This is a genomic window from Pseudomonas sp. WS 5071 (assembly GCF_012985765.1).
In the GTDB taxonomy this organism is placed as follows: Bacteria; Pseudomonadota; Gammaproteobacteria; order Pseudomonadales; family Pseudomonadaceae; genus Aquipseudomonas; species Aquipseudomonas lundensis_A.
In genome coordinates, this window is record NZ_JAAQWY010000031.1 from 1 (window position 1) to 56,269 (window position 56,269).

Annotated in this window: 58 protein-coding genes, 1 other RNA gene and 1 riboswitch (1 of these 60 cut by a window edge); of the genes, 17 read left to right on the forward strand and 42 right to left on the reverse strand. The window is 56.7% G+C overall.

Going from position 1 to position 56,269, the window contains the following annotated elements; translation table 11 throughout:
* Positions 1-1,213: 1,213 nt before the first annotated feature.
* From HBN61_RS17875 to HBN61_RS17885, 3 genes are all read left to right on the forward strand, one after another.
* Positions 1,214-1,438, forward strand: a complete 225-nt coding sequence (locus HBN61_RS17875) for a hypothetical protein (protein ID WP_094993059.1) — start codon at positions 1,214-1,216, stop codon at positions 1,436-1,438.
* A gap of 190 nt (positions 1,439-1,628) precedes the next feature.
* Positions 1,629-2,948, forward strand: a complete 1,320-nt coding sequence (locus HBN61_RS17880; RefSeq protein ID WP_094993058.1) for an OprD family porin — start codon at positions 1,629-1,631, stop codon at positions 2,946-2,948.
* An 83-nt stretch (positions 2,949-3,031) separates the two neighbouring features.
* Entirely contained in the window at positions 3,032-4,525 is a 1,494-nt protein-coding gene (locus HBN61_RS17885) for a GGDEF domain-containing protein (protein ID WP_170047459.1), read from the forward strand.
* A gap of 223 nt (positions 4,526-4,748) precedes the next feature.
* Here HBN61_RS17885 and lpxC read toward each other — a convergent pair whose 3' ends face one another.
* From lpxC to rsmI, 18 genes are all read right to left on the reverse strand, one after another.
* Entirely contained in the window at positions 4,749-5,660 is a 912-nt protein-coding gene (gene lpxC / locus HBN61_RS17890) for a UDP-3-O-acyl-N-acetylglucosamine deacetylase (protein ID WP_047273792.1), read from the reverse strand.
* A 112-nt stretch (positions 5,661-5,772) separates the two neighbouring features.
* The gene (gene ftsZ, locus HBN61_RS17895) at positions 5,773-6,990 is read right to left on the reverse strand and encodes a cell division protein FtsZ (RefSeq protein WP_170047461.1); all 1,218 of its coding nucleotides are present in this window, start codon (positions 6,988-6,990) and stop codon (positions 5,773-5,775) included.
* Between the two features lie 65 nt (positions 6,991-7,055).
* Positions 7,056-8,315, reverse strand: coding sequence for a cell division protein FtsA (gene ftsA / locus HBN61_RS17900; RefSeq protein WP_094993056.1), 1,260 nt, complete (start codon positions 8,313-8,315; stop codon positions 7,056-7,058).
* Between the two features lie 15 nt (positions 8,316-8,330).
* Positions 8,331-9,197 (reverse strand): cell division protein FtsQ/DivIB, encoded by an 867-nt coding sequence (locus tag HBN61_RS17905; protein ID WP_047278891.1) that lies wholly within the window; start codon positions 9,195-9,197, stop codon positions 8,331-8,333.
* Positions 9,198-9,201: 4 nt separating this feature from the next.
* Complete coding sequence (locus HBN61_RS17910; RefSeq protein ID WP_170047463.1) at positions 9,202-10,158, reverse strand: D-alanine--D-alanine ligase; 957 nt, start codon at positions 10,156-10,158, stop codon at positions 9,202-9,204.
* Positions 10,155-11,615, reverse strand: a complete 1,461-nt coding sequence (gene murC, locus HBN61_RS17915) for a UDP-N-acetylmuramate--L-alanine ligase (protein WP_094993054.1) — start codon at positions 11,613-11,615, stop codon at positions 10,155-10,157. Before murC ends, HBN61_RS17910 begins: the two co-directional genes overlap by 4 nt.
* Entirely contained in the window at positions 11,608-12,678 is a 1,071-nt protein-coding gene (murG, locus tag HBN61_RS17920; protein ID WP_169963092.1) for an undecaprenyldiphospho-muramoylpentapeptide beta-N-acetylglucosaminyltransferase, read from the reverse strand. The genes murC and murG overlap by 8 nt, the downstream gene beginning before the upstream one ends.
* Complete coding sequence (gene ftsW, locus HBN61_RS17925; RefSeq protein WP_169963345.1) at positions 12,668-13,879, reverse strand: putative lipid II flippase FtsW; 1,212 nt, start codon at positions 13,877-13,879, stop codon at positions 12,668-12,670. The genes murG and ftsW overlap by 11 nt, the downstream gene beginning before the upstream one ends.
* Positions 13,879-15,225, reverse strand: coding sequence for a UDP-N-acetylmuramoyl-L-alanine--D-glutamate ligase (murD, locus tag HBN61_RS17930; RefSeq protein WP_170047465.1), 1,347 nt, complete (start codon positions 15,223-15,225; stop codon positions 13,879-13,881). The genes ftsW and murD overlap by 1 nt, the downstream gene beginning before the upstream one ends.
* 5 nt (positions 15,226-15,230) lie before the next feature.
* The gene (gene mraY / locus HBN61_RS17935; protein WP_047273782.1) at positions 15,231-16,313 is read right to left on the reverse strand and encodes a phospho-N-acetylmuramoyl-pentapeptide-transferase; all 1,083 of its coding nucleotides are present in this window, start codon (positions 16,311-16,313) and stop codon (positions 15,231-15,233) included.
* Positions 16,313-17,680 (reverse strand): UDP-N-acetylmuramoyl-tripeptide--D-alanyl-D-alanine ligase, encoded by a 1,368-nt coding sequence (locus HBN61_RS17940; RefSeq protein ID WP_169963090.1) that lies wholly within the window; start codon positions 17,678-17,680, stop codon positions 16,313-16,315. The genes mraY and HBN61_RS17940 overlap by 1 nt, the downstream gene beginning before the upstream one ends.
* Positions 17,673-19,136 (reverse strand): UDP-N-acetylmuramoyl-L-alanyl-D-glutamate--2,6-diaminopimelate ligase, encoded by a 1,464-nt coding sequence (gene murE / locus HBN61_RS17945; protein WP_170047467.1) that lies wholly within the window; start codon positions 19,134-19,136, stop codon positions 17,673-17,675. Before murE ends, HBN61_RS17940 begins: the two co-directional genes overlap by 8 nt.
* Positions 19,136-20,878, reverse strand: coding sequence for a peptidoglycan D,D-transpeptidase FtsI family protein (locus HBN61_RS17950; RefSeq protein ID WP_094993048.1), 1,743 nt, complete (start codon positions 20,876-20,878; stop codon positions 19,136-19,138). Before HBN61_RS17950 ends, murE begins: the two co-directional genes overlap by 1 nt.
* Positions 20,875-21,168 (reverse strand): cell division protein FtsL, encoded by a 294-nt coding sequence (gene ftsL / locus HBN61_RS17955; protein WP_019823808.1) that lies wholly within the window; start codon positions 21,166-21,168, stop codon positions 20,875-20,877. The genes HBN61_RS17950 and ftsL overlap by 4 nt, the downstream gene beginning before the upstream one ends.
* A complete protein-coding gene (gene rsmH / locus HBN61_RS17960; protein ID WP_524539081.1) occupies positions 21,165-22,112 on the reverse strand; it encodes a 16S rRNA (cytosine(1402)-N(4))-methyltransferase RsmH in 948 nt (315 codons plus the stop codon). Before rsmH ends, ftsL begins: the two co-directional genes overlap by 4 nt.
* A complete protein-coding gene (gene mraZ / locus HBN61_RS17965; protein ID WP_047273774.1) occupies positions 22,109-22,564 on the reverse strand; it encodes a division/cell wall cluster transcriptional repressor MraZ in 456 nt (151 codons plus the stop codon). The genes rsmH and mraZ overlap by 4 nt, the downstream gene beginning before the upstream one ends.
* A gap of 356 nt (positions 22,565-22,920) precedes the next feature.
* An RNA gene (rnpB, locus tag HBN61_RS17970) (RNase P RNA component class A) lies at positions 22,921-23,274 on the reverse strand.
* A 140-nt stretch (positions 23,275-23,414) separates the two neighbouring features.
* Positions 23,415-24,269 carry a 16S rRNA (cytidine(1402)-2'-O)-methyltransferase gene (rsmI, locus tag HBN61_RS17975; RefSeq protein WP_170047490.1) on the reverse strand — a complete coding sequence of 285 codons (855 nt, stop codon included), beginning with the start codon at positions 24,267-24,269 and terminating at the stop codon, positions 23,415-23,417.
* A 236-nt stretch (positions 24,270-24,505) separates the two neighbouring features.
* On the opposite strand from rsmI, the gene HBN61_RS17980 reads away from it, so the two are divergent.
* From HBN61_RS17980 to HBN61_RS17995, 4 genes are all read left to right on the forward strand, one after another.
* A complete protein-coding gene (locus HBN61_RS17980) occupies positions 24,506-26,278 on the forward strand; it encodes a penicillin-binding protein activator (RefSeq protein ID WP_094993046.1) in 1,773 nt (590 codons plus the stop codon).
* Positions 26,278-26,640 carry a YraN family protein gene (locus tag HBN61_RS17985; protein ID WP_094993045.1) on the forward strand — a complete coding sequence of 121 codons (363 nt, stop codon included), beginning with the start codon at positions 26,278-26,280 and terminating at the stop codon, positions 26,638-26,640. The genes HBN61_RS17980 and HBN61_RS17985 overlap by 1 nt, the downstream gene beginning before the upstream one ends.
* Before the next feature lie 137 nt (positions 26,641-26,777).
* The gene (locus HBN61_RS17990) at positions 26,778-27,371 is read left to right on the forward strand and encodes a phosphoheptose isomerase (protein WP_094993044.1); all 594 of its coding nucleotides are present in this window, start codon (positions 26,778-26,780) and stop codon (positions 27,369-27,371) included.
* The gene (locus HBN61_RS17995) at positions 27,368-27,949 is read left to right on the forward strand and encodes a BON domain-containing protein (protein ID WP_047273769.1); all 582 of its coding nucleotides are present in this window, start codon (positions 27,368-27,370) and stop codon (positions 27,947-27,949) included. The genes HBN61_RS17990 and HBN61_RS17995 overlap by 4 nt, the downstream gene beginning before the upstream one ends.
* A gap of 118 nt (positions 27,950-28,067) precedes the next feature.
* On the opposite strand, the gene HBN61_RS18000 is transcribed toward HBN61_RS17995, so the two are convergent.
* The 7 genes from HBN61_RS18000 to rplM form a co-directional block, all read right to left on the reverse strand.
* A complete protein-coding gene (locus HBN61_RS18000) occupies positions 28,068-28,481 on the reverse strand; it encodes a ClpXP protease specificity-enhancing factor (RefSeq protein ID WP_094993043.1) in 414 nt (137 codons plus the stop codon).
* Positions 28,482-28,498: 17 nt separating this feature from the next.
* Entirely contained in the window at positions 28,499-29,116 is a 618-nt protein-coding gene (locus HBN61_RS18005; RefSeq protein WP_094993042.1) for a glutathione S-transferase N-terminal domain-containing protein, read from the reverse strand.
* 184 nt (positions 29,117-29,300) lie between these two features.
* Complete coding sequence (locus tag HBN61_RS18010; RefSeq protein ID WP_094993041.1) at positions 29,301-30,080, reverse strand: cytochrome c1; 780 nt, start codon at positions 30,078-30,080, stop codon at positions 29,301-29,303.
* Positions 30,080-31,291 carry a cytochrome b gene (locus HBN61_RS18015; RefSeq protein WP_047273766.1) on the reverse strand — a complete coding sequence of 404 codons (1,212 nt, stop codon included), beginning with the start codon at positions 31,289-31,291 and terminating at the stop codon, positions 30,080-30,082. The genes HBN61_RS18010 and HBN61_RS18015 overlap by 1 nt, the downstream gene beginning before the upstream one ends.
* Entirely contained in the window at positions 31,291-31,890 is a 600-nt protein-coding gene (gene petA, locus HBN61_RS18020) for a ubiquinol-cytochrome c reductase iron-sulfur subunit (protein WP_094993040.1), read from the reverse strand. The genes HBN61_RS18015 and petA overlap by 1 nt, the downstream gene beginning before the upstream one ends.
* Positions 31,891-32,143: 253 nt before the next feature.
* On the reverse strand, positions 32,144-32,536 hold the full coding sequence (rpsI, locus tag HBN61_RS18025; RefSeq protein ID WP_047273763.1) for a 30S ribosomal protein S9: 393 nt from the start codon (positions 32,534-32,536) through the stop codon (positions 32,144-32,146).
* A gap of 14 nt (positions 32,537-32,550) precedes the next feature.
* Positions 32,551-32,979 (reverse strand): 50S ribosomal protein L13, encoded by a 429-nt coding sequence (gene rplM, locus HBN61_RS18030; protein ID WP_047273761.1) that lies wholly within the window; start codon positions 32,977-32,979, stop codon positions 32,551-32,553.
* Positions 32,980-33,225: 246 nt separating this feature from the next.
* On the opposite strand from rplM, the gene HBN61_RS18035 reads away from it, so the two are divergent.
* A complete protein-coding gene (locus HBN61_RS18035) occupies positions 33,226-34,266 on the forward strand; it encodes an NADP(H)-dependent aldo-keto reductase (protein WP_094993039.1) in 1,041 nt (346 codons plus the stop codon).
* Between the two features lie 224 nt (positions 34,267-34,490).
* Positions 34,491-35,411, forward strand: coding sequence for a GlxA family transcriptional regulator (locus HBN61_RS18040; protein WP_169963341.1), 921 nt, complete (start codon positions 34,491-34,493; stop codon positions 35,409-35,411).
* A gap of 70 nt (positions 35,412-35,481) precedes the next feature.
* On the opposite strand, the gene zapE is transcribed toward HBN61_RS18040, so the two are convergent.
* The 3 genes from zapE to HBN61_RS18055 all read right to left on the reverse strand — a co-directional run bounded on the left by zapE (position 35,482) and on the right by HBN61_RS18055 (position 38,683).
* Positions 35,482-36,576 carry a cell division protein ZapE gene (gene zapE / locus HBN61_RS18045; RefSeq protein ID WP_169963084.1) on the reverse strand — a complete coding sequence of 365 codons (1,095 nt, stop codon included), beginning with the start codon at positions 36,574-36,576 and terminating at the stop codon, positions 35,482-35,484.
* A gap of 91 nt (positions 36,577-36,667) precedes the next feature.
* Positions 36,668-38,023 (reverse strand): tryptophan--tRNA ligase, encoded by a 1,356-nt coding sequence (locus tag HBN61_RS18050; protein ID WP_094993037.1) that lies wholly within the window; start codon positions 38,021-38,023, stop codon positions 36,668-36,670.
* A gap of 24 nt (positions 38,024-38,047) precedes the next feature.
* On the reverse strand, positions 38,048-38,683 hold the full coding sequence (locus tag HBN61_RS18055) for an alpha/beta hydrolase (RefSeq protein WP_094993036.1): 636 nt from the start codon (positions 38,681-38,683) through the stop codon (positions 38,048-38,050).
* 139 nt (positions 38,684-38,822) lie between these two features.
* On the opposite strand from HBN61_RS18055, the gene HBN61_RS18060 reads away from it, so the two are divergent.
* A complete protein-coding gene (locus HBN61_RS18060; RefSeq protein WP_047273751.1) occupies positions 38,823-39,257 on the forward strand; it encodes a Z-ring associated ZapG family protein in 435 nt (144 codons plus the stop codon).
* A 157-nt stretch (positions 39,258-39,414) separates the two neighbouring features.
* Here the strand turns inward: HBN61_RS18060 and HBN61_RS18065 are convergent, their stop codons facing one another.
* The 4 genes from HBN61_RS18065 to HBN61_RS18080 all read right to left on the reverse strand — a co-directional run bounded on the left by HBN61_RS18065 (position 39,415) and on the right by HBN61_RS18080 (position 43,651).
* Positions 39,415-40,131: a YiaD family glycine zipper/OmpA-like lipoprotein gene (locus HBN61_RS18065; protein WP_170047468.1), complete on the reverse strand. Its 717-nt coding sequence runs from the start codon at positions 40,129-40,131 to the stop codon at positions 39,415-39,417.
* Between the two features lie 100 nt (positions 40,132-40,231).
* Positions 40,232-40,873: an MBL fold metallo-hydrolase gene (locus HBN61_RS18070; protein WP_170047470.1), complete on the reverse strand. Its 642-nt coding sequence runs from the start codon at positions 40,871-40,873 to the stop codon at positions 40,232-40,234.
* Positions 40,874-40,904: 31 nt separating this feature from the next.
* Positions 40,905-42,671 (reverse strand): DUF1302 domain-containing protein, encoded by a 1,767-nt coding sequence (locus HBN61_RS18075; protein ID WP_170047472.1) that lies wholly within the window; start codon positions 42,669-42,671, stop codon positions 40,905-40,907.
* A 350-nt stretch (positions 42,672-43,021) separates the two neighbouring features.
* Positions 43,022-43,651 carry a LysE family translocator gene (locus tag HBN61_RS18080; protein WP_094993032.1) on the reverse strand — a complete coding sequence of 210 codons (630 nt, stop codon included), beginning with the start codon at positions 43,649-43,651 and terminating at the stop codon, positions 43,022-43,024.
* 80 nt (positions 43,652-43,731) lie between these two features.
* On the opposite strand from HBN61_RS18080, the gene HBN61_RS18085 reads away from it, so the two are divergent.
* From HBN61_RS18085 to HBN61_RS18095, 3 genes are all read left to right on the forward strand, one after another.
* A complete protein-coding gene (locus tag HBN61_RS18085; RefSeq protein WP_094993031.1) occupies positions 43,732-44,697 on the forward strand; it encodes a 2-hydroxyacid dehydrogenase in 966 nt (321 codons plus the stop codon).
* Positions 44,698-44,727: 30 nt separating this feature from the next.
* Entirely contained in the window at positions 44,728-45,726 is a 999-nt protein-coding gene (locus HBN61_RS18090; RefSeq protein WP_170047474.1) for a methyltransferase, read from the forward strand.
* 49 nt (positions 45,727-45,775) lie between these two features.
* A riboswitch (yybP-ykoY riboswitch) is annotated at positions 45,776-45,897 on the forward strand.
* Positions 45,898-45,987: 90 nt separating this feature from the next.
* Positions 45,988-46,572 carry a TMEM165/GDT1 family protein gene (locus HBN61_RS18095; RefSeq protein ID WP_047274281.1) on the forward strand — a complete coding sequence of 195 codons (585 nt, stop codon included), beginning with the start codon at positions 45,988-45,990 and terminating at the stop codon, positions 46,570-46,572.
* A gap of 51 nt (positions 46,573-46,623) precedes the next feature.
* On the opposite strand, the gene HBN61_RS18100 is transcribed toward HBN61_RS18095, so the two are convergent.
* Genes HBN61_RS18100 through HBN61_RS18115 form a run of 4 tightly spaced genes read right to left on the reverse strand, consistent with a single transcriptional unit; the run spans position 46,624 to position 48,611 of the window.
* Positions 46,624-47,445, reverse strand: coding sequence for a M48 family metallopeptidase (locus tag HBN61_RS18100; protein ID WP_094993029.1), 822 nt, complete (start codon positions 47,443-47,445; stop codon positions 46,624-46,626).
* A 45-nt stretch (positions 47,446-47,490) separates the two neighbouring features.
* A complete protein-coding gene (locus HBN61_RS18105) occupies positions 47,491-48,117 on the reverse strand; it encodes an SOS response-associated peptidase (RefSeq protein WP_094993028.1) in 627 nt (208 codons plus the stop codon).
* 45 nt (positions 48,118-48,162) lie between these two features.
* Positions 48,163-48,423 carry a putative signal transducing protein gene (locus HBN61_RS18110; protein ID WP_169963079.1) on the reverse strand — a complete coding sequence of 87 codons (261 nt, stop codon included), beginning with the start codon at positions 48,421-48,423 and terminating at the stop codon, positions 48,163-48,165.
* Between the two features lie 5 nt (positions 48,424-48,428).
* On the reverse strand, positions 48,429-48,611 hold the full coding sequence (locus HBN61_RS18115; protein ID WP_169963078.1) for a CPXCG motif-containing cysteine-rich protein: 183 nt from the start codon (positions 48,609-48,611) through the stop codon (positions 48,429-48,431).
* A 105-nt stretch (positions 48,612-48,716) separates the two neighbouring features.
* Between HBN61_RS18115 and HBN61_RS18120 the strand changes: the two genes are divergently transcribed.
* The gene (locus HBN61_RS18120; RefSeq protein ID WP_094993025.1) at positions 48,717-49,883 is read left to right on the forward strand and encodes a 1-acyl-sn-glycerol-3-phosphate acyltransferase; all 1,167 of its coding nucleotides are present in this window, start codon (positions 48,717-48,719) and stop codon (positions 49,881-49,883) included.
* Positions 49,884-50,014: 131 nt separating this feature from the next.
* Positions 50,015-50,221, forward strand: a complete 207-nt coding sequence (locus tag HBN61_RS18125) for a hypothetical protein (protein ID WP_094993024.1) — start codon at positions 50,015-50,017, stop codon at positions 50,219-50,221.
* A gap of 58 nt (positions 50,222-50,279) precedes the next feature.
* On the opposite strand, the gene HBN61_RS18130 is transcribed toward HBN61_RS18125, so the two are convergent.
* Complete coding sequence (locus HBN61_RS18130; protein WP_094993023.1) at positions 50,280-50,864, reverse strand: YajG family lipoprotein; 585 nt, start codon at positions 50,862-50,864, stop codon at positions 50,280-50,282.
* Positions 50,865-51,021: 157 nt separating this feature from the next.
* Here HBN61_RS18130 and HBN61_RS18135 point away from each other — a divergent pair, with 157 nt between their 5' ends.
* Positions 51,022-51,255, forward strand: a complete 234-nt coding sequence (locus HBN61_RS18135; RefSeq protein WP_170047492.1) for a hypothetical protein — start codon at positions 51,022-51,024, stop codon at positions 51,253-51,255.
* 739 nt (positions 51,256-51,994) lie between these two features.
* Positions 51,995-53,494 (forward strand): malate dehydrogenase (quinone), encoded by a 1,500-nt coding sequence (mqo, locus tag HBN61_RS18140; protein WP_170047476.1) that lies wholly within the window; start codon positions 51,995-51,997, stop codon positions 53,492-53,494.
* Positions 53,495-53,684: 190 nt separating this feature from the next.
* Here the strand turns inward: mqo and HBN61_RS18145 are convergent, their stop codons facing one another.
* The 5 genes from HBN61_RS18145 to HBN61_RS18165 all read right to left on the reverse strand — a co-directional run.
* Positions 53,685-54,041, reverse strand: a complete 357-nt coding sequence (locus HBN61_RS18145; RefSeq protein ID WP_262498803.1) for a hypothetical protein — start codon at positions 54,039-54,041, stop codon at positions 53,685-53,687.
* Between the two features lie 193 nt (positions 54,042-54,234).
* Positions 54,235-54,522, reverse strand: a complete 288-nt coding sequence (locus HBN61_RS18150) for a PA4642 family protein (protein WP_169963071.1) — start codon at positions 54,520-54,522, stop codon at positions 54,235-54,237.
* Between the two features lie 51 nt (positions 54,523-54,573).
* Complete coding sequence (locus tag HBN61_RS18155) at positions 54,574-55,068, reverse strand: hypothetical protein (protein ID WP_169963069.1); 495 nt, start codon at positions 55,066-55,068, stop codon at positions 54,574-54,576.
* Between the two features lie 124 nt (positions 55,069-55,192).
* A complete protein-coding gene (locus HBN61_RS18160; RefSeq protein ID WP_094993019.1) occupies positions 55,193-55,753 on the reverse strand; it encodes a response regulator transcription factor in 561 nt (186 codons plus the stop codon).
* Positions 55,746-56,269: the end of an ATP-binding protein gene (locus tag HBN61_RS18165; RefSeq protein WP_094993018.1), read on the reverse strand. 739 nt of this gene lie beyond the right edge of the window; 524 of the gene's 1,263 nt are visible here — the last part of the coding sequence; its start codon lies off the right edge, out of view — the gene reads right to left on this strand; it ends in the stop codon at positions 55,746-55,748. The genes HBN61_RS18160 and HBN61_RS18165 overlap by 8 nt, the downstream gene beginning before the upstream one ends.

Sequence of the window (56,269 nt, forward strand, 5' to 3'; positions counted from 1 at the left end):
GGTCAAGTGCAACGCGAAATTGGCAACCTATCGGCGCCGTCACACTCAACCCAGAGAGGGAGCAGCCGGCAGTGAAAATAGCAGCTTAAAAACACGGCTGACGCGACAACTACCTTGCAAAACGCCGAGGGAATGAACTCACATATACATTCTATGATTTAACACCGCAAAAACCATACCATGTTTTCGTGTGGGGGATGAATGCGTATGAAACCGTAGGACCGAGATCGTATACCAATAATACATTCATGCATGCCGAACACAACTCGGACCAAGAGAACCCGACGCCTCCATTACACCTCACTGCATCCTACAGCACAATGAATGGAAATCTTCTCGTTTTTTTCAACCTGTCGTCTGACAACGTTAACATTGACCACTACATCGTTATCATCAATGATGTTGAGATACAAAAAACTGCGTATCCACTACCGGGGTATCACCGCATCATCCATCCTCTGCAAAAAAACATCCCATACACTGTATCTGTGTATGCTGTCGACACAAACAACAACCGTTCGAGTACTGTTTCTATTTCAGGAGACACATCCAACAAAGACACACAAGACTTGCCTCCTACAAATGGCAATGTGCTCCAAGTCATTCGCACTGAACACAATACTGCCGAACTCACATGGAACTTCATACAGCGAGCACGCTACATAGTCATAGCCTGCTTTATCGTTACAGAAGACGGTTTAATACCACGCCCCTTAGTACACACTATGGGCACGAGCATTGGCGTGAACTTACATAACATCCAACCTGACAAAAACTACACAGTCGCTATTTACGGGGTAAACAGTTATGGGGCTTCGGGAGTTCCTAGGTTCAGCGTTTTTTAAACGCGGTAATACTCGACACTTAAACTTCTAAAACGGGCTTACGGCAGGCATCAACTGTTATTGTCTCCCCTCTTTTTGTCATGCCTTTACGGACAACTGAAGCAAGGGTAAGCCAGACAATGGGCGTATCTTTTGTGAAGCCGTGTTTATGTTGATACTGCTTCGCACTCAATCCCTATCTGCGCTAATCGTCAATGGCGACGAACTGTCTCAATGCAAAGAATCGAGCGGACGCTCTATCTCAACACCTCCAACGTTTGTTACTCAAAACGCAAAAGTCCTTATCCAGAGCAGGGCTTTTTCGAGGCCGGGGTTGCCTATATTTTGATCGCACCACACAGAACTTGCATAGCAAGAAGGTTTTTGAAATGTCCAGCAGTATGGGTATGGCCAGCGTTTTCGCTTTGTCGTCTTTGTTGTTGTCGCCTTTGGCCATGGCGGAAGAATCGCCGGCGTTCGTTGCACAAAATGCAGCCCGCGCAGCCGCCTTCGAGCAACACCAAAAAGAACTCACCGCCAACCACCAACATGAGGCAAAGCCTCAGCAAACACAGGTTAAAGCCAGCGACAGCGATGACGTCAAGGACAGCTGATACACCACCTGAAGTCTTCCCGACCCAATCAGCCACAGCCTTTAGATGTGACTGATTGTTTCAAAAGCCGCTACTATAGCGGCTTTTTTTTGTTTGAAAAAAACCGTCGCAGCGCATGACGTGTTTGAACAAGAACGCGAATTTCTGAAGAAAATAAAAACTGCCATCACCCAAAAGGAGCAATTTACCGGTGAAGAACGCACTCAAGTTTAGTCCGCTATTCCTCGCGCTGGCTGCAACGATCCCTGCGCTGGCTCAAGCAGAGGACGAAACGTCCAAAGACGGGTTTATCGAAGGCTCAAGCCTCAAGCTGCATTTTCGCAACTACTACATGAACCACGATATTCGCAGCCCGAAGGCGGATGACAGCAAAGAGTGGGGCCAAGGGTTTATAGGTCGGTTCGAGTCGGGCTTTACCCAAGGTGTCGTAGGCTTCGGACTGGACGCCTATGGCATGCTCGGCCTGAAACTCGACGGCGGTGGTGGCACCGACGGCAGCAGCATCCTGCCGGTCAGTGACGGTAATGGCAAAGCGCCTACCGCGTTTTCATCTGCCGGTGCAGCGCTCAAGATGCGCGCGTTTGACACTGAGCTGAAAGCGGGCGACATGTTCCTCACCAACCCGGTAATCGCCGGTGGCGAGACCCGCATGTTGCCGCAGACCTTCCGTGGCGTGACATTGACCAATCGCAGCATTGACGGCTGGATGTTCGAGGGCGGCCAGGTCAGCTTCGAAAAACCTTACAACCAGAGCGGCATGCGTCGCCTGACAACCATGTATGGCAACCTCGACGGCCAGAGCAGCAAGCACATGAACTGGGCGGGTGCCTCGTGGAGCGGCGTACCAGAGCTCACCAGCAACCTCTATGCAGCCGAGTTGCAAGACATCTGGAACCAGTACTACTACGATCTGGATTACACCTACGCCCTGAACGAAAGCATCAGCCTGAACCCCGGGCTGCACTTCTATCACACGCAGGACACAGGCAAGGCACTGCTAGGTGACATCGACAACAACACCTTCAGCCTGCACTTCGCGGTGGCAGTCGCCGGCCATACAGTCACGGCCGTCTACCAACGGGTCAATGGCAATACGCCGTTTGACTACATCTATCAAGGCGACAGTGTTTATCTGGATAATTCGCAGCAGTATTCGGACTTCAACGGCCCGAATGAGCGCTCGTGGAAACTGCAATACGAATATGACTTTGCTGGCGTGGGCGTGGCGGGGCTAACCTCCATGATTTCGTATTCGCGTGGTGAACTCGACCTGACCAAGGTCGACCCCAACAGCGTCGGCTATGGCAACTGGTACAACGCTGACGGCAAGCATGCCAAACACTGGGAGCGCGACCTGACCATCAAGTACGTGCTGCAGGAAGGCCCGGCGAAAGACCTGGGCGTTGCCCTGCGCTGGTCGGCCAACCGCGGCAACGATGCGTATCAGGCGGTCGATAGCAATGTCGATGAATACCGCGTGATCATCGACTATCCTCTTGATGTGTTCTAAAGTCTGAATTAAAGCCAGCCTTCATGCTGGCTTTTTTGTGGGCAGTACGCCCACTCACAGGCTGTATCGAGGGTGACAGAAGCATGGCAACAACCCGTTTACCGCCTGAGCGTCTGATCACCCACCGTTGGTTGTCGATTGCCATGACGGTGTGCGTCCTCGCCATTTTGAGCATCAATGCGATTTTGTTAATACGTGAACATCGCAGCATCGAACTGTCGGCCATCCGCACCTCGCTTAATATCGTGCGCCTGATTGACCGCGACGTTCAAAACACGGTGGATCAGTATGACTCGGCATTGAGCGCATTGATTCGCGTGTCTAAGCGCCGTGACTTGAACAACCTTCCCCAGCCTCTGAAGCAAATGTTGCTGTTCGATAAAGCTGAGGACACCCCGGATAACGACGGATTTTTCCTGCTAAACGCTCAGGGCGATCTAGTTGCCAGCTCCCGGACAGATTACGCGCCCGGCAAAAACCTCAGCCACTGGAAAAGCTTCATAGAGCATCGCGACTCAAAGAGTGCAGCTCTGTTGATCTCCGATCCCTTCCCTTCTAACGAAAATAAGGGGTTTTGCTGCGTCAGCTTCAGCCGACGTATTTCTGCTGCCGATGGCACCTTCCAGGGGGTGGCGATCGCACAAATGAAAGTGGACTATTTCCAGTCACTGTTTCAAAAACTGGACTTGGGTGACCACAGCACCATCAGCCTGATCAACACCGATGGCTTGCTGCTCACTCAGCAACCCCGCCGTGAACGCACCCACGTTGACCTCAGCCAGGATCCAATTTTCAGCCGTTTGTTGAGGGAACATAAAGGTAGCTTTATCGCGGTTTCTGGCAAGCTCGGGCAAGAAAAGCTCTACAGTTTCTCGGAAGTCGGGCAACTGCCGTTGGTGGTAGTGGTTTCGCTGGCCACTGAAGATGTATTTGGCAGTTGGCGGCGCAACGCCATTCTGGTCGGTGGCGGCACGCTGGGGCTGGGCATCACGTTGTTGGTCCTGACCTTGCTGCTGGGGCGCGAGCTGCGTCTGCGGCGCAACGTTGAACAGGAATTGGAGGCGCTGATCCGAACGGACCCGCTCACTGAGCTGGCCAACCGCCGCAAGCTGGACGAAACACTCAATAGCGAATGGAAACGGGCGCAACGTACCGGCAATCCGCTGTCATTAATTATGATCGACGTCGATCATTTCAAATCTTTCAATGACACGTACGGCCATCAGTGCGGTGATGAAGCATTGCGGTTGGTCGGCAAGATACTCAAGACGTTCGTGCGCCGCTCCACCGATCTGGTGGCACGCTATGGAGGCGAAGAATTTGCCATGGTGCTGGCTGACACTCACCCGGAGGGTGCCGTGCAACTGGCTGAACACATCCGTCGCAGCATCGAACAACTGCCCTCCATCACCCCCGATGGTATGCGGCTCACGGCCAGCCTCGGCACCTGTACACAATGGGTAACCCCCGATGACTCTCAGGCCCAATTTCTACGCTGTGCCGATCAGGCGCTGTATCAAGCCAAGAAAAATGGTCGTAACTGTGTGGTCAGTGGCCATACCGCTGGCGGCTCTTGAACCCACCCTGCCGCACGCTGGGCATGCGGTCACGTATTCCTTTAAAGGTATTGAAGGCCTCTAAGCCGCACCTGTGCGCGTAAATACCGAAAGCCCGCAACCTCAGTTGAACACATGGCTTCACTGGCAACACCTTCCGGCCATTCGGTCTGTGCACCCGGTTCAGGCGCATAAAAAAGGCCACCCGAGGGTGGCCTTCAAAAACTAGAGAAAGAAGTTTTACTTAAACTGCCGCAACCGGACGCATATACGAAATCGGTGCTGTGCTGGCATCTTCAAAGGTCACGACTTCCCATGCATCTTTCTGCTCAATCAGCTTGCGAAGCAGCTGGTTGTTCAGTGCATGGCCAGACTTGAAGCCCTTGAACTCGCCAATCAGGCTATTGCCCAACAGGTAGAGGTCGCCAATGGCGTCGAGGATCTTGTGCTTCACGAACTCGTCTTCATAGCGAAGACCGTCTTCGTTCAGTACACCGTCCGCGTCGACAACGATTGCGTTTTCCACGCTGCCACCGAGTGCGAGGTTGTGCTTGCGCAGGTACTCGATGTCACTCATGAAGCCAAAGGTACGGGCGCGGCTGACTTCTTTTACAAACGAAGTGCTTGAGAAATCCACGCTTGCACTTTGTGTGCGATTACGGAAAACCGGGTGATCGAAATCGATCTCAAAAGTCACCTTGAAGCCTTCGAAAGGGACGAAAGTGGCGCGCTTGTCGCCATCTTCCACTGTCACTTCACGCAGGATACGGATGAATTTCTTCGGCGCGTCCTGTTCTTCCAGGCCGGCAGATTGAATCAAAAATACGAAAGGTCCGGCGCTACCGTCCATGATAGGGACTTCAGACGCGGAGAGTTCGACGTAGGCGTTATCGATCCCCAGGCCAGCCATGGCCGAGAGCAAGTGCTCTACCGTGTCTACTTTGGTATCGCCGTTGACCAACGTGGTCGACATGGTTGTCTCGCCGACGTTTTCCGCGCGAGCAGGAATCTGCACCACAGGGTCAAGGTCTGCACGACAAAACACGATGCCGGTGTCCACAGGCGCAGGCTTGAGGGTCAGGTAGACCTTCTCACCGGAGTGCAGGCCGACACCTGTGGCACGGATAATATTTTTCAGGGTGCGTTGTTTAATCATGGCATTGGCCGCTTCAGCGCAAATTGCGAACTGGTATCAACAAAGGCTGGCGATAATAGCAGACCGAGCCTTTGCTGAACACCAATCACCTTAATCCCCCTGATTGATTTCATTAATCAGCCTGTCGACGCAGGAAAGCCGGGATGTCCAGGTAATCCAGATCGTCTTGAGGATTGAGCTTGGCAGCGGTTGTCGCGCCTTGCTGGGCCTGATTACGCATCACGGTCGGACGGTCCAGGTCACGGTAGTTAACCGTTGGCAGCTCCTGGCGGGTTTCTTGACGAACGTCCTGACGTGCAGCAGCGGCTTGAGCCGAAGAAGCGGCGTACGACGCTTGAACCGTATTGTCGATCACCTTGACCGGCTTCTCGATTTTCGCACCCAGACCGGTCGCAACAACGGTCACGTGCAGTTCGTCGCGCATGTCAGGATCAATTACGGTACCGACCTTGACCATCGCGTGCTCGGAAGCGAACGCTTCGATGATGCTACCCACGTCAGAGTATTCACCCAGCGACAGGTCTGGACCGGCAGTGATGTTCACCAGAATGCCGCGAGCGCCTTCCAGGTTCACGTCTTCGAGCAACGGGTTACGGATGGCCGCTTCGGTCGCTTCGCGTGCACGGTTAGGACCGCTGGCGCAGCCAGTGCCCATCATTGCCATGCCCATTTCGCTCATCACAGTGCGCACGTCGGCAAAGTCGACGTTGATCATGCCCGGACGCTTGATGATGTCGGAGATACCGCGAACGGCACCCGCCAGTACGTCATCGGCCTTGACGAAAGCCGACAGCAGGCTGGCGTCCTTACCGAGGATGGTGAGCAGTTTTTCGTTCGGAATCGTGATCAACGAGTCAACGCTTTCGGACAGCAGACGAATACCTTCGTCAGCGATCTGCATGCGCTTGCGGCCTTCGAACGGGAATGGACGGGTCACCACCGCAACGGTGAGAATCCCCATTTCCTTGGCTACTTCGGCAATGATCGGTGCAGCACCGGTACCGGTACCGCCGCCCATGCCCGTGGTGATGAACACCATGTTGGTGCCCTGCAGCACTTCAGCGATGCGCTCGCGGTCCTCAAGAGCAGCCTGACGGCCAACTTCAGGGTTCGCACCGGCACCCAGGCCTTTGGTTACGCCTGTGCCCAATTGCAGGATGGTACGGGCGCCAATGCTTTTCAGCGCTTGGGCGTCCGTGTTGGCGCAGATGAATTCAACGCCTTCGATGTTGCTCTTAACCATATGGTTAACAGCATTGCCACCGCCACCACCAACACCGATAACCTTGATTACCGGGCTTTGCGGGATGTTGTCTACGAGTTCGAACATTTTCCCTCTCCTTACCTTCTCTAGTTTTTTTCGCCTACTTCTACTGCTGGTAAATCGTTTGTTGCTTAGAAATTGCCCTGCACCCAACGCTTAAGGCGCTCAAGGACAGGGGCTTTCTGTTCTTCACTGCTGTAACTGTCGCGGCTGCCTAATCCCGACAGAGAAATGCCATCGGACTGTTTTTGCAGCCCGTATTGCAGCAAGCCCACAGCCGTGGAGTAAATCGGGTTACGCACAACATCGGCCAACCCTTTGAAACTGTGTGGCACGCCCAGACGCACAGGCATGTGGAAGATTTCTTCGGCCAGCTCGACCGCGCCTTCCATCTTCGAAGTGCCTCCTGTCAGGACGATGCCCGCCGGGATCAAATCTTCGTAACCGCTGCGGCGCAGTTCGGCCTGAATCAGGCTGAACAGCTCTTCGTAACGGGGCTCGACCACTTCGGCCAGGGCCTGGCGCGACAGCTCGCGCGGTGGACGATCACCCACGCTTGGCACTTTGATGGTTTCACCGGCGCCTGCCAGCTTGGCCAGCGCGCAGGCGTAGCGGATCTTGATTTCTTCGGCGTACTGGGTCGGTGTGCGCAACGCCATCGCGATGTCGTTGGTCACTTGATCGCCAGCAATAGGAATCACCGCGGTATGACGGATCGCCCCTTCGGTGAAGATCGCGATGTCCGTGGTGCCGCCGCCGATATCGACCAGGCACACGCCCAGCTCTTTTTCGTCATCGGTCAGTACTGAGTAAGCCGACGCCAATTGCTCAAGGATGATGTCGTCCACCTCGAGGCCACAACGACGTACACACTTCTCGATGTTTTGCGCCGCATTCACGGCGCATGTCACCACGTGGACCTTGGCTTCCAGACGCACGCCCGACATGCCCAGTGGCTCACGAACGCCTTCCTGGTTATCGATCACGTAGTCCTGCGGCAAGGTGTGCAGTACGCGCTGGTCTGCCGGAATAGCCACTGCCTGGGCAGCATCAAGCACGCGCTCAAGGTCGGCCGAACTGACTTCACGGTCCCGGATTGCCACGATGCCGTGGGAGTTCAGGCTGCGAATGTGATTGCCCGCCACGCCGACGAACGCCGAGTGGATACGGCAGCCCGCCATCAACTGCGCTTCTTCCACTGCGCGCTGGATCGACTGCACGGTGGATTCGATATTCACCACCACGCCCTTCTTCAGGCCACGGGATGGATGGGTGCCGATACCAACGATTTCGAGTTGGCCGTCGGCCGCGACTTCGCCTACCAGCGCAACCACCTTGGAGGTGCCGATATCCAGGCCGACGATCATTTTGCCGCTTTGCACATTTGCCATGGGTCCTGCCTCTTCTTAATTCTTCGCGACAGCGGGTTGGGCTATCGTGGGTGCCACAGGTTCCCGCCAGCCGACGGCCAATCCGTTGGCATAACGCAAATCAATGCGCGCTATGTTCGTAATCTGTTCTTTCAGCGTTTTTTCATAGATGGCTATGAAACGACGCATTTTCTCTACCAAGTGATCGCGCCCCAACAGCAGCTCGATCCCTGGCCCTGCACTGCCGGCCCCTGTTGTCAGGAACCAGCTACCGCGTTCACGCAGTTCCAGCCGGGCTATGGAGAAGCCCATCGGACGCAGCATCTGGCTCAACACCTGATACTGCTGCATCACTTGCTGCTGAGCCCGCTGAGGGCCGAACAGCTGCGGCAAATGTTCGTAATTGGCCAACTCACGCGGGGTGAAGGCCTGCCCCTGGTTGTTCAGCAGAGCTTCATCGCCCCACCGCGCCACCGGCAATTGCTCTTCAAGACGGATCACCACTTGATCCGGCCAGACCCGTCGCACTTCGGCATGGGCAATCCACGGCATCTGTTCCAGCTCGGTGCGCATGGCTTCAAGGTCGACCGTGAAAAAGCTCGCCGCAATGTAAGGTGCGATGCGCTGTTGCACGGCCTGCTGGCTGATGTAGGTCAGGTCGCCCTGCACGTTGACGTTAGTAATCGGCCGGTCCGCGTACGGCATGAGCCGTTGTGCGCCTTCGTAAGTACCGAAACCCAACGCCACCAGCAACACCGGCCAGAACAGCGCCTTCAAAAAGCCGAAATTGGCTTTTGGCAGGCGCGCCGACATCGGCTCTTTCGCCACCATTCGGCTCGCGCCACGCGGCACCGGCTTGCGGCCGGGAGCGAGGGGTGGCTGGCGATGCTGGGCGCCTTGCATGGACTTAACCTCGCGGCTCTACACTGGCTGCCAGAATCGACAGCACCAACTGTTGAAAATCGAGACCGGCAGCCTTGGCCGCCATCGGCACCAAGCTGTGATCGGTCATGCCCGGCGCGGTGTTGACTTCCAGCAGCCAGAATTGACCGTCGGTGTCCTGCATCACGTCCAGGCGTCCCCAACCGGCAATACCGATCGCCTCACAGGCTTTTGCCGTGAGGTCCATGAGTTCTTGCTCCTTGGCACTGTCGAGACCGCATGGCACGCGATACTGGGTATCGTTGGCCACGTATTTGGCGTCGTAGTCGTAGAACGTATGCGGAGTGCCCAAGGCAATCGGAGGCAACACTTGGTCACGCAGGGTGGCGATGGTGAACTCGGGACCCGAGATCCATTGTTCAACCAACACTTGCGAATCGTACTTACTGGCGTCGGCCCAGGCGCTGATCAATTCCTCAACGCTGCTCACTTTGGCCATACCGATACTTGAACCTTCATGGGCCGGTTTGACGATCAAAGGGAAGCTCAGTTCCTTCGCTGCAGAAATACAATCGGCTTCGGTGCTTAATACGGCATGACGCGGGGTCGGAATACCGAGGCTGTGCCACACCTGTTTGGTGCGCAACTTGTCCATCGCCAGGGCAGACGCCAGGATACCGCTGCCGGTGTAAGGAATGCCCAGGCATTCCAGCAGGCCCTGCATGCTGCCGTCTTCGCCGCCACGGCCGTGCAAAATGATGAACGCACGGTCGATTTTTTCTTGAGTGATACGGCTGATGAAATCATCACCCACGTCAATGCCGAACGCATCCACTCCGGCGCTTTGCAGCGCGCTCAATACGGCATTGCCTGACTTGAGCGAAACTTCACGCTCAGCGCTTTTGCCGCCGAACAGCACCGCTACGCGGCCGAAGTCTGCGGGTGCAATGGTCGAAAACAGGTTGGCGTAGGCTGCAGTCATTTCAACTTCCCTTCGCTGGCTGCCACGGTGGCACCGGCAAACAACGGACTTTTAATTAGTTGCGGTGCCAGACGCCCGATATCGCCAGCGCCTTGGCACAACAGAATGTCGCCCGCGCGCAACAGCGGCTTGACGATCGGCGCCAGCTCAACGCCGCGCTCAATGTAGATCGGGTCCAACTGACCGCGTTGACGGATGCTGTGGCACAACTGACGGCTGTCAGCACCCGGGATCGGTTCTTCGCCCGCCGGATAGACTTCCATCAGCAACAGCACGTTGGCATCGGCCAGCACTTGCACGAAATCGTCGTACAGGTCACGGGTGCGGCTGAAACGGTGTGGCTGGTAAACCATCACCAGACGACGCTCAGGCCAGCCGCCACGAACGGCTTTGATCACGGCGGCAACTTCAGTCGGATGGTGGCCATAGTCGTCGACCAGCATTACGCTGCCGCCTTCAACGGGCAGCTCGCCATAGACTTGAAAACGGCGGCCCACACCCTGGAAGCCCGACAGCCCCTGAACAATGGCGTCATCGCTGATGCCTTCATCGCAGGCAATGCAGATGGTTGCCAGCGCATTCAGCACGTTATGGTTGCCCGGCATGTTGACCGAGACATCCAATGGCTCACGGTCCGGGCGCAGTACGGTGAAGAACGTCTGCATGCCCTGCTGGCGCACATTGATTGCACGCACGTCAGCGGTTTCGCTGAAGCCATAAGTCACGGTCGGACGCTTGACCAGCGGCAGGATTTCACGCACGACCGGGTCGTCCAGACACAGCACCGCCAAGCCATAAAACGGCAGGTTGTGGAGGAATTCGACGAAAGTTTTCTTCAGCTTGTTGAAGTCACCCTCGTAGGTCGCCATGTGGTCAGCATCAATGTTGGTGACCACAGCGACCAGCGGCTGCAAATGCAGGAAGCTGGCATCGCTTTCGTCCGCTTCAGCAATCAGGTAGCGGCTGGTGCCCAATTGTGCATTGGTGCCAGCTGCATTCAGCCGACCACCGATCACAAATGTCGGGTCCAGCCCACCGGCGGCAAACACAGAGGCCAACAGGCTGGTGGTGGTGGTTTTGCCGTGCGTACCGGCAACGGCAATGCCGTGACGGTAGCGCATCAGTTCAGCCAGCATCTCGGCACGCGGCACGACCGGAATACGACGCTCAAGCGCGTTCGCCACTTCCGGGTTTGACGTATTGACGGCACTCGACACCACCAGTACATCGGCGTTGGCCGCGTTTTCAGCGCGGTGGCCGATAAAAATGTGTGCGCCGAAAGATTCAAGGCGTTCGGTCACAGGCGATGCATTCAGGTCGGAGCCTGACACCTGATAGCCCAGGTTCAGCAACACTTCAGCGATACCGCACATGCCCACGCCGCCGATACCGACAAAGTGGATACGCCGGATACGGCGCATTTCCGGTTGCGGCATGGCTTTTTGATTCTCAACCATGGGCCACCTCCAGGCAGATATCGACAACATTGCGGGTCGCATCAGGTTTGGCCAAGCGGCGAGCATTGGTCGCCATGCTGTTCAGTCGTTCCGGTTGCATCAAAACCTCTGTCAGGCGTGCAGCCAGATCGGCTGCGCCAGTCGTCGCTTGTGGCATCAGGAAAGCCGCGCCTTCCCGAGCCAAAAAGTCGGCATTACGGCTCTGGTGGTCGTCGATCGCGTGGGGCAAGGGCACCAGCAGCGAGGGCAGACCGGCCGCAGCCAGTTCACTGACGGTCAACGCGCCTGCGCGACAAACCACCAGGTCGGCCCAGCCATAAGCGTGGGCCATGTCTTTAATAAAAGGCTGAACTTGAGCCTCCACGCCGACCGCGTGGTAACGCTCGGCGGTCAGTTGGTCGTGTTGTTTACCGGCCTGATGGAACACCTCAGGGCGCACCTCGGCCGGTACGAGAGCCAGCGCTTCAGGCAGCAATTTGTTCAGCGGCTCAGCCCCCAAGCTGCCACCCAAGACCAGCAAACGCGCCTTGCGCCCGTGCAGTGGCGCGCGCGGGGCCAGTGAAAACAGTTCAGTACGCACCGGGTTGCCGGTGGTGCGGCGTTTGTCTGAAGGCTCAAAGGTTTCCGGGAAGGCTTCGAGCACGCGCTGCGTCATCGGTAACAGCAGGCGGTTAGCGGTGCCGGCAACAGCGTTTTGTTCGTGGATGATCACAGGAACGCCACACGTTTTGGCGGCCAGGCCGCCGGGGCCGGTCACATACCCGCCAAACCCCAGCACGCACACCGGCTTTAGCTGGCGAATGATGGCGCGCGCTTGCATCAATGCCTTGAGCAACACAAATGGCGCTTTGAGCAACGACAGCTTGCTCTTGCCACGCAGGCCGGTGACGTTGATCCGGTGCAAGGTGAAACCGGCGGGTTCTACCAGTTCGTTTTCGATACCGCGCGGTGTACCGAGCCAGTGCACGGTGTAACCACGGGCTTCAAATTCGCGCGCACAGGCCAAAGCCGGGAACACGTGTCCACCGGTGCCGCCCGCCATGATCAGCACATTAGCGCCCATGGTTCGGCTCCTCTGCGAAGTCGCTTTCTTTAAACTCGGTGTCTTCGCTGCCCAAGTGGGTACGACTTTCCCACTCAATACGCAGCAACAATCCCATGCACACGCAGCAAATCACCAATGAACTGCCGCCATAACTGAGGAACGGTAGCGTCAACCCTTTGGTTGGCAGCAAACCAACGTTCACCCCGATGTTGATCAGGAATTGTCCGATCCACAGGAAGGACAAACCGTACGCCATATAAGCAGCGAAATATTGCTTGGCGCGCTCGGCCCACATCCCGATGTACATCCCGCGCACGCAGACAAACACGAACAAGGCCACAGTGAGGAGCGAACCGACCACGCCCAGCTCTTCGGCCAGTACCGAGAACACGAAGTCCGTATGGGCTTCGGGCAGGTAAAACTGCTTCTGCACGCTGTTGCCCAGACCGACGCCGAACCATTCGCCACGACCAAACGCAATCAGCGCCTGTGTCAGCTGGTAGCCCGAGCCAAACTGGTCAGACCAGGGGTCGGTAAAGGTGATCAAACGTGCCATCCGGTAGGGTTGCGCCTGAACCAGCACGAACACCGCCCCCACCGCGAGTGCCACCATCAGGGCAAAGCGGAAAAGACCAACGCCACCCAAAAACAGCATGGCGGCAGCTGCCCCCATCATCACGACGGTGGCACCGAAGTCGGGTTCCATCAGCAACAGGCCAGCCATAGGCAGCAGCACGATGAACGGTTTGAAAAAGCCCATCCAGCTTTCGCGGACTTCTTTCTGTCGGCGTACCAGGTAACCGGCCAGATAAATCACAACGAACACCTTGGCAATTTCAGAAGGCTGAACGTTGAAAAAACTGAACCCGATCCAGCGCATGGAGCCGTTGACCTCACGACCAATGCCGGGCACCAGCACCATGACCAGTAGGCCAAACGCACCAACCAACAACATCCAGCCCCAACGCTGCCATGTCGCAATCGGGACCATCATGGTCAAGATGCAGGCGCCGAGCCCGAGTACGATGTAAAACAGGTGGCGAATCATGTGGTAGAGCGTGTTGCCCGATTGCAACGCTGCCACTTCGGACGATGCCGAGGTGATCATGACCAGACCCAGGCCCAGCAATGCCAGGCAACCGGCAAGCAGCGGGAAGTCGAGGTCAATGCCACGGCCCGTGATCAGCGGTGAAGGATAGGGTTTGAGGACGCCGAAGATCATGCCAGGGCCCCCACTGCGCGGGCGAACAACTGCCCGCGCTCTTCGTAGTTCTTGAACATGTCGAAACTGGCGCAGGCTGGCGATAACAAAACAGCATCACCGGATTGGGCCAGGGCGCGGGATTGGGCGATCGCCTCATCCAGCGAAGCGGCACGCACCTGGGGAATGGCATCGCCCAGCGCATCGGCTATCAGGTTGGCATCACGCCCGATCAGCACCACGGCACGGCAGTATTTGGTCACGGAGTCACGCAAACCGCTAAAGTCGGCACCTTTGCCGTCGCCCCCGGCGATCAGAACGAGCTTGCCGTCCATGTCCATGCCCAGACCATCGATAGCGGCCAACGCAGCGCCGACATTGGTAGCCTTGGAATCGTTGTAGTAACTCACGCCCTCAAGCTCGCGTACCCACTGGCAGCGATGCTCAAGGCCGGTGAAATTACGCAAGCTCGACAGCATCGCGTCGAACGGCAGCCCCACTGCGTGGCCCAGTGCCAAAGCAGCAAGCGCGTTTGCCTGATTGTGCGCACCGCGCACTTTCAGTTCACGCACAGGCATGAGGTTTTGAAATTCGAAGGCGAGGTATTTTTCGCCGTTTTCTTCACGCAAACCGAACGCTTTGAAGTCCGGCGCGCCCAGACCGAACGTCCAGCACGGCAGGCCGTCACTCATCAACGGGCGGGTCAGCGCATCCTGACGATTGACCACCACTTGGCGAGCACCCCGGAAGATCCGGTGCTTGGCCAAGTGATACGCGGGCAAGCCGCTGTATCGGTCCATATGGTCTTCGCTGACATTGAGCACGGTGGCCACTTCAGCCCCCAACTGATGGGTCGTTTCAAGCTGGAAGCTCGACAGTTCCATCACGTACAACTCAACGTCGTCGCTGAGCAGGTCGAGTGCAGGCATGCCGAGGTTGCCGCCGACCGCCACGCGCTTGCCTGCCGCTGCAGCCATTTCGCCAACCAGCGTGGTTACCGTGCTCTTGGCGTTGGAGCCACTGATTGCAACGATGGGCGCTTTTGCGTTACGCGCGAACAGGTCGATGTCGCCCGACAGCTTCACGCCCCGTGCAGCCGCTGCTTGCAATGCCGGGGTGGCCAGTGCCAGACCGGGGCTGACGTACAGCTCATCCGCCCGGCACAGGAACTCGACATCCAACTCGCCACAACGCACTTCCACTTGCGGGTAGTCACGGCGCAACGTGGCCAGCTCCGGTGGATTTTCCCGCGTGTCGGCAACGGCAAATGACACGCCCTGACGCGCCAGGAAGCGCACCAGGGACATGCCGCTCTTGCCGAGGCCGACAACAATGCGGAAGTGGTCAGAAGCGATCAGAGACACAGGTTCTACCTCAGCTTCAATGTGGCAAGGCCGATCAACACAAGAATCACGGTGATGATCCAGAAACGGACGATCACGCGCGGCTCAGGCCAGCCTTTGAGTTCAAAGTGGTGGTGAATCGGCGCCATGCGAAATACACGTTTACCGGTCAACTTGAAGGACGCGACCTGGATCACCACGGACAGGGTTTCCATCACGAACACACCGCCCATGATGAAGAGCACGATTTCCTGACGCACAATCACGGCGATGGTCCCCAGTGCGGCACCCAGCGCCAGTGCGCCGACGTCGCCCATGAAGACTTGGGCCGGGTACGTGTTGAACCACAGAAACCCAAGACCGGCGCCGATCAATGCGCCGCAGAATACGATCAGTTCACCGGCCCCCGGCACATAAGGGATCAACAGGTAATCGGCAAATTTCACGTTACCCGACAGGTAGCAGAAGATGCCCAGTGCACCGCCCACCATCACCGTCGGCATGATTGCCAGGCCATCGAGGCCGTCAGTCAGGTTGACGGCGTTGCTGGAGCCGACGATCACGAAATACGTCAGCACCACAAAGCCAATGCCCAGCGGAATGCTGGCATCTTTGAGGATCGGCAAGATCAGGGTAGTTTCGACCGCGCTCGGTGCCGTCATATACAGGAAGATCGCTGCACCCAGACCGAATACCGATTGCCAGAAGTACTTCCAGCGGCTCGGAAGGCCGCGGGAGTTTTTCTCGATCACCTTGCGGTAGTCGTCGACCCAGCCAATGGCCCCGAACAGCAGGGTGACCAACATCACGACCCACACGTAACGGTTGCTCAGGTCTGCCCACAGCAAGGTGCTGATGGTGATGGCGGACAGAATCAACGCACCGCCCATGGTCGGGGTGCCGGATTTCGACAAATGCGATTGCGGCCCGTCGTTACGCACAGATTGGCCGATTTGGCGGTTTTGCAGGGTGCGGATCATCCACGGCCCAAGGCACAGTGACAGAGACAGCGCGGTCAGTACGCCCAGAATTCCCCGCAGGGACAAGTACTGGAAGACCGCGAAGCCCTTGTAGAACTGTTGCAGATACTCCGCTAGCAGCAGCAGCATTAATGTTTCTCCCCGCTGGAACCGCACAGCGCCGCAACGACGTTTTCCATCGCAGCGCTACGCGAGCCCTTGATCAAAATAGTGGTGTTTGTTTCGTGCTCAGCGCGAAGCGCCTTGATCAGGTCAGCCTGATTGGCGAAGTGACGAGCCTGGTGTCCAAATGCAGCGACGGCATGAGCCATCATTGGCCCCACCGCATAGAGCGCTGAAACCTTGTCGGCGGCATAAGCGCCTACTTCACGATGTCCTTGCTCCGCCCACTCACCCAGCTCGCCAATATCTCCGAGCACCAGAACGGTGCGGCCGGAAAAGGCGGCGAGTATATCAACGGCAGCGCACATTGAGGTGGGGTTTGCGTTGTAAGTGTCATCAATAATTCGTAGTCCGGCAGGGGTCAGTTGAGCCACTGCTCGCCCCTTGACCGGTTGCACCGCGTTTAACCCGGAAACGATGCCAAACAGTGAGACGCCCAGCGCATAAGCGGCTGCCGCTGCGGCCAGGGCATTGGCTACGTTATGACTGCCCAACAGGTTGAGCTGAACCTGCTCCACGCCCGCCGGGCTGTGCAAAGTAAACCCTGGGCAACCACGCGCATCACGGGTCAATTGGCTGGCATGGAAATCCGCTTGAGCATTGCTCAAGGCGAACGTGAGAACCTTGCGCTCACCGGCACGGGCCTTCCAGATGCCGAATGCCTTGTCATCAAGATTGAGCACCGCGACGCCATCGGCCGCCAGCCCTTCGATGATTTCGCCTTTGGCTTCGACAATTTTATCCGGGCCGCCAAATTCACCGACATGGGCTGTGCCAGCATTGTTAAGCACGGCCACGTGGGGGCGGGTCAAGCTGACGGTGTAGGCGATTTCGCCCAGACGCGATGCGCCCAGTTCGATCACTGCCGCTGTGTGCTCGGGCGCCAGCTCCATCAAGGTAAGCGGAACGCCGAGGTCGTTATTCAAATTACCTTTGGTTGCCAACACCGGCCCGCGCGTGCGCAGGATGCACGCGAGCATTTCCTTGACCGTGGTTTTGCCGCTGGAACCTGTAATCGCTGCCACCGGCTTGTCGTAGCCAGCACGGTTCAACGCACCCAATTGACCCAACGCGACGCGTGTGTCTCTAACGATCAATTGAGGCAAGGCTGACTCAGGTACTTCCCGCTCGACCAGTGCGGCTACAGCGCCCTTGGCCGCCACTTCGTTCAAGTAGTCATGCCCGTCAAAACGCGGGCCCGTTAAGGCAATAAACAACTGCCCTCTGGTAATTGCACGACTGTCAATGCTGACACCGTTAAAGGTCGCATCAGCCTCAACCAGACGACCGTTAAGTGCCGCACAGACTTCGCTCAACAATAGAGGCTTAAGCATGGGCGGCCTCCCAAGCGAGCAAGGCATTTTCGGCTTCTACAAGATCGGAGAAATCATGACGTTCGCCATTGATTTCCTGATAGTCCTCGTGACCTTTACCCGCCAGCACGATCACGTCATCAGCACTGGCTTGAGCAATGATCTGCGCAATGGCTTCAGCACGCCCGGCAACGAAGGTGACGTTGGCCTCATCGGCAAATCCGGCGCGGATGTCATTGAAAATCTGCGCGGGGTCTTCAGTACGCGGGTTATCGTCGGTGACCAGAACGGTGTCAGCCAAACGCTCTACCACCTCAGCCATCAGCGGCCGCTTGCCGCGATCGCGATCACCGCCGCAGCCAAACAGGCACTGCAACTGCCCTTTTGCGTGAGGACGCAGGGCCAGCAGAACTTTTTCCAGCGCGTCAGGGGTATGTGCGTAATCAACCACGACCAATGGCTTGGAACCACCGCCCAAACGCTGCATACGGCCTACCGGACCTTCCAGTTTTGGCAGCACGTTAAGAATTTCATCCAGCGGATAATCCAGGCCCATCAAAGCACCGATAGCGGCCAGCACGTTGCTCAGGTTGAAGCGACCGAGCAGCGTACTGCGCAGTAAATGCTCACCTTGAGCGGTTTTCACCGTGGCACGCACGCCGTCATCGTCAAACGTTGCGTCGTAGCAATACAAAGAAGCACTGCTGTCTTCGAGGCTATAGCTAATCAGTCGGGAATCATGCTTTTCAGCGGCGAGTTCACGACCAAATGCATCATCCAGATTCAGTACCCGGCACCGCAGGTTCGGCCATGCAAACAGCTGGGCTTTTGCCTGCGCATACGCTTGCATGGTGCCGTGGTAGTCAAGATGATCGCGCGACAGATTAGTCAGGACTGCCACATCAAATGCCAATGCACTGACCCGCCCCTGATGCAAACCATGGGAGGAGACTTCCATCGCTACCGCTTTTGCACCGGCTTTTTTCAGATCAGCCAGCATGGCCTGCACGGCAATCGGATCGGGCGTTGTGTGCCGTCCGCTTTGCAGCGCGCCATAAAAGCCAGTGCCCAATGTACCGACGATTCCGCAATGCTGGCCCAACAAATCCAGCGCCTGCGCCACCAGTTGAGTAACGCTGGTTTTACCGTTGGTACCGGTGACGCCCACCAGGTTGAGGTGATGGCTTGGCTCGCCATAAAAGCGCCCGGCGATATCTGACAATTGTGCAGCAAGACCTTTGACCGGAATCAGCGGCACCGAGGTGATGGGTAGCACTGAAGCGCCATCCACTTCATACGCCACAGCAGCTGCGCCTCGGCTTAAGGCATCCGCGATGTGTTCGCGGCCATCGAGCTTGCCGCCTGGCACAGCAAGGAACAGGTCGCCTGCGCGTACGTTCCGGCTATCAAGGGTCATCTCGCGGATCAGCAAATCGTGACCAGCGTGGGGGAATATTTTGTTCAGGCTCAAGGACATTAGCCGCGCCCTCCTTTGGCTGCCGCAGCGGCCGCCGCTGCTTGTTGCTCTGCCGCAGTCGGCAGGTTATCCGGCGTGACGTTCATCAGGCGCAGGGTGCCAGACATGACTTTGCTGAATACCGGCGCCGATACCAGACCACCGAAGTAGCCTGCCTTGCTCGGTTCGTCGATCACTACCACGATGGCGTAACGCGGGTCGTTCATCGGGCCGAAACCTGCGAACAGTGAGCGATAGGAATTCACGGCATAGCCTTTGACGCCGCCAGAAGACGTTTTGCGCGCCGTACCTGATTTGCCGCCCACATGGTAAGCCGGCACTTTGGCACGCCACACACCACGCGGGTTTTCGATCACTTCTTGCAGCATGCCCTGCACGGTTTTTGCGACTTGCTCGGGCATCACCTGCGTGGCCTGTACCGGTTTGTCGGTTTTGAGCAGCGTCAGCGGCGCGAGTTTGCCGTTGTTGGCCAATGCCGAGAACGCATGCACCAGCTGGATGGCTGTCACCGAAACCCCGTAGCCATACGACAAAGTAGCGGTTTCAGCTTTGCGCCATTCGCGGTAGTTGGGCAGGTTACCGACACGCTCGCCGGGGAAGCCGAGCCCGGTGTCTTGCCCCAGCCCCATTTTCGCCATCTGACGGAAAATAGCTTCTCCGCCGATATCGAACGCGACTTTACTCATGCCCACGTTACTGGAATTGATCAGAATGCCGGTCAGGTCGAGGATCGGGCCTTCGGTACGTGATACGTCACGAATGGTGTATTTGCCCAACTGCAGTGTGCCGGGATAGACCTCGACCTTGTCGGTCGGCTTCCAGCGGCCGGTTTCCAGTGCAGCACTCATCGAAATCGGTTTCACTGTCGAACCCGGCTCGAACACGTCGATCATGGCGCGGTTACGCATCATCGCCGGTTGCAGGTTGCGACGATTGTTAGGGTTGTACGTAGGCTGATTGACCATGGCCAGAATCTCGCCGGTCTTGACGTCCATGATCACCAGGCTGCCTGCCTTGGCACCGTTTTCGACCAGTGCGTTGCGCAGTTCACGGTTGGCCAGGTATTGAAGGCGCAGGTCAATCGACAACGCCAAGGTCTTCCCTGCCTTGGCGTTTTTTGTCACTTGCACGTCTTTGATCAATCGCCCACGTCGGTCCTTGATGACCTGTCGTTTGCCCGCAACACCTGCCAGCCACTCGTCATAAGCCAACTCGACACCTTCACGGCCTTTGTCGTCGATATCCGTAAAGCCGACCATGTGCGCAGTCACCTCTCCCGCCGGGTAGAAGCGACGGAACTCTTCAATGCCATAAACACCTGGCACCTTGAGGTCGAGAACGGCTTGCCCCTGCTCCGGGGTCAGGCCCCGCACCAGGTAGATAAATTCTTTGTTGGCTTGCTGTTCAAGACGCGCAGCCAGGACCTTTGGATCCTGGCCCAGGGCATGGGCCAGAGCCGGCCAGCGATCTTTGGCAACCTGCATTTCCTTGGCGTTGGCCCACAACGTGGTCACTGGCGTACTGACCGCCAACGGCTCGCCATTACGATCGGTAATCAGGCCACGGTGAGCAGGTATCGGAATATGACGAACACTGCGCGCGTCGCCCTGACCTTTAAGGAAGTCGTGGTCGATCACTTGCAGGTAGATGATCTGGCAAGCGATCGCGCCTACCAACAGTGCCAGCAAAGCCAGCACCAAGCGAAAACGCCACGGGAAGAGTGCGCCTTCGAGTTTGATCATGGCGCCACCATCCGAACTTCTGCTGCGCCAGGAATGCGCATTTTCAGTTGTTCGCTGGCCAGGGTTTCGATACGGCTGTGGGCCGTCCACGTGCTTTGCTCAAGGATCAGACGGCCCCATTCGGCCTGCGCTTTGTCACGCACACTCAATTCGCCATACAGGGTGTTGAGCAATTGCCGATTCCAGTGCGCGCTGTAAGAAACGCCGACAGCCGAAACCAGCACGCCAATAAACAGCAGCAGCATGAAGAAACTTCCGCCGGGAAGTGGCTTGGCAAAGAGCTTGTTCAACGAAGCTTCTCCGCAACGCGCATGACAGCGCTGCGCGAGCGCGGATTGGCTTTTAGCTCTTTATCGGAGGCAGTCAGTGCCTTGCCATGAATTTTGATTTTCGGAACAAATGCAACGTGCTGAATAGGCAGGTCGCGAGGAAGGTTGTCTGACTCGCCCTTGACCAGCTTGCGCATGAACTGCTTGACGATGCGGTCTTCCAGGGAATGAAAACTGATGACGACCAGACGGCCGCCAATTTCCAGCGACTCCAGTGCCGCCTCAAGACCCGCTTCCAAATCACCCAACTCGTTATTGACGTGAATGCGCAAGCCCTGAAATGTACGGGTTGCCGGGTTCTTGCCCTTTTCCCACGCAGGGTTGGCTACCTTCAGGACTTCTGCAAGGTCAGCCGTACGCTCGAATGGCTTGCTTTCACGTCGATCCACAACTGCGCCTGCCATGCGCCATGCGTGACGCTCTTCACCATACTCTTTGAAGACGCGGGCTATTTCTTCACGGGACGCAGTGTTGACGAATTCAGCCGCGCTGACACCTTGGGAAGGGTCCATGCGCATGTCCAACGGACCGTCGCTCATGAAACTGAAGCCACGCTCCGGATCATCAAGCTGAGGCGATGACACACCCAGGTCCAGCAAGACACCGCTGACTTTGCCGGCCAGCCCACGCTCGGCAACCTCAGCACCCATTTCGGCAAAGCTGCGCTGCACAATGACAAAGCGGCCGTCTTCGGCCGCCAGCGCTTGCCCTGTGGCAATCGCTTGTGGATCTTTATCAAACCCGAGCAGGCGACCTTGAGGACCGAGATGCTGGAGTATCAGACGGCTATGTCCGCCGCGACCGAAGGTGCCATCCAGATAGCATCCATCAGGACGTACGGCGAGAGCCTCTACGGCTTCGTCGAGCAGTACGGTGATGTGGTTGAAGCCGCTATCTATAGTCACAGAATTAAATCACGCAGTTCGTCAGGCATCGCGCCCGGTTGTTGAATAGCTGCAAGGTCAGCGGCAGAAACAGCTTCCCAAGCATCCTCGTCCCACAGTTGAAACTTGTTCAGCTGGCCCACCAACATCGCGCGCTTTTCCAACTTGGCATATTCACGCAAGCGCGGCGGCACCAGAAAACGACCACTGCCATCGAGCTCAAGGTCGACGGCATTACCAATCAGCAAACGTTGTAGCCGGCGGTTCTCTTCACGCAATGAAGGCAGTGCCCTCAGCTTCGTTTCGATCAACTCCCACTCATCTAGCGGGTACACACATAAGCAGGGATCTACCGCATCAATGGTCACGATCAGCTGCCCGGAGCTCCGCGAAATCAACTCGTCACGGTACCGGCTCGGCATTGCGAGACGGCCCTTTGCATCGAGACTGATTGCATTGGCTCCACGAAACACGGCTGCGTTTCTCCAAATATTAGCGTTTTACGTCTAGAAAACCCACTTTATGCCACTTTTCGCCACTTGCGCACACTATAGGAATGCGCCCACCACACCGTCAAGGCGCGACCCGAAGGAAAACCCTTACAGAACTGAGATTTAGGTGGGGAATTAGACGTACAGAAGCAAGCCGAAGAAATAATTGACGATTGATAGCCAATAAACTCAAAGCCCTGGACTTCAAACTTAAAGTAGTTTGTTAAGACTAAGAACTTTTTGTCATTACTTCGTGAAATTTTCGTGTGTTTGTTGCGAGGGGGTAGAGCGCGTCTTGATTATTGCTAGCTGCCTGCAGGGCAATCAGAAGAAAAAAGGTGGAGAGTCGATCTGTAAGCCGGGTTCTGTCGTGAACAGTCATTCGTCTACGATGGCCATCACTGGACATCTTTAGCAACCTACCCGGTTCCAGCGCGGGCCACGCCTTGGAACCCTATTTGGTCTTGCTCCAAGTGGGGTTTACCTAGCCACGAACTGTTACCAGACGTGCGGTGCGCTCTTACCGCACCTTTTCACCCTTACCGGCGCCGAAGCGCTTAGGCGGTTATTTTCTGTGGCACTTTCCGTAGGCTCACGCCTCCCAGGCATTACCTGGCACTTCGCCCTATGGAGCCCGGACTTTCCTCCCCCCCCTAATTTTCATAGAGGGCAGCGACTGTCCAATCGACTCTCCGCCGCGAAGATTAACGGCACAAAGCGTATAGGACAAGCTTTAATAGCCGTATGACACCCTCAACCGCCGATCCGAAAACCACGCACGCACCGGCAAAACAGCAAAAAAACGCTATGGGCTACCAGACACGCCGGGTATTCAATCGGTTTTTTGCTTCTCAAGCGCCACTTGATAAAGCACGTTCTTGCGCTCGCCGGTAATTTCAGCTGTCAACGCCGCTGCACGCTTAAGGGGCATTTCCTTGAGTAAAAGATCGAGAATACGCATGGCTTCACTGCTGATTGCATCTTCGCTTTCTGGCGCAGTCCAACCGGCCACCAGCACGACACACTCACCGCGCTGTTGATTGCTGTCACTTTCAACGAACTCTCGCAGCTCAGCCAATGGCAAGCCTTTGAGTGTCTCAAAAGTCTTGGTCAACTCACGGGCCAACAACGCCGGACGCTCTGGACCGAACACCAGCTCCATATCCTGCAGGCACTCAAGAATGCGATGCGGCGCCTCATAAAAAATCAAAGTACGCGGTTCTTCTTTCAGCAGCTCAAGCCGCGTCCGACGACCAACCGCCTTGGCAGGCAGGAAGCCTTCGAAGATAAAACGATCAGAAGGCAGCCCGGCAGCCGATAAAGCCGCAATCAAAGCACAGGCTCCCGGCACGGGAACGACAGGTATGCCAGCAGCTCGCGCTTGACGAACCAGGTGATAGCCCGGGTCAGAAATCAACGGCGTTCCGGCATCGGAGATCAACGCGACGTCCTCGCCCGCCAACAACCGCTGAATGAAGCGACTGCCTTCATCACGCTCGTTGTGTTCGTGACACGCACCCAACGGCGTGGAAATACCGAAATGCTGCATCAGGCGTAGCGAATGACGCGTGTCCTCCGCAGCAATAAGCGAGACATCACGCAATACTTTAAGCGCACGCGCACTGATATCGTCCAGGTTACCGATGGGCGTGGCCACCACATAAAGTGAGCCAACAACGGAATTCACAGCACCTGGAGCAGTCAAAACGCACACCTCAAAAGAGTTAAAGGCGCCATTGTAGCGCGTAGAGCCTTACTCGCAGCACCCCTGAGGCATGACGTAAAAGACATATACAGAAAAGATTGTCCGCCACAGACGCCTGAAGTCATCTAAATTTAGGCTTTATGGTCTGTAACATCGCACCCCGGCCAGTGCTTGGGTACACTTCGCCACCTTATTTGATCGAGTATCAGGAACACTACATGATCGCTTGCCTGCGGCTGTTCACTGCCCTCTGCCTCGCTGCCCTGTTGACAGCTTGCGCCAGCTCGCCCTCCTCCAGCCTCGGCGAACTTCCCCGGACGCCGGATGCCAGCCTTGAGCAGTTGCTCCAGCAGGCAGCGCAAAGCCAAAATCCGGAACAGGCTGCCTTGCTGAGACTTTCTGCCGCTGACCTGGCGTATAAACAGCATAACTTTGATCGAGCCAAGCAGATCCTTGCACAGGTGCCGCTGGATCAGCTAAAACCTGCCCAGCAAGTATTTGCCAGCACGCTGTCAGCCGAGCTGGCCATGAGCCGCAATCAAACCAAAGAAGCGTTGACAGCCCTAAGCCATCCAAGCGTAGCGCGACTTAATGAAATGCCTGCCGATTTGCAGGTACGTAGCCACACTGTCTACGCGCGCGCACTGGAAGCAGACGGCCAGACACTGGCAGCCGCTCGCGAACGCGCGGCAATGAGCCCGCTACTGACCGGTGATGCCGCCAACAGCAACAACGATGCGATTTGGTCGCTGGTGGCAGCACTGCCGGTGGATCAGTTGCAAAACCGAAGCGACGACGTGTTGGGCGGCTGGATGTCACTTGCACTGGCAGTTAAAAGCGCAGGCACGCTAGCAGATCAGCAAAACGCAATCGATCAATGGCGCGCCCAAAATCCGGCTCACCCTGCTGCGATCCAATTGCCGACCCCGCTGGTCAAGCTTAAAGAGCTGGCCAACCAGCCATTGACCAAAATCGCTCTGCTGCTGCCTCAGGATGGACAACTGGCTTCGGTGAGCAAGGCATTGCGCGATGGTTTCGTGGCCGCCCACTATCAAGCTCAGCAAGCAGGTCAAAACCCGCCTGAAATTCTGTTCTACGACAGCTCGCGCATCGGCTCACTCGACAGTTTCTACAGCAAAGCCCAGGCTGACGGCGTCCAACTGGTCGTCGGCCCACTGGAGAAGCCGCTAGTCAAACAACTGAGTGCACGCGCACAACTACCCATTACCACCCTCGCACTCAACTACAGTGAAGCCTCTCAAACACCACCCCAACTGTTCCAGTTCGGACTGGCCGCTGAAGATGAAGCCCGCGAGGTTGCTCGTCGCGCCCGGGCTGACGGCCTGACTCGCGCAGGTGCCATGGTTCCGCAAGGTGAGTGGGGCAACCGCGTACTCAAGGCCTTCCGTCAAGAATGGGAAGCCAATGGCGGCACCATCGTTGGCGTCGAGCACATCGACAAGCCGGTTGCGCTGGCCCAGCAAGTGGCCGATCTAGTGCAACTGCGCAAAAGCGGCAACTCGAGCGATCCTTCCCGACGTCAGGACATGGAGTTCATTTTTCTGGCTGCCACGCCGCAACAGGCACAACAGATCAAACCCACGCTCAACTACCAATATGCTGGTGACCTGCCTGTATACGCCACGTCCCACGTCTTCAGCGCCAGTGGCGATCAGAACCAGTACAACGACATGAATGGCATCCGCTTTTGCGAGACACCATGGCTGCTAACCCCTTCCAATCCTTTGCGCCAGCAAGTAGCCACCCAGTGGCCGCAAGCAGGCGGTAGCCTGGGACGCCTGTATGCAATGGGTGTTGATGCCTATCGCCTGACACCCAGCCTGGGTCAGTTGAAAGCATTACCGGACAGCCGTATTGACGGCCTTTCAGGTAGCTTGAGCATGAGCCAGAGCCAACGAATTGAACGCCAGCTGCCTTGGGCTGAATTCGTCAATGGCCAAGTTCAGAATTTGCCAGATACTCGTAACTGATGCCCCAGCCCTCACGCCAACAAACGGGCAAAAATGCCGAGCGCCTTGCATTGCGGCACCTTGAGCAACACGGATTACGCTTGCTGGCACAAAACTGGCTATGCAGGCGCGGGGAGCTGGATCTGGTCATGCTCGACGGCGATACAGTAGTATTCGTCGAAGTTCGTTACCGGCAACATGCGCAATGGGGTGGAGCGCTGGCCAGCATTGATGCACGCAAGCGGCAAAAGCTGATCCTGGCCGCTCAAACCTTTTTGCAGCAAGAAGCCCGATGGGCCAATTACCCTTGCAGGTTTGACGTCATTGCCATCGACAGCTCAACACCCGACATGAACTGGCTACGGAACGCCTTTGACAGCTGAAGCGCTGTCGGGCCGACCCACGCACCCTTTACTCAACGATTTTGCTTTGCTTGGCAGGCTGTACATTTTTGTACCGGAAAGTCACTCAGGAATACCTGGATCACGCCCGCACTGCCGCCCTACTTAAGGTCACATAGATGGACATGCAATCCCGGATTCGCCTGCTTTTTCAGGCCAGTATCGATACCAAGCAGCAGGCGATGGAAGTGCTTGCACCGCACATCGAACTAGCCAGCCAGGTGATGGTTAATGCCCTGCTAAACGAAGGCAAAATGCTGTCATGCGGCAATGGCGGCTCTGCGGGTGATGCTCAGCACTTCTCATCCGAACTGCTTAACCGGTTCGAGCGCGAACGCCCGAGCCTGCCCGCCATCGCATTGACCACCGACAGCTCGACCATTACCTCAATCGCCAATGACTACAGCTTTAACGAGATTTTTTCCAAGCAGATACGCGCCCTGGGCCAACCAGGTGACGTACTGCTGGCAATCTCGACAAGCGGCAACTCAGCCAACATCATCCAGGCCATTCAGGCCGCGCACGACCGAGAAATGACGGTGGTGGCCTTGACCGGTCGAGATGGCGGAGGCATGGCCTCGCTGTTGCTGCCGGAAGACGTGGAGATCCGCGTACCCTCTCTGGTCACCGCACGCATCCAAGAAGTCCACCTGCTGGCGATCCACTGCTTGTGCGATCTGATCGACAGCCAACTGTTCGGGAGTGAAGAATGACTTTTAACCGCCTTGGCTTAGTAGCCCTGACCTTATGCCTGGGTTTGACTGCCGGCTGCAGCTCGGTGCTGACGGCGACACGCGACAAACCTATCGAAGATGATCGAGGCACGCGCACCTTCGGCAGCAAGATCGACGACTCACTGATCGAAACCAAAGTGGCTGTGAATATCGCTAAAGCCAATCCCGACCTGGATAACGGCTCGCACATCGTTGTGACCAGCTACAACGGTATCGTTCTACTGGCAGGGCAAACCCCGCGCGCCGATCTCAAGGCGCAGGCCGAACAGGCCGCCGCTGCTGTCCAGCGTGTCAAAAAGGTCAACAACGAATTGCAGGTCATGGCCCCCTCTTCGATCCTGGCCCGCAATAACGACGCCTGGCTGACCACCAAGATCAAATCGCAAATGCTGACTGACGGCGCAATCCCGGGGTCACGAATCAAGGTCGTAACTGAAAATGGCATTGTTTACTTGCTGGGCCTGGTAACCAAACAGGAAGCCACCCGCGCTACAAACTTGGTTCAAGGCGTCTCCGGCGTTCAAAAAATCGTCAAGCTGTTCGAATACATCGACTGATTCAGCTCCAAGACAGGCGCCGATCCGCCAATCAAGCAACGGGGCAGTACCCGCCCAACGACAAAGATCACACGCTAATCACGCACAAAAAAGGCGACCCCTCGAGGTCGCCTTTTTATTACTTCACCACTTTCAGACTCGGCCGTCCGCTAGGACGCGGTGGCTCGCTGCCCGGAGGCGGCAAATCATCATCCGGCTCAATCTCGTCATCAGCTTCAAGAGCCTCTTCCAGATCAAACACCATGCCTTGGCCATTCTCACGGGCATAAATCCCCAAAATGGCTGAAATTGGCACATACAGTGTGTGAGGCACACCCCCAAACCGCGCTTCGAAGCTGACCGCCTCGTTGTCCATGTGCAGATGACGCACAGCAACAGGCGCAACATTCAACACGATCTGCCCTTCACTGGCGAAGCCTTGCGGCACTTGCACACTCGGGTATTCGGAATTTACCAACATGTGCGGCGTGCAGTCGTTATCTACAATCCACTCATAGAGCGCACGCACCAAATAAGGTCGACTTGAATTCATCAAGGGCTCCTAAAGCCTTAGCGCATATCGCGTTCGACACCAGACAAGCTTGCCTGGAAAGCCTCACGCGCAAACTGGCGCTCCATATAATCAAGCAGCGGCTTGGCAGGCCGCGGCAGTTCAATACCCAAAACAGGCAAACGCCAGAGTATCGGTAATAGACAGCAGTCGACCAGACTTTGCTCGTCGCTGAGGAAAAAAGGTTTGTCAGCAAATAACGCCGAGACACCCGTTAAACTCTCGCGCAGCTCTTTGCGCGCCTGCACACGCGCAGGCTCTTTAGTGCGCGAGTCCAGAATCAGGTCAACCAATACGCACCAGTCACGCTGGATTCGATGGATCAGTAGACGACTGTTTGCACGTGCGACCGGATAGACCGGCAGCAAAGGCGGATGCGGATAACGCTCATCCAGGTACTCCATCACCACAGTCGATTCCCACAACGCAAGGTCGCGGTCGACCAGGGTTGGCAAACTGCCGTATGGGTTCACTTCGATCAGCTTTGGCGGTTGACGACCCGCCTCCACACTAATGATCTCGGCGCTGACACCCTTCTCCGCGAGCACAATGCGCACTCGATGGGAATAGTGGTCGGCGGGGTCGGAGTAACAGGCCAACCGATTGGTCACGCCCATGGCGGTCCTCCTCGCTTGTTGAAATGATCAGAAGCAGAAAAACGAAAGCGCCCGAGGTGCGTCTCCAGCAACCGTAAATCGTGGCACACATGATCAAAACGACCTTGTGTACCACAACCAGCACGGCTACCTGTTCAGAGACACCCTCGGGCGCACACGTTAAACAGCAATGCGTGTAACGATATCAGTGCACGTCTTTCCAGTATTCACGCTTGAGCAAATAAGCGAACACAAAGAAGAACGCCAGATAGAGCAATACGTACGTGCCGATGCGCTGATGCTCCAGCTTCACCGGGTTGGCTGAATAGGCCAGGAAGGTCACAAGGTTCTTGATCTTCTCATCGAACTGCTCTTCAGTCAGCGTGCCGGTTTTTGGCAATACTGTCAGCTGGTCGCACGCTTCGTGTGTCAAAGGCGTGCCGGTGAGCGGATCATACTGCTTCTTGCCGTCTTCGACGATCTGAACTTGCTTGCAGCCAATCACCTGACGACCCTGTAGCGGCGCCAGAACGTTTGGCATGCCCACGTTCGGGAAGACCTTATTGTTCACACCCCAAGGGCGCGACGGGTCTTCATAGAACGAACGCAGGTAGCTGTAGAGCCAGTCAGTACCACGTACACGTGCTACCAGCGTCAGATCAGGCGGTGCCGCACCAAACCAGGCCTTGGCGTCTTCAGGCTTCATGCCGATGTTCATGTGGTCACCGATCTTGGCGCCAGTCATTACCAGATTATCGAGCATGACGTCGTGAGGGATGCCCAGATCATCAGCAACACGCTCATAGCGCTGGAATTTGGCACTGTGACAGCCCATGCAGTAGTTGGCGAACGTACGTGCGCCGTCTTGCATGGCAGCCTTGTCAGACACATCGATATCGACTTTGTCGAGCTGGACACCCTGCTCCGCAGCGAAAGACAGTGCAGGCATCACAGCAAGCATCAATACAGCAAATAGCTTTTTCATCAGCCAGTCACCCTTTCCGGAACCGGTTTGGTCTTCTCAAGCCTGGTGTAGAACGGCATCAAAATGAAGTAGGCGAAGTACAGGAACGTACACACCTGCGACAACAGCGTGCGGCCCGGGGTCGGCGCCAATACGCCCAACACACCCAGAATCACGAAGGAGATACAGAACACCCACAGCCAAATTTTGCTCATCCAGCCTTTGTAACGCATGGATTTGACAGGGCTACGGTCCAGCCATGGCAACACGAACAGCACTGCAATCGCTGCCCCCATGGCGATAACGCCCATCAACTTGTCAGGAATGGCGCGCAAGATCGCGTAGAACGGTGTGAAGTACCAGACAGGCGCAATATGCTCCGGCGTTTTGAAGGCGTTAGCTTGTTCAAAGTTCGGCTTTTCGAGGAAATAACCACCCATTTCCGGGAAGAAGAACACGATCGAACAGAAGACAAACAGGAACACCACTACGCCGACAATGTCTTTCACGGTGTAGTACGGATGGAAAGGAATGCCGTCCAGCGGGATGCCGTTCTCGTCTTTGTGCTTCTTGATATCCACGCCATCCGGGTTGTTCGACCCGACTTCGTGCAAGGCAAGAATGTGCAGCACCACCAGCCCCAGAATCACGATCGGCAAGGCTACAACGTGCAAGGCAAAGAAGCGGTTCAGGGTAATACCGGAGATCAGGTAGTCACCACGAATCCACTGAGTCAGGTCGTTGCCAATTACAGGGATTGCGCCAAACAGCGAGATGATCACCTGGGCGCCCCAGTAGGACATTTGCCCCCAAGGCAGCAAGTAACCCATGAAGGCTTCAGCCATCAGGGCCAGATAAATCATCATGCCGAACAGCCAGACCAGCTCACGTGGCTTCTGGTATGAACCGTAGAGCAAACCACGGAACATATGCAGATAAACCACGATAAAGAACGCAGAAGCACCGGTAGAGTGCAGCAGGCGCAAGATCGAGCCGTATTCAACGTCACGCATGATGTATTCGACAGAGGCGAAAGCTTCCTCTGCAGACGGCGTGTAACTCATGGTCAGCCACACACCCGTTACGATCTGGTTAACCAGAACCAGCAACGCGAGGGAGCCGAAAAAGTAGAAAAAGTTGAAGTTCTTCGGTGCGTAGTACTTGCTGAGATGGTCTTCCCACATCTTTGTGGCCGGGAAGCGTGCATCTACCCAATCCATGAACTTGCTCATTACGCGTTCTCCCCTTCGAGACCAACGACAATGATGTTGTCACTGCCCTCTACGTAGTAGTAAGGCGGCACTGGCAGGTTCAGTGGAGCAGGCTGTGCCTTGTAGACGCGACCGGCCAGATCATAGTGCGAACCATGACAAGGACAGAAATAACCCCCGACCCAGTCTTTACCCAGGTCAGCAGGTGCGACTTCAGGACGGAAAGTCGGCGAGCAACCCAAGTGCGTACAGATGCCGATCAGCACCAGAATTTCCGGCTTGATGGAACGGTACTCATTGGTTGAGTTTTCGGGCTGGTCGGATTGCTTGGAATCCGGGTCAGCAAGCTGGCCTTCAATCTTTTTAAGATTCGCGAGAATCTCATCAGTGCGGCGGACAATGAATACCGGCTGACCACGCCACTCAGCAATCATCTGCTGACCTGGCTCAACCTTAGCAATATTGACCTTCACCGGTGCGCCAGCGGCTTTCGCCTTGGCACTGGGGAACCACGACCCCACAAACGGGACTGCCGCCCCCACCGCTCCTGCAGCACCCACCACGGATGTGGCTGCTACGAGGAAGCGACGCCGGCCGACATTTACGCCGTCATTGCTCATTCAGTCCTCTCCCATCAGCTTTGTGGCCTGTTAAATCAGGCATCTACTAAGTAAAAATCTGAACTTATAAAAATTTTGCAGAATGGTAATGAAAAGCCCCTACTCTGACAAGGTAATTACCGCTCTCGGTCGGCTACAAGCCTTGTAGTATAGGCATTTGCTGGATGTGGCAAGTTGTCACATGCATAAATCATTACCCATAAAAAACGCCCAGCTCCTAAGGAGACTGGGCGCTTTTGAACGAAGCTGCGAATTAACGCTTCGAGTACTGCGGACGCTTACGCGCTTTACGCAGACCGACTTTCTTACGTTCAACTTCACGAGCATCGCGAGTTACGAAGCCTGCTTTGCGCAGAGCGCCACGCAGAGTTTCGTCGTATTGCATCAGTGCGCGAGTGATACCGTGGCGGATTGCGCCAGCTTGACCACTTACACCACCGCCGATCACGGTAACGAAGATGTCGAATTTCTCAACAGTCTCAGTCAATTCCAGCGGCTGACGAACTACCATGCGGGCAGTTTCGCGACCGAAGAAATTATCCAGGGAGCGGTTGTTGATGGAGATGTTACCAGTACCCGGACGCAGGAAAACGCGTGCGGTTGCAGTCTTACGACGGCCAGTGCCGTAGTTTTGAGTCGCCGACATAATGAACTATTCCGTTAAAACTTCAGTTCTTGGGGCTGCTGAGCAGTATGAGGGTGAGCAGCGCCCGCATAGACTTTCAGCTTACGGTACATGTCGCGACCCAGCGGGTTTTTAGGCAGCATGCCTTTAACCGCGGTCTCGATCACGCGCTCAGGAGCTTTGGCGATCAGCTTTTCGAAGTTGATCGACTTAATCCCGCCCGGGAAACCGGAGTGAGAGTAGTACATTTTGTCAGAGGTTTTGGCACCAGTGACACGGATCTGCTCAGCATTGATAACAACGATGTAGTCACCGGTGTCAACGTGCGGAGTGTACTCCGGCTTGTGCTTGCCACGCAGACGGCTCGCGATCTCGGTGGCCAGACGACCCAGGGTCTGACCAGCAGCGTCGACGACAAACCAGTCGCGCTTTACTGTTTCTGGTTTAGCAGTAAAAGTTTTCATTCTTTATAGCCTCAGGGGCCGCCCTGTAAATTAGACGGCGGATCTTACTGAATAGTGCGTACTTTGACAAGTCAAAGGCAGCCGGGTACAGACGCTATCGGGGGCTCGGGTCAGCGCGTCCGTTCAACGGCAAGATTCTTCGGCAGGCGGCGCATCACTTCCACTGCAGAAAGAGGTCGGCAATTATCCAGATTGCGAAAAAAATTACAACCTGCTTTTATGATTCTTTCCCCCAAGGAGCACCCTATGGATTACCGCCAGCTAGGCCGAACCGATCTCAAAGTCAGCACAATTGGCCTCGGAACCATGACCTGGGGCGAGCAGAACACCCAGGATGAAGCCTTCGCGCAGATTGAGTACGCAAAAAACGCAGGCATCAATTTCATCGACACCGCTGAAATGTACCCGGTACCACCCAAGGCCGACACTTACGCCACCACCGAGCGTTACATAGGCAATTGGTTCAAGGCCCGCGGTGATCGGGCGGACTGGATACTGGCCAGCAAGATCGCCGGCCCGGGCAATGGCATCGACTACATTCGCGACGGCCAGCTCAAACATAACCGAACCCATATCGTCCAGGCACTGGATGCCAGCCTCAAGCGCCTGCAAACAGACTGGATCGACCTGTACCAACTGCACTGGCCGGAACGCAGCACCAATTTCTTCGGTCAACTCGGCTACACCCACCACGCTGACGAGCAATTCACTCCACTCGAAGACACCCTCGAAGCCCTCGACGAACAAGTCAAAGCAGGCAAAATCCGCCATATCGGCCTGTCCAACGAAACCCCCTGGGCCACGATGAAGTTTCTGCAACTGGCCGAAAGTCGCGGCTGGCCTCGGGCTGTTTCAATCCAGAACCCCTACAATTTGCTCAATCGCAGCTTTGAAGTCGGCCTCGCTGAAATTGCCATTCGCGAACAATGCGGCCTGCTCGCCTACTCCCCGCTGGCGTTCGGGATGCTTTCGGGCAAGTACAACGGGGGCGCCCGACCTCCAAAGGGCCGCTTGAGCCTCTACAGCCGCTTCTCGCGCTATTCCAACCCGCAGGCCGTGGCTGCCAGCGAGCGTTATGTCGCATTGGCCCACCAGCACGGCCTGGACCCCGCTCAAATGGCCCTGGCTTATGTGACACAACAGCCGTTCGTCACCAGCAATATCATTGGCGCAACCACGATGGCGCAACTTGAGAGCAATATCGCCAGCATCGAAGTAGAACTCTCGGACGAAGTACTGGCAGGCATCGAGGCCATTCACAAGGAGCAGCCAAACCCCGCACCTTGACATGATTGCGTAGCAGCTGTTTGCGACGGCCTGCGCCTCGATCGGCAGCTGCTACGGCGCTCACTGAATCCCCCCCTAGACACACAGGACAAAAAATAAGACGATCCAGCCGCAAGTTGACCAATTTCACCTATAAGAATAATCAAATCATGTCTACTCATCTCTCCGCGCCCTTGCGGCGCGTCAGCATATTGGCTATCGATCGGGTTTTTGCCTCGACACTGATGCAGGCCAAAGATTTCTTCCACCTCGCCAGCCTGCGTCATGGCAAACAGTTAGGCCAAGGCCTTAACGCCAGCTTCGAAACACGCCTCGTCAGCCCTGACGGCCTGCCTGTCAGCAGTTTTAGTAACGTGATGCTTCCGGTGGATGGCAGCCTCGAAGACACTGACATCATCATCCTCCCGGCCTTTTGGGACGACTTCGACACACTCTGTCAGCGCTACCCGCAAATACTGCCCTGGTTACGCGCACAACACGCACGCGGCGCCGTACTCTGCGCTGAAGCCACTGGCGTCTTCTGGCTGGCAGAAGCCGGCCTGCTGGACGGTAAGGAAGCGACAACCTACTGGCGTTTTTTCAACAGCTTCGCCGAACGCTTTCCGAACGTTCATCTCAATCAAGACAAACACCTGACGGATGCTGACAACCTGTATTGCGCGGGAGGCCCCACCTCGGCCTGCGACCTTTACATTTACCTGATCGAACGCTTCTGTGGCGCCAATATCGCCCAGGCCGTGGCACGTGACATTCTTTATGAAGTGCAACGTAACTACGCACCCGGTCGCATCGGGTTTGGCGGACAGAAGCTGCACCAGGACGTCATCATTCTGCAAATACAGCACTGGCTCGAAGAACATTTTGCCGACAAGTTCCGCTTCGAGGATGTGGCTCGCGAACATGGCATGAGCATTCGTAACTTTATGCGTCGCTTCCAGATGGCGACAGGCGACAAGCCCTTGCATTATCTGCAACGTCTGCGCATAGAGACCGCCAAAGGGCTACTTTCAGCTACCCGTAAAAGCATCAAGACCATCAGCTACGACGTTGGCTACGACGACGCCAGCTTCTTCGCGCGCTTGTTCCGGCAACACACCGAGCTGTCACCCAACCAATACCGCCAGCAATTTCAACAAGCCGCCTAACCGGCCGTAACATTCATGACCAGCCAAAAAAAAGGCCTGCATAAGCAGGCCTTTCTCATGAAACGCTCGACTAAGGCTTATGCGCCCGCGTCAGGTATTCATGGGATTGCATCTCCAGCAAACGGCTCAGCGTGCGCTGGAATTCAAAGTTCAGACGCCCGCCCGTGTATAAATCCTTGAGCTCGACTTCTGCCGAAATGATCAGTTTGACGTTACGGTCGTAAAACTCGTCGACCATGTTGATGAAACGGCGCGCAATATCGTCCGTTTTCACGTCCATCTGTTCAACACCGCTCAGAATCACCGCATTGAAAATTTTGCCCAACTCAATGTAATCGTTCTGGCTACGCGGGCCATCACACAGCTCGCGGAAATCAAACCAGGCCACGTCATCGCATGTCCGCAAGGCGCGAATGGTACGGTTCTCGATGATCAAATCATCGTTTTCCACTGCACGCGTCGAGTTGTGTGTGAGCGCTTTAAAGCTTTCGCGCAAGGACTTTTCCGAGGCTTCATTGAGCGGAAAGTGGAACAGCTCAGCCTGCTCCAGATGGCGCAGGCGGTAGTCCACGCCACTGTCAACGTTGACGATCTCAGTGTTCTGCTTGATCAATGCAATAGCGGGCAAAAAGCGCGCGCGCTGCAGGCCGTCTTTGTACAAACCATCGGGCACGATGTTCGAGGTCGCAACCAGAGTGACACCGTTTTTGAACAGCTCTTCCATCAACGTCCCGAGAATCATGGCGTCGGTAATGTCCGACACAAAGAACTCATCGAAACAAATCACCCGAGCCTCATCGGCAAAACGCTTGGCGATGATGGTCAACGGGTTTTTTTCGCCATTCAGGGTGCGCATTTCTTCATGCACACGCTTCATGAAACGGTGGAAGTGCGTACGAACTTTCTGCTTGAACGGCAGAGCATCAAAGAACGTATCAACCAGATACGTCTTGCCCCGCCCTACTCCACCCCAGAAATACAGGCCTTTGACCGGTGTCTGGTCCTTTTTGCCGAAGAGCTTGCCGAACAGCCCCGGCTTGCTCTGCGAAGAAGCAACCAGATCGTCATACAGACGCTGCAAATGGCGTACAGCGTTTTCCTGCGCGGCATCGTGGAAGAAGTCCGGGCGTTTCAGATCAGCTTGATATCGTTCTAAAGGCGTCATAATTCGTTAGCAAGGCAACAAAAACGGGCCGTCACTGTAGCGACGGCCTTGGGGAATGGCAATCGGACCTGAGGCGAATCGCCGCACTTTCTTAGTCCTGTGCAGGCACCAGCGACAAGCGCAGGGTCTCAATAGCAGCATCCCGTGCCGCGCTGTCGGCAAATTCCGAACTGTCCGCCACGCACTCTCCTGCCAGCCACACACTGAAACGCGAGTCCTGGGTGCGCACGTCAAGCGGTTCACCGGATTGCAGTTGCTTGGTCACTTGCCCTGCCGCCTTACCATCGCTGAAGCTGCGCGACAGCAACAATTGTTCGCCGTCGGTTGCCAATAAGCGGAAGCGGAAGCTGCCGTCTTCGTCACGGAAGCTGACAAAGCGTGGGCCTTTGGTCGCTTTCTTTTTGGTCGCGGTAGTGGCCTGCGCCGCACTGACAAACGAACGCAGACCGACGGCTTCGCGCAACTGCGCCAGGAAAGGCGTCGCGATTGTGCGAGCTTTATGGGCTCCGGCCAACAAGATGTCTTCCATGTCGGATGGGCGCGACATCAACTCGTGATACCGCTCGCGGGCCTCGCCCAGTTCGGCATCCAGCAGCTTGAACAGACGTTCTTTCGCCTCCCCCCATCCCAAGCCCTGCAACAGTTCATTGCGGAACTCTGCGGTCTGCGCAGGCGTTGAGAATGCCTGATACAACGTGAACAGGTGCGAGTTGTCAGGATCCTTGGCTTCGCCCGGCGCACGGGAGTCAGTCACGATGCGCGAAATAGCGCTTTTCATGTCTTTGGCGCTGGTGAACAGCGGGATCGTGTTGTCGTAGCTTTTGGACATCTTGCGACCATCAAGGCCGGGCAAGGTGGCAACGCTTTCTTCAATCAGCGCTTCCGGCATCGCGAAAAAGTCTTTGCCGTTGCCAAATAGATGATTGAAACGCTGGCCGATGTCACGGGCCATTTCAACGTGCTGGATCTGGTCGCGACCGACCGGCACCTTGTTGGCATTGAACATCAGAATGTCGGCAGCCATAAGCACCGGATAGCTGTACAAGCCCATGCTGATGCCCGCGTCCGGGTCTTCGCCGTTTTCCAGGTTTTTATCCACCGACGCCTTGTAAGCGTGGGCGCGGTTGAGCAGGCCTTTAGCCGCGACACAGGTCAGCAGCCAGGTCAGCTCAGGAATCTCGGGGATGTCTGACTGACGGTAAAAAGTCACTCGCTCGACATCCAGACCGGACGCTAGCCAAGTTGCTGCGATTTCCTGACGCGAGCGCTGGATGCGCTGCGGGTCATCGCATTTGATCAGCGCGTGATAATCCGCCAGAAAGTAAAACGAGTCGGCATTGCTGTCACGGCTGGCTACGATGGCCGGGCGAATCGCACCGGCATAGTTGCCCAGATGCGGCGTCCCGGTCGTGGTAATACCGGTGAGGATTCGAGTACGAGTGGTCATAGGTAATCGCTTATCAGACTGCAATCAATTCGAAAGGCGTGGCTGCACCAACTCTTTGAGGTCAGTCAGCTTGCCGTGAAAAAAGTGTCCGCATTCTGCCACTTTCAGCAGCTCATGGGGGCGAGAGAGGTGCTCTGACCAGTCGTAGACCAACTGCGGATCGATCACTTCATCAGTTTCTGGCTGAATCACGGTCAATGCGCATTGGTGCGCCAATGCATCTTCGTCACGCAGGCGCATCACCGCCGGTGCAATCATGAACACATGCTTGAGCGTTTCGCCCTGAGCCTCAAGGCGTCCGCCCAAGCTGGCGGCCACAAAACCACCAAACGAAAACCCAAGCAACGTGATCGGCAGATCTGGGTGTTTGGCGCGCAGCCAACGAGCTGCCGCCAGTGCATCATCGACTTCACCGGTGCCCATATCATGGCTCCCCTCACTCTGGCCGGTGCCACGGTAATTAAACCGCAAGGTAATCAGGCCAGCATCGCGGGCAGTGCGCTGAAGGGTTGAAACAACTTTATTCAACATTGTCCCGCCCTGTACCGGGTTGGGATGGCACAGCAGTGCAAGGCCTTTTGCTTCGGGGTGATCGAGGTATAAAGCTTCCAGACGGCCCACGGGGCCATCAATCAAAAGAGGGGTTTCGCGGGTAAGCAAGAAGGAACTCCGTGACCTCAAATTGGGTCGACTCGTCTAGCTGATAGATTCTGTCTGACATATTTGCGAGTGCATCGCGGTATACAGCGCAGGTCCGAGCCGTTAACGTAAAGCAAAGCCGTTTATAGAGGAAGGACTCGTGGAACACTCGCTCTTGATTTGGTTGTTGCCGACTCTAGCCTTGGTTGCAGGTGTCGCCATTGGTTTTCTGGTCGCTCGTCTGCTGCCCAATGCCGCGCCTAACCGCACGCAGCGCCAGCTAGATGACATCCAGGAACGTTTTGACAGTTATCAGAATGAGGTGGTCACCCACTTCAACAGCACCGCCAATCTGGTGAAGAAACTCACTCAGAGCTATCAGGATGTGCAAGACCATCTCGCCGAGGGCGCCAACCGTTTGGCCCTTGACGAGCAGACTCGCCAACGCCTGCTGGCCGCACTGCATTCAGAAGCGCCTCAACCGCACCGCGAGCGCCTTACCCCGCCGCACAGCTCTGAGCCGCCATTGGACTACGCGCCAAAAACCCCGAACGCACCCGGCATGCTCGACGAGCATTACGGCCTGAAGAAGTAACACTTTCAGTAAAGCGTTCAGCAAAAAGCCCCGCGACCTGATAAAGATCGCGGGGCTTTTTGTTATGCGTCTTGCTGTGACCGCTGCAGGAGGATCGTGCGGTAACCGGTCTTACAATCCTTGCACAACCTGCGTCAGCAACGGCAAAGCACGAGGCTTACGGGTACTGTTGAACCTGACCTTGTTGCTGATAGTTCATGCCCGGAATCGGCGCCAGGGTGATCTGCACTCGACGGTTTTGAGCTCGGCCATCAGGGGTCGCGTTGCTAGCAATCGGGTCCGCAGGCCCCTTACCGGTGACAGACAAGTACTGACCACTGACCCCCTGAGACGTCAGATAGGTGGCAACGCTCTGCGCACGCTGCTGCGACAGCTTCAAGTTGTAGTCGTCGTTACCGGTGCTATCGGTGTAACCCACAATTTGAATCTGTTGCTGGTTATTGAGTTGCTTCAGCGAGTTGGCCAGGCTGTTGAGCGGTTGATAGAAGCTGGGCGAAATATTTGCCGAGCTAGTGGCAAACGTAATATTTCCCGGCATAACCAAGGTGATGTTGTCGCCCTGACGCTGAACCTCTACCCCCGTGTTTGCCATACTGGCGCGCAGTGCAGCTTCTTGCTTGTCAGCGTAATAGCCATAACCCGCAGCCCCCAGACCCGCAACGGCAGCGCCGATCAGTGCGCCCTTGCCACGGTTGTTGTGGTCAATGGCAGCACCCGCCACTGCACCGGCCAACGCTCCCAGCCCGCCATACTTGGCCGTTTTGCTCATGCCCGTCGATGCCTGCCCCTGGTTGTCATACGGGTTGGGCGAGGCACAGCCGGCCAGCAAAGCAATCGCACTGGCGGCAACAATCAAACGACTCGAAATAAACATGGTGAAGCTCCTACTCAATACTTTCTGGGGGCAAAGGTCGTGGGCAGTGGACCTCTGTTGGCGTTGGAACACGACCAACGGTAAAAATTCCATTGGCCTCTCAAGCACGTACAAACGGGTTTTCGCGCATCTCCTCGCCCAGACGGGTATCAGGGCCATGGCCTGTAATCACTGTGGCATCTTCATCCAGCGTATACAGACGCTGCTTGATGGAACGTACGATAGTTGCCTGATCGCCACCCCACAAATCGGTACGGCCAACGCCACGACGAAACAGGGTGTCACCGGCAATCAACAGCTTGGCATCGGCAAACCAGAAGCTCATGGAGCCGGGGGTGTGCCCCGGCGTGTGCAGCGCCACACCACACCCGCACGCAAGCTCCTCATCATCGGCAAGCCAGCGATCCGGTGACGGCACCGGGGTGTATGGAACGCGAAACAACTTGCACTGCATCTCAAGGTTGTCCCACAGGAACTGGTCCTCTTTATGCAGGTGCAACGTCGCCCCGGTTTTCTCCTTGAGTTGACCCGACGCCAGAAAATGGTCCAGGTGCGCATGGGTATGAATGATGCTCACCACCTTCAAACCGTGCTTTTCCAAGCGCGCCAGAATCAACTCATGATCGCCACCCGGGTCGACCACAACGGCCTTTTTCGTGACTGGATCGCCGATGATCGTGCAGTTGCACTGCAAAGGGCCGACAGGGAAGGTTTCACGGATGAGCGCGGGCGGGTTGTTCATGGTTCTGGGTTCCAAAGCGGATAAAACGGTTTTAAAACTTGACCCCGACGCTTAACGCCATAAAGTCGCGATCACTTAAGGTACTGTAACGGCCGCCAAAAAAATTGGTGTACGACACGCTGCTGGTGTAGGTGTCCTGGTACTCGGCATCCAGCCCCAGGCTGACGGCTTTACGGCCTTCTTCAAACGTGGCGGCGGGTCCCGGTGAGTAACCGCTGACATCATGGGACCATGCCAACCCGGGTTTGAGATTGATGCCCGGCAGCACGTTGTTGTATTCCCACACGGCCCGCGCCCGATACCCCCACGAATTGGCAGTGGTAAAACCCTCGTTACCCTCCTGGCCAAACACAGGGTCGCGGCCATAGCGTTTATCAGATCGGCTTTCCAGCCCGGCAACATGAGAGATACCGATTTCACCGGTCAGAATCAGCCGATTGGCGCCCATGGCATTGTCCAGAACGTGTGTCAGGGATGTCTGAAACTGGGTGACCTCTTTACGTCGATAGCCTGAGGCATCCGCCCCGGGCGTGACGCTCAAGGGGGACGCGTCTGCCAACCCCGGCAACAAGGTGACATTGGCGTACAGCAGATCATCGGTATTGAGTTGCACCGGCGCATTGGGACGATAGCTCAACTCCCCTTTCCACGCCGTGCCTGTGGATAACGTGGTTGCGAAACTCAAGCCGTATAAACGAATGTCTTCGGGGTATTCGACGTAGTAGCTGGCATTGCCCGCGACGTGCATTGGCCCCAAACCGCCAGCAGCAGACGCCGCGTTGTACACCGCTTGTGAAGCCGCACGCCCGCTGATGATCGGATCACGGCTGTGGTAGTTCATGAAGAACGCACCAAATTCAGTGTCCAGCGGGTCGAAGCGATAGTGCATGGCAAGCCCGAACTGCCCGCTATTGCGTGCGTTGCGGTCTGCATCCCGGCGCACCAACACGCCTTCGTTGTTGATGTCGACACCGGCCGAGGTCAACGCAGCCAAGTCTGCCACCGTCAGGGCTGAACGCTTGTTCATCACCCGGTAGTTACCGCTACAGCCGTCCGCAATGACATCCGATTGTGAGAAAAACGTCCCGCAGTTGTCGGTCTCGGACTGCTCCCAATCCAGCTGATAAAACCCTTCGACCGATAACCGGTCGGTGAGGCTTTGCGACAGGTAGAACAGGTTGACCGGAACCAGCCCATCCTTGTATTCAGTGGCTGGACGGCGATAGGCCGCCGCATCCGTCGGGTTGATGGCATTGATCCCGCCGCCGATGAAAGCGCCTTCACCCCAACTGACCACTTGCTTGCCCAGACGCACCGCGCCAGGCTGATCGGCAATCACATAGTTGTGGTACACGAACGCATCCAGCCACTGCGCGCCAGCGGATTGCGCCGAAGCGCGCCGACCTTTGTCGCTGATGTTCTTGAATGGGCGACTGTCATCTTGCAGCTCAAAGTCGTACCAATACTTGCCACGCACATAGAGGCCGCTGTCGCCATACTTCAGCTCCAGCCCATGAACACCCATGAATAATTTGGAAAAGGTCTCACCGCGCTTGAAGTTCAAGCGACCATCATCAGAAATTTGCGAGTGGCCAGTGCCGCCGTTATTGGCCCCGATCAATGACTGATCGGTCTTGGCGGTTGACCAACTGGCGCCGATCGACAACTCGGAATCAAGCTGAGCTTCCACGTCCCCGACGTTGAAGCTCACACCCCAGGCGGGCCCGGCGAGCGTCGCGGCGAAGCTGACTGCCAGCGGCAGTTGAGCGCGATGCCAAAACCGGTTGACTGAGGGCATTGATACTTCTCCATGGGCACGTCGCAATAGGCCCGCAAGGATGAAGGAAAACCAGATTTTGACAAGATCCGCCGCTGATTCGGCTCAGGGCTGATGCCGTAGCCGAGCCAGGAAAGGGCTGCCATCGAGGGCCACGAAATCACTGTTGCGCAATACAAACCGGCCCTGCGCGTGATTCATCGTGTTGAGGAGTTGCACGGGGGATAAACGCAGGTTGAGGGCGGGCGCCGTCCTGCGAGCCTGCACATAAGCCCCCCAATGAGAAAACGATCAACATCGTTTTTGGGGGGACTCATGTTGGCAGAGGCAAAAAACCGATCACTCACAGCGGTGATCGGTTTAAAACAGCCTCAGTTCATTTCGGTAAAGGCCAGTTTCACACCCAGCGCGACCAAGACTGCACCCATGGTGCGATCAAACCAATGGCCCATGCGCGCAAAGCCCGTGCGTACACGTTGATGGCTGAACAGCATGGCCACCATGCAGAACCACAGGCCGGTGGCCACAGCCAGGTACACGCCATAGCCAGCCTGAATCGACAATGGCGTGTGCGGGTTGATCACAACTGTAAACAGCGACAGGAAAAACAGCGTGGCCTTCGGGTTCAAGCCATTGGTCACAAAACCCGACGTGAACGCGCCGCGCGCCGTGCGCTCGCCCACAGGCAGCGCAGTAGCAACGGCGGTCGGATCGGCCGGTTTTGCACGCAGCGCCTTGATCCCGATGTACAGCAAGTAAGCGGCCGCCAGCCATTTGAGTGCGTTAAACAACACGATCGATTGCGACACGATGATGCCAATGCCGAGCAGCGAATAACCGACATGAACAAAAATCGCCGTGCCAACTCCGAATGCCGTGAACATGCCAGCGCGGCGACCGTGGGTCACACTCTCACGCACCACCACGGCAAAGTCCGGGCCCGGGCTGGCCACCGCCAACAGGTGAATCAGGGCGACGGTCAAGAATTCTGTCCAATACATGCACGGCTCCATTACAAATTGTTTCTTCTGATAGTCTCGCCACATTACGCCTTCATTTCACCGCACAAAAGGTACAGTTGATGACTAACACTCGCCGCGCCGTGTTCCTGGATCACACCTCACTGGATCTGGGCGATCTCGACCTCAGCCCTTTGCGTGACTGCCTGGGCGATCTGCAACTGTACGCCGATACAACCTCTGAAAACCTGATCGAGCGCTTGCAAGGTGCCAGCGTTGTCATCAGCAATAAAATCCTGCTAAACGCTGAAACACTCGCAGCGTGCCCGCAACTGAAACTGATCCTGGTCGCCGCCACTGGCACCAATAACGTGGACCTTGAAGCCGCACGCGCCCGGGGCATTGTTGTCGCCAACTGTCAGGGGTACGGCACGCCCTCGGTGGCACAGCACACGTTGACTTTGCTGCTGGCACTGGCGACCCGCCTGCTCGACTATCAAAACGCAGTGTCGGCCGGGCAGTGGCAAACGGCCAAACAGTTCTGCCTGCTGGACTTCCCGATTGTGGAACTGGAAGGCAAGACCCTTGGCTTGTTCGGTCACGGCGAGCTGGGCAGCGCAGTCGCGAAATTAGCAGAAGCCTTCGGCATGCGCGTACTGGTCGGGCAGATTCCGGGCCGCCCTGCCCGTGCCGATCGTCTGCCTCTGGATGAACTGTTGCCGCAGGTCGATGCGCTGACGTTTCACTGCCCGCTCAACGAACATACGCGCAATTTCATTGGCGCCCGAGAGCTGGCAATGCTCAAGCCCGGCGCGTTCGTGGTCAATACGGCCCGGGGCGGCATAATCGATGAACAGGCCTTGGCCGATGCCTTGCGCAGCGGCCATTTGGGCGGTGCGGCCACTGACGTGTTGAGCGTTGAACCGCCGCGTAATGGCAATCCGCTGCTGGCTGAAGACATCCCGCGGCTGATTATCACCCCGCACAGCGCATGGGGCAGCCGTGAAGCGCGACAGCGAATCGTGGGCCAATTGACCGAAAACGCTCAAGCGTTCTTCAACGGTACAGCGCTGCGGGTCGTCAGTTGATAAACTGCGCCCCTTTTTGAGGAGCAGATTATGGATCCGCGCAGTGAAGTACTGCTTCGTCAGCCTGATTACTTTCAAGGCAACGTGTTGTTGGTGGGCCTGCCCCCGGACGACGCACTCGGCCGCTTGCCCAACGCCCACGGCTGGTGCTGGCACGCTGGCGATCACGCCGCGCTAGAGGCTCGTTTCGCCGGGCGCGTACATTTTGGGGTGGATGTGCCGGAGCGCGCGTTTGACACCGCCGTGGTGTATTTGCCCAAGTCCAAAGAGCTGAGCGATTACGTCCTCAAGACCGTGGCCGCACGCCTGCCCAATGCCGATGTATTTCTGGTGGGCGAGAAAAAAGGCGGTATTGAAGGCGCCTCCAAACAACTGATCCCGTTCGGCAAGCCGCGCAAGCTCGACAGCGCCCGGCATTGCCAGCTGTGGCAAGTCAGCGTGGTCAATGTTCCGCAAGCGCCCGTGCTGGCTCACCTGGCGCAGCATTATGAGCTGGCTCTGGAAGAAGGCCCGTTAAACGTTGTCAGCCTGCCGGGTGTGTTCAGCCACGGCCGACTGGATCGCGGCAGCGCCCTGCTGCTGGACAACCTCGACAAACTGCCCAGCGGCCATGTGCTGGATTTTGGCTGTGGTGCAGGCGTGCTGGGCGCGGCAGTCAAACGCCGTTACCCGCATAACAGCGTCACCCTGCTCGATGTGGACGCATTTGCCACCGCCAGCAGCCGCCTGACATTGGCGGCCAACGGACTGGAAGGTGAGGTGATCTGCGGGGATGGTATCGACGCAGCACCGATGGAGTTGAACACCATCCTGAGTAACCCGCCCTTCCATGTCGGCGTGCATACCGATTACCAAGCCACTGAAAACTTGCTGCAAAAAGCCATTAAACATCTGAAAAAGGGTGGCGAACTTCGGATTGTTGCCAATAGCTTCCTGCGCTATCAACCGCTGATCGAAGAGCAGTTCGGCGCCTGCACCGTCAAGGCCGAGGGCCAGGGTTTTCGGATTTACAGCGTCAAGCGTCGATAACGCAATTTAAAAAACAAGGCTTGCCGGATCGGATTTGCGTAGGCAGAATCCGCTCCGTCCTAGGGGAGTAGTCTCCCACGAGCTTCGCGCTCGTCCGGCATACGTCAACATACTTGGTCAACAGGCCATGGCGTATGCGACCCAGGAGTCCGCACAGACGGACCGGGGTTTGACAAGACCTATGACACGAACACCTTACCCGGGGCGGGAAGGCTGTACGTGTCATAGCCGTGTCGACCCGCCCCTGGAAACCACCTGATGATGCTCGACTCCTTACTCGTTCCTACTGCAATCGTTGCCTTGGCCGAAATCGGCGACAAGACGCAATTGCTCGCCCTCATTCTCGCCGCCCGCTTTCGCAAACCCTGGCCGATCATCGCCGGCATCGTGGCCGCCACCCTGGCCAACCACGCAGCCGCTGGCGCCGTGGGTGCCTGGTTCGGCAGTTTCTTCTCGGATGTGACCCTGCACTGGATACTCGCAGCCAGCTTTGCTGCCACCGCACTGTGGACACTGGTGCCGGACAAAATGGACGATGACGAAGCGAGTACCGCACGTAAATTTGGCCCGTTCCTGACCACTCTGATTGCGTTCTTTATCGCTGAAATCGGCGACAAGACCCAAGTGGCGACCGTTATGCTGGCCGCTCAATACCCGGATCTGTGGCTGGTGATTATCGGCACAACGCTGGGCATGTTGATTGCCAACGTGCCGGTGGTTCTGGCGGGTAACTTTGCGGCAGACAAGTTGCCGTTGACCCTGATTCGCCGGTTGGCAGCAACTGCGTTCTTCGTACTGGCCGCCGTGGCTGTGTACAAGGCAATGGCAATCAGCGGTTGGGTGTAGCACCTCATCACCGGCCCTCTCCTTCGGGAAAGGGCCGGCGAAAGCGCGGGATTACCGGGTTTTCGGAGCTTGCTGATACAGCGGCATCACCTTGGGAATCGCCGCCTCTAACGCGGCAATCCGGCTGCTCGACGCCGGGTGGGTGCTCATGAACTCCGGCGGCGCACTTTGTGACGCTTGCCCCATTTTCTGCCACAAGGTGATGGCGGCATTCGGGTTGTAACCTGCACGTGCCGCCAGCTCCAGACCAATCAGGTCGGCTTCGTTTTCATTGCTGCGGCTGTTAGGCAGCGTCAGGCTGTAATTGACCACGGTATCGGCCAGTTGCAGGCTGTCCTGCCCCAGCCCCAACAATGCGCCCGCGCCCTGTTTGGCAATTTCAATTCCGTACGCCTTGGACATCGACTCACGCCCATGCTCGCGCAAGGCGTGGGCGATTTCGTGCCCCATGACCGCAGCGATTTCATCGTCGTTGAGTTTGAGCTTATCGATGATCCCGTTGTAGAAAATGATTTTGCCGCCCGGCCCGCAGCTGGCGTTCAGTTCGTCACTTTTGATCAGGTTCACTTCCCAGTTCCATTGCGCCGCATCCGCGCGAAAAGCAGGGACCTGGGCAATCAAGCGGTTGGCGATGGCCTGCAAGCGCTTGGCATTGGTACTGGTTTTGTCCAGCGCACCCTTGGAGTTGGCTTCGCTGACGGTTTGTTGGTACGACTGGGCATACATCTGATCCACTTGCTGACTCGACAGCATGCTGAACATGTACTGCTTGCGCTCAATACCGACCGCACCGGCATTGGTGGTATTGACCGACTGACAACCGCCGAGCAACAGCCCTGCGCCAACCACGCACACTACCGCTAATTTACCCATCACGACTCTCCATAAAGATGGCGCGTATCGTAGCAGACACGCCCCTCAACCCGGCGTCAGACACTCGGGGGCATTAAGCTTGGGGTCATTGACCAGATTGGCCAACGGGCGCTCACGCAACGGGGACTGCGGGCTGGCCAGCAGCGCCTGCAATACGTGTAAAGGGGTTTGAGGATCAAGCCATGCCTGCTGGCCCGCTTCATCCAGAATCAGCGGGCGACGCTGACTGGCTGCGGCCTGGGTAATAACAGCCGTGCTCAACCATTCGTGGCCTTGCACCGGATAGGCTTCCCAAATCGCTGCAAAAAAAAGTGACGCGCCCTCCCCTGGCGTCAGCCAATAAGGACGTTTGCGGGTGGTGCCACGCCATTCGTAAAAGCCATTGGCCGGGAGCAGGCAGCGGCGCAGGCGAAACGCATCACGGAACATCGGTTGTTCGGCAACGGTTTCGGCCCGGGCATGGGCGGGCGTGCGAGACAGGTCGGTCAGCCAGGGCGGGGTCAATCCCCAGCGCGCCCGGGCCAGTGTTCGCTGCTCCGGCGCTTCACCTGCGCGCAAGATCAACACCGCATCATTAGGCGAGATATTCCATTGCGCCTGCTGATCCGCCGGAAAACCGGGCAAGGCTGCAAATGCAGGGTTCCAGCGAAACAGGGCAAAACGTCCACACATGGGGCAGTACAACTCTTCTCTATATAGCAGTGAACAAAGGGCCTTTTAGCACTCCAGCACATCGGGGTAGCTATCAGGCTCGTCGCCGTCAAAGGGCGAGGCAGCATTGTACGCATCGATCAGCTCGCGCGCGTAACGGGCATGGTCATCGGCCACGGCCAGCCCCAGCAAACCAAGCGCCGGTAATTCCCCCGTGCCGCCGATCAGGTCACGCCCCTGAAGGGTCGCCGCAACCCCTTCGCTGGCGAGCATGCCCAGCAACAGTTCGGCTTCCATCAAGTTTTCGGGCTCGTAGATGCGCTGCATGGCGCCTACTCGTTTTCGCTGTGGACATCGAGCATCCACTCATGACCGTCGGTCTGGAGCGTAAAGACAATCGGCCGGCAGCATACAGGACAGTCTTCAATGTAGGTCTGATCACCGGCCGACAGGTCCAGTACGGCTTCTGCAAGTTCACCGCAATACGGGCAATAGTAGGGTTCGGTTTCAAGCATCGCGGTCTCCAGAGTGACTTGTGCGTATAATCGCCGGTCTATTTGCAGGGCTATTATTTTTGGCCTGCCTTGTTTACTTACCCTAGCCGTTTCCAACAAGAGAGCATGATGGGCGAATTCGATACCATCCGACCTTACGACGACACCGAAGTCCCAGCTGTGCTGGCCCGGTTGCTCAGCGACAAGGCGTTTCTAGATATCCTGACCCACTTTCGCTTCCCGCGCCTGGCTGGCGCTTTCGGCTGGCTTTTAAAACCTCTTATAGCGCATCGCCTGCGCAAAGAGTTCGCTGGCGTGACCTCGGTCGCCACCTTGCAGGACAAAGTCGAAGTGTATGTCGACCGTACCATCGAGCATGCGACCGATGGCGTGACCTACACCGGCGTCGAGCATTTGAAGTCGGGCACCGCTTACCTGTTCCTGGCCAACCATCGCGACATCGTGATGGACCCTGCCTTCGTCAATTACGCGGTTTACCACGCAGGCCTCCCCACGCCGCGTATCGCCATCGGCGACAACCTGCTGCAAAAGCCGTATGTCAGCGATCTGATGCGCCTCAACAAAAGCTTCATCGTGCACCGTTCTATCACCGGGCGCCGGGAAAAGCTCGCGGCCTATCAATTGCTGTCGGCCTATATCAACCACTCGATCCGCAACGACGGCGTGTCGATCTGGATTGCCCAGGCTGAAGGCCGTGCCAAAGACGGCGACGACCGTACTGATTCGGCCATCCTCAAAATGTTCCACATGAGCCGCAAAAACGAACCGTTTGGCGAAGTGGTGCAGTCGCTGAACATGACGCCAGTGTCGATCAGTTACGAATACGACCCATGCGATCAGGCGAAAGCCCGTGAGTTGTATATCCGCGCAACCACCGGCACTTACACCAAGGCGCCTGGCGAAGACGACACCAGCATCGCCAATGGCATTACCGGTTACAAAGGCCGCGTGCACGTTAACTTTGCCGAGCCGATCACTGAGTTTTTCGAAGACAGCAAACTGCTTGCTGCGCAAATGGATCGCCAAATCCTCAGCGGTTATCGCCTGTTCCCCGCACATTACTTGGCATATGCACAGTGGGATGACGCAGACCCGCAATTGCAGGTACCTGCCGCTGCTGACATCTTTGCCGCGGAAGAACTGGCCAAGGCCCGGCAAGAGTGGCAGCGTCGTCTGGACGCGTGCCCGGCCGAGCACCGCCCTTACCTGGTGCTGCAATATGCAATGCCGGTGCGGAACCAGTACCGCATCAAGGCTGGCCTGCCCTTATAAATAAGCGTGTGTGGTCGCTGCCTCGCGAAGTTCGGTGGGGACTACAGGGCTAGGGCTTAATTTCTGCTGTCACCGTATCGTCATGTCTAGAGGTCACTCTGTGGCCCCTCGACACCGACACGGAGCTTGTCATGTTGCATGCAGAAAACCAGGACCGCCTCTACCTGATCGCCCCCAGCGACGAACAGCAGGCGTTGATCGAAGGGTTAGCCTTTAACGTTCAGGATCAACATTGGCTGGTCTATTGCGCCCTCAGCGGCCACACCCATGCCGACTTGCCTGAGCTGGATTTGCTCACGGGCGTCAGCCGTCTGGAACTGTATGCAGAAGCGGCTTGAACCCTTCGCGCATAAAAAAGCCCGAACTCATCGAGTTCAGGCTTTTTGCTTTATACCGTTACTCGCCCAGCAAACGCCCCACTGATGGGTCTTTGAACACGCGGGTCAAAGCATCGCTCAACACGTCGCTGACCAGCTTGGTGTTGGTTTCCTGATTGGGCGCCATACCGAAGCGCTGATCCAGGGACGCACCATACCGACCGCTGTAAGTACGGCCGCCGTTCTTAACATCAGAACGGAATGTGGCGCCAATGGTCGCTTCAGTCACGTACATGGAATCTTTCGGCGACTGGTACTTCAGCTCCGCCAGGGTCACGGTCAACTGCGGGGCATTCATCGCATGGGTCGTCGGGGTGTAACCCAGCAGGCGTACCGCAGCTTCAGCCTGGGCTTGCAGTTTGGGGATCAGGTCCGCGCTGCTCACACTAATAGCGCTGGTTTCAGGGTACATGCCACCCCGGGTGCCCAGGGTTGGCGAGGGACGACCGTCAACCACACGGACGACCACCGGCTGGCCGCGGCCAACGGGCGTCAGCTGCGTGGTCAGCTTGGGTTGCGGGCTGAGTTGTTGCGGGCTGTGGGCGCAGCCGACCAGCGTCAAACTGGTCACAGTGATCAAACCGAACAACAGGCGTTGCAACATGCTCATCTCTCCAGGGCAAAGTCAAACTGGCCGCCAGTATAGCGGGGCGACCGTCCTGCAAACCAGCCGCTTGCTGTCACCCGGCTGTCACGTGCAATACATCAGTGCGTCACGCCAGCGTGGCATTGTCAGGTCACTCACTGAAGAGGTGTTTGCCATGAACTGGTTAAAGTCGTTGTTGAGCGCCACCCGCCCCCATCGCAGCTTTGCGCGTCTGGACAACAGCGGCCGCTGCCGGGCTTTTAGACAATGTGCGCAACCGCCGGTCGGCTATGGCTGGGTCGAAATTTCAGAAATTCGCCTTAACTGGTTGCACCAGGTATTACCGCCTGACGCCCGCGTCAGCTCACCTGCGACGCACTCAAGGGTGCAACCGCTGTTGGGGATTTGACCCAATCACCAATAAAAGTCATTTAACAGGATCAATTGCCGACGTTTCTTCGCTACAATCTCCCCCCGATTATAAGGACGTCTCCTGATCGGGCCCCGCAACACCGTTGATACGCAGGTATCAGCACACCAAAATCGCCCACAGAGAGCCGCCCACACAGACTGTGTAGCGCTGGCGCTTGCTTTTTTTCATGCAAACCACCACCTCTTAACAGTCTGCAGAGCTGCCATGTTGCTCGGCCCCTGCGTTGTTCGCCCGCTATGCCACACCTGCTTTGCAGGTCGTCCACGGGTTTGGTGCCAGGCATGCGGCAGCCCTTTTTTGAGGTTCACGTCTTCAAAAGAGCGTGAAAAAAAACGGGTTTTCACAACTTCACAAGAGTGTGGCGAGCAAATGAAAAGTTTTGCGTCTGAATATGCACCATTAGCGTCTGTTACTGCCCCATCCAGCAGGTCTGAAGTCAGCTTTACCGCACACGACTGAAGCCTGTCCGCTTACGGATTTGGTTGCCCAAACGGACGCTCTTGACCTTAAGTCGAATTGCCTCCCGCCCTATGAAGTGCGTTCATATGAACCTTCAAGGCCCGGTTGGTGGCGTCCGCTGAAGCAGCAAGCAATTGCGATGAATCGGACATGGCGATCCTGGCCACGCGTGACCCGAGGCTCCACCTGATCCACGCCTCGGACCACCTGGCAGCTATGCCGTCAATTTGGTGCCGTAGATTTTGGAGACGCGTTAATGGCGCATAACGAAGCAGTCGACGTAGTACTGGTTGGAGCGGGCATCATGAGTGCCACCCTCGCCGTACTGCTCAAAGAGCTCGACCCCGGTATTTCGCTGGAAGTAGTAGAGCAAATGGACTCAGGTGCTGCGGAGAGTTCCAACCCGTGGAACAACGCAGGTACCGGCCATGCTGGGCTGTGCGAGTTGAACTACACACCGCAGGCGGCCGATGGTTCGATCGACATCAAAAAAGCTGTGCACATCAATGCACAGTTCGAAGTCTCGAAACAGTTCTGGGCCTACCTGGCGCAACAGGGCACGTTCGGCTCCTGCAAATCCTTCATTAGCCCGGTGCCTCACCTGAGCTTTGTGCAAGGCGAAAAAGGTGTGTCTTTCCTGAAAAAACGCTTTGACGTGCTGAGCAAGCACCATGCGTTTGCGGACATGGAATACACCGAAGACAAAGCCACGATGGCCGAGTGGATGCCGCTGATGATGCCTGGCCGCCCGGCTGATGAAGTCATTTCGGCAACCCGTGTGATGCACGGTACAGACGTTAACTTCGGCGCCCTGACCAAGCAGTTGCTCAAGCATCTGGCCAGCGCTCCCGACACGCAAATCAAATACAGCAAAAAAGTTACTGGCCTCAAGCGCAATGGCAGCGGCTGGACGGTCAGCGTCAAGGACATCAATAGCGGCAACACGCGTCATATTGATGCCAAGTTCGTATTCCTGGGCGCGGGCGGTGCCGCCTTGCCACTGCTGCAAGCTTCGGGCATTGAAGAAAGCAAAGGTTACGGCGGCTTCCCGGTCAGCGGCCAATGGCTGCGTTGCGACAACCCGGAAGTGGTCAAGCACCATCAGGCCAAGGTGTACAGCCAGGCCGCAGTAGGTTCGCCACCGATGTCGGTTCCGCACTTGGACACCCGTGTCGTGGACGGCAAAAAATCCCTGCTGTTCGGACCTTATGCTGGCTTTACCACCAAGTTCCTGAAGCACGGCTCGTTCCTTGATCTGCCAATGTCGATTCGTTTGGGCAACATCGGGCCGATGCTCGCTGTTGCGCGCGACAACATGGACCTGACCAAATACCTGGTCAGCGAAGTGCGGCAGTCGATGGAACAGCGCCTGGAATCTTTGCGCAGGTTCTATCCGCAGGCCAAAGCTGAAGACTGGCGTCTTGAGATCGCGGGCCAACGGGTTCAGATCATCAAGAAAGACCCGAAAAAAGGCGGTGTGCTGCAATTCGGCACTGAGCTGGTCGCTGCCAAAGACGGTTCGCTGGCTGCATTGCTGGGTGCGTCTCCGGGCGCATCGGTGACCGTGTCGATCATGCTGGACCTGATCGAACGTTGCTTCGCGCAAAAAACCACGGGCGAATGGGCTACCAAACTCAAGGAAATCTTCCCGGCACGGGAAAAGGTCCTTGAAACAGACGCCGAGCTTTACCGTGAAATCAGTACTCGCAACTCTGAACTACTGGAGCTGGTAGCGCCGAACACCAGCATCGCGTAACGCGGCCTTCGGGTTTCAACGTCACGCTAGCGCCCTCACCCTTTCTGGGGTGAGGGCTTTTTTTGCACTCAAATAGCGCACAAGTGTTAAATCACTGCCCCATAGTGAACAGCACACGCGTTCCGCCATTGCTCACAAAGTCATCATCGTCTATCACCGGAATCAACTCTGCGCGACAGCGGCTCAGCATTTACCCGGTGGAGCGGGCGTTGACCTGACGATTGACCCTGGTATTGGCTGGGGTGAGATGGCTGAAGCTGAAGGCGCACTCCCGCTCGCCCTGTTGATAACTGAACGACTCGCTACCGCGCGCTTGCGGCATATAGTACGTCAGCTCCTGGCTGCCGCCCGGCTCAACAACAAAGTCATGACCTGCATTCTGGGGGCTTTCCAGCCATGAAAACCCCTCTCCCGGCGCAATCGGCGCAGTGGTCGCATTATGAATCTCGACCTCCAGCACCTTATCAACAGCCATTGCTGGCGCGCCCATGACACTTAATCCCAGACCCAGCAGCAAGCGAGTGATAAAACGTTTTATTGCTTTCAACGTTGAAATCCTTTCAATTTTTTTGCACCGCTCATCATCCTGATGAACAGTGGACAGACTGGCTGTCGACCTGAGTATTAACCGCCCACGAAAAAGTGCCCCGTCGTCATTAACACGCAGGCTGTAAGACAGATCTGTATTGAGTGAAGCGTGCGTCGTCGCAGCCTGGGAGGCCGCGACATCAGGGGGCAGATCAACCGCGGGCGTTGGCGATCAGTTCGATGTACTCGGCAGCGTTGCGCTGATCCTTGATCAAATCCACGAAGGTCTGGCCATGCTCGTCCTTGCCATCAAGGTCATACCCGGCTTGCTTGAAGAACGTCAGAAAACGCTCGAAATCGTCGATGCGCAATCCGCGATAGGCCTTGATCAATTTGTGCAGCGAGGGAGATGTCGCGTCCACGGGCTCGAAGTCCAGGAACAACTTGATCTGCTCATCGCCGATCTCATCGCCAATCAACTGTTTCTTGTCTTTACGCATGTCCGACTCCAGCTTGCTGATACTTCACGGGGCCCGCAGTTTACCCAAGGCTCAACGTGCGCGCACGCTGCCGGTGTGCAAGTCGGCCCAGATATGGCCATTGGCATAGGTCAAAAATTGGCAATACACCGTGTCGTTGCGCAAAAGGTCCATCACCACGCGATACTGCGCAACGGGGTAGGAGAGCGTCAGGGTTCTGGTCTTACTGTCGAATACGGGTTTTTTCAGGCTTTTGCTTTCCCCGTCAAACGAGATCAACACCTCGCGCACCGTTGCTCCCTGGCTCATCGGCTTGCCTTTCAAGCGGATAAACAGTGGCGAGGTCACGGGAATCGGCTGTTGATTGGACTGACGTTGACTGCCCACGACCACCGAATAGGACGTCACCAGCATCAACTGCTGCTGCTCAGGTTTTTCGGCGCGCAATTGCAAGTCATCCGCAGGCAAAAACTGCGAGTGCAAAAGGGGAGGTGCCGCAGGTGCAGCAGCCAAAGGCAGGCTGACCAGCATTAGAAAAGGTGCGACGTAACGCAGTAAACGGCTCATGACGTGCTCCGGGAGTCGAAGCCAGCACTCTAGCATGCACATGGCCAAGACTAACGAGCGCGAGCGCAGAGCCCAACTGACAAACCGGCCAGTACGGCCGGCGCTTCAGTTAAAATCGCTCGGCTCAGCGTCGTACCGGACGCTTCTGTAATTTGCGCTGCAAAGTGCGGCGGTGCATGCCCAAGGCACGGGCGGTGGCCGAAATATTGCCTTCATGCTCGCCCAATACGCGCTGGATATGCTCCCATTGCAGGCGGTCTACCGACATGGGGTTGTCTGGCACCAGTGCATCCAGATCGGCATGTTGGGTCAACAACGCAGCCAGTACGTCATCGGCATCTGCAGGTTTGCACAGGTAGTTGCAGGCACCGCGCTTGATGGCTTCGACGGCAGTGGCAATGCTGGAATAACCGGTGAGGATCACGACCCGCATTTCGGGATCAAGCTCAAGCAATTTGGGCAGCAGTACCAGCCCCGAATCGCCGTCCATTTTCAAATCCAGCGCAGCATAATCAGGCAGATCGTGCTTCGCCAGCTCCAATCCTTCCTCCGCAGAGCCCGCCGTACTGACACGGAAACCGCGTCGACTCATGGCGCGTGCCATCACACGGGTAAACGTTGCGTCATCATCCACCAACAACAGATGCGGCAGTTCTTCGCCTTCGACCTGGATTTCTTCACTCATTTTCGTTTCCTCGGGCGACACGAGGCAGGCGCAGCTCGGTGAGCGTACCGCCATCCTCATGACTGTAGAGTTTTACCGAGCCGCCAGCGCGTGTCACGCTGGCTTTGCTCAAGAATAGGCCCAGGCCGAAACCTTTGCCTTTGGTGGTAAAAAAAGGTTTGCCAATTTGCTCGGCGATCGCCAACGGTACACCTGCACCGTGGTCGCGGATACTGATCGTCAGGTCCACGGCATCCCAGTCCACCGTGACTTCGAGCCCTTCGGGGCAGGCATCGGCTGCATTGTTCAACAGGTTAAGCAATGCCTGAGTCAAATCAGGCGGTGGCGCCAGGCGCGGTACGGGCGCATGTCCCAGGCACTTGAAGCGATAAGTCGCTTCAGGGCGCATCAAATGCCAACGGTTCAAAGCTTCGTCCAGCCACTGCGTGACGTCTTGAACCTCAACCGCCAACCGACGATTGGCTTCTGCTGCACGCACCAGTTGTTGCAGGGTTTCCTTGCACAATTTGACCTGGT

Excerpts from the sequence above, each read along its gene's own strand:
- HBN61_RS18050 (WP_094993037.1), bottom strand. The coding sequence starts at position 38,023 with ATGACCACTCGTACTCGAATCCTCACCGGTATTACCACGACCGGGACG.
- HBN61_RS17980 (WP_094993046.1), top strand. The coding sequence starts at position 24,506 with ATGATCGCTTGCCTGCGGCTGTTCACTGCCCTCTGCCTCGCTGCCCTG.
- HBN61_RS18085 (WP_094993031.1), top strand. The coding sequence starts at position 43,732 with ATGACTAACACTCGCCGCGCCGTGTTCCTGGATCACACCTCACTGGAT.
- ftsZ (WP_170047461.1), bottom strand. The coding sequence starts at position 6,990 with ATGTTCGAACTCGTAGACAACATCCCGCAAAGCCCGGTAATCAAGGTT.
- HBN61_RS18160 (WP_094993019.1), bottom strand. The coding sequence starts at position 55,753 with ATGAGTGAAGAAATCCAGGTCGAAGGCGAAGAACTGCCGCATCTGTTG.
- HBN61_RS18150 (WP_169963071.1), bottom strand. The coding sequence starts at position 54,522 with ATGCGTAAAGACAAGAAACAGTTGATTGGCGATGAGATCGGCGATGAG.
- HBN61_RS18005 (WP_094993042.1), bottom strand. The coding sequence starts at position 29,116 with ATGGGCGTGACCAATCGGTTGGCCTGTTACTCCGACCCCGCCGACCAC.
- HBN61_RS18015 (WP_047273766.1), bottom strand. The coding sequence starts at position 31,291 with ATGAGCAAGTTCATGGATTGGGTAGATGCACGCTTCCCGGCCACAAAG.
- HBN61_RS18040 (WP_169963341.1), top strand. The coding sequence starts at position 34,491 with ATGCAGGCCAAAGATTTCTTCCACCTCGCCAGCCTGCGTCATGGCAAA.
- HBN61_RS18075 (WP_170047472.1), bottom strand. The coding sequence starts at position 42,671 with ATGCCCTCAGTCAACCGGTTTTGGCATCGCGCTCAACTGCCGCTGGCA.
- HBN61_RS17940 (WP_169963090.1), bottom strand. The coding sequence starts at position 17,680 with ATGCTTAAGCCTCTATTGTTGAGCGAAGTCTGTGCGGCACTTAACGGT.
- HBN61_RS18135 (WP_170047492.1), top strand. The coding sequence starts at position 51,022 with ATGAACTGGTTAAAGTCGTTGTTGAGCGCCACCCGCCCCCATCGCAGC.
- HBN61_RS18065 (WP_170047468.1), bottom strand. The coding sequence starts at position 40,131 with ATGTTTATTTCGAGTCGTTTGATTGTTGCCGCCAGTGCGATTGCTTTG.
- HBN61_RS18105 (WP_094993028.1), bottom strand. The coding sequence starts at position 48,117 with ATGTGTGGACGTTTTGCCCTGTTTCGCTGGAACCCTGCATTTGCAGCC.
- HBN61_RS18155 (WP_169963069.1), bottom strand. The coding sequence starts at position 55,068 with ATGAGCCGTTTACTGCGTTACGTCGCACCTTTTCTAATGCTGGTCAGC.
- HBN61_RS18000 (WP_094993043.1), bottom strand. The coding sequence starts at position 28,481 with ATGAATTCAAGTCGACCTTATTTGGTGCGTGCGCTCTATGAGTGGATT.
- mraY (WP_047273782.1), bottom strand. The coding sequence starts at position 16,313 with ATGCTGCTGCTGCTAGCGGAGTATCTGCAACAGTTCTACAAGGGCTTC.
- HBN61_RS18010 (WP_094993041.1), bottom strand. The coding sequence starts at position 30,080 with ATGAAAAAGCTATTTGCTGTATTGATGCTTGCTGTGATGCCTGCACTG.
- HBN61_RS17990 (WP_094993044.1), top strand. The coding sequence starts at position 26,778 with ATGGACATGCAATCCCGGATTCGCCTGCTTTTTCAGGCCAGTATCGAT.
- HBN61_RS18090 (WP_170047474.1), top strand. The coding sequence starts at position 44,728 with ATGGATCCGCGCAGTGAAGTACTGCTTCGTCAGCCTGATTACTTTCAA.
- HBN61_RS18125 (WP_094993024.1), top strand. The coding sequence starts at position 50,015 with ATGTTGCATGCAGAAAACCAGGACCGCCTCTACCTGATCGCCCCCAGC.
- HBN61_RS17950 (WP_094993048.1), bottom strand. The coding sequence starts at position 20,878 with ATGATCAAACTCGAAGGCGCACTCTTCCCGTGGCGTTTTCGCTTGGTG.
- HBN61_RS17910 (WP_170047463.1), bottom strand. The coding sequence starts at position 10,158 with ATGACTGCAGCCTACGCCAACCTGTTTTCGACCATTGCACCCGCAGAC.
- HBN61_RS18035 (WP_094993039.1), top strand. The coding sequence starts at position 33,226 with ATGGATTACCGCCAGCTAGGCCGAACCGATCTCAAAGTCAGCACAATT.
- HBN61_RS17995 (WP_047273769.1), top strand. The coding sequence starts at position 27,368 with ATGACTTTTAACCGCCTTGGCTTAGTAGCCCTGACCTTATGCCTGGGT.
- HBN61_RS18110 (WP_169963079.1), bottom strand. The coding sequence starts at position 48,423 with ATGCAGCGCATCTACGAGCCCGAAAACTTGATGGAAGCCGAACTGTTG.
- HBN61_RS18080 (WP_094993032.1), bottom strand. The coding sequence starts at position 43,651 with ATGTATTGGACAGAATTCTTGACCGTCGCCCTGATTCACCTGTTGGCG.
- HBN61_RS18120 (WP_094993025.1), top strand. The coding sequence starts at position 48,717 with ATGATGGGCGAATTCGATACCATCCGACCTTACGACGACACCGAAGTC.
- HBN61_RS17885 (WP_170047459.1), top strand. The coding sequence starts at position 3,032 with ATGGCAACAACCCGTTTACCGCCTGAGCGTCTGATCACCCACCGTTGG.
- rpsI (WP_047273763.1), bottom strand. The coding sequence starts at position 32,536 with ATGTCGGCGACTCAAAACTACGGCACTGGCCGTCGTAAGACTGCAACC.
- mqo (WP_170047476.1), top strand. The coding sequence starts at position 51,995 with ATGGCGCATAACGAAGCAGTCGACGTAGTACTGGTTGGAGCGGGCATC.
- murC (WP_094993054.1), bottom strand. The coding sequence starts at position 11,615 with ATGGTTGAGAATCAAAAAGCCATGCCGCAACCGGAAATGCGCCGTATC.
- HBN61_RS17905 (WP_047278891.1), bottom strand. The coding sequence starts at position 9,197 with ATGCAAGGCGCCCAGCATCGCCAGCCACCCCTCGCTCCCGGCCGCAAG.
- HBN61_RS18130 (WP_094993023.1), bottom strand. The coding sequence starts at position 50,864 with ATGTTGCAACGCCTGTTGTTCGGTTTGATCACTGTGACCAGTTTGACG.
- lpxC (WP_047273792.1), bottom strand. The coding sequence starts at position 5,660 with ATGATTAAACAACGCACCCTGAAAAATATTATCCGTGCCACAGGTGTC.
- HBN61_RS18115 (WP_169963078.1), bottom strand. The coding sequence starts at position 48,611 with ATGCTTGAAACCGAACCCTACTATTGCCCGTATTGCGGTGAACTTGCA.
- petA (WP_094993040.1), bottom strand. The coding sequence starts at position 31,890 with ATGAGCAATGACGGCGTAAATGTCGGCCGGCGTCGCTTCCTCGTAGCA.
- murE (WP_170047467.1), bottom strand. The coding sequence starts at position 19,136 with ATGTCCTTGAGCCTGAACAAAATATTCCCCCACGCTGGTCACGATTTG.
- rplM (WP_047273761.1), bottom strand. The coding sequence starts at position 32,979 with ATGAAAACTTTTACTGCTAAACCAGAAACAGTAAAGCGCGACTGGTTT.
- murG (WP_169963092.1), bottom strand. The coding sequence starts at position 12,678 with ATGGGCGCTAATGTGCTGATCATGGCGGGCGGCACCGGTGGACACGTG.
- ftsA (WP_094993056.1), bottom strand. The coding sequence starts at position 8,315 with ATGGCAAATGTGCAAAGCGGCAAAATGATCGTCGGCCTGGATATCGGC.
- HBN61_RS18095 (WP_047274281.1), top strand. The coding sequence starts at position 45,988 with ATGCTCGACTCCTTACTCGTTCCTACTGCAATCGTTGCCTTGGCCGAA.
- zapE (WP_169963084.1), bottom strand. The coding sequence starts at position 36,576 with ATGACGCCTTTAGAACGATATCAAGCTGATCTGAAACGCCCGGACTTC.
- HBN61_RS18100 (WP_094993029.1), bottom strand. The coding sequence starts at position 47,445 with ATGGGTAAATTAGCGGTAGTGTGCGTGGTTGGCGCAGGGCTGTTGCTC.
- HBN61_RS18070 (WP_170047470.1), bottom strand. The coding sequence starts at position 40,873 with ATGAACAACCCGCCCGCGCTCATCCGTGAAACCTTCCCTGTCGGCCCT.
- HBN61_RS17875 (WP_094993059.1), top strand. The coding sequence starts at position 1,214 with ATGTCCAGCAGTATGGGTATGGCCAGCGTTTTCGCTTTGTCGTCTTTG.
- HBN61_RS17985 (WP_094993045.1), top strand. The coding sequence starts at position 26,278 with ATGCCCCAGCCCTCACGCCAACAAACGGGCAAAAATGCCGAGCGCCTT.